Source organism: Streptomyces sp. NPDC127177, assembly GCF_042672475.1.
Taxonomy (GTDB): Bacteria; Actinomycetota; Actinomycetes; order Streptomycetales; family Streptomycetaceae; genus Streptomyces.
This window is the reverse complement of the sequence record NZ_JBHXUW010000010.1, coordinates 1-57,671: the sequence shown is the minus strand read 5'-3', so window position 1 is coordinate 57,671 and position 57,671 is coordinate 1. Positions and strand designations below refer to the sequence as shown.

At 70.6% G+C, this 57,671-nt stretch carries 47 protein-coding genes and 2 tRNA genes (1 of these 49 running past the window's edge); 6 read left to right on the top strand and 43 right to left on the bottom strand.

All coding sequences use genetic code 11. The features are described from left to right. The 8 genes from ACFVJX_RS09270 to ACFVJX_RS09235 form a co-directional block, all read right to left on the bottom strand. Window positions 1–615, bottom strand: partial view of a ComEC/Rec2 family competence protein gene (locus tag ACFVJX_RS09270; protein ID WP_384128029.1) — the beginning only. It extends 2,091 nt beyond the left edge of the window; the window shows 615 of its 2,706 coding nt (coding positions 1–615); the start codon lies at window positions 613–615; the stop codon falls past the left edge of the window. Next, entirely contained in the window at window positions 612–1,310 is a 699-nt protein-coding gene (locus ACFVJX_RS09265) for a helix-hairpin-helix domain-containing protein (protein WP_384128027.1), read from the bottom strand. The genes ACFVJX_RS09270 and ACFVJX_RS09265 overlap by 4 nt, the downstream gene beginning before the upstream one ends. A gap of 720 nt (window positions 1,311–2,030) precedes the next feature. Continuing rightward, complete coding sequence (locus ACFVJX_RS09260; protein WP_384128025.1) at window positions 2,031–2,876, bottom strand: DegV family protein; 846 nt, start codon at window positions 2,874–2,876, stop codon at window positions 2,031–2,033. Window positions 2,877–3,139: 263 nt separating this feature from the next. Continuing rightward, window positions 3,140–3,874 carry a hypothetical protein gene (locus tag ACFVJX_RS09255; protein ID WP_384128023.1) on the bottom strand — a complete coding sequence of 245 codons (735 nt, stop codon included), beginning with the start codon at window positions 3,872–3,874 and terminating at the stop codon, window positions 3,140–3,142. 146 nt (window positions 3,875–4,020) lie between these two features. Next, on the bottom strand, window positions 4,021–6,894 hold the full coding sequence (gene leuS, locus ACFVJX_RS09250; protein WP_384128021.1) for a leucine--tRNA ligase: 2,874 nt from the start codon (window positions 6,892–6,894) through the stop codon (window positions 4,021–4,023). A 410-nt stretch (window positions 6,895–7,304) separates the two neighbouring features. Then, window positions 7,305–7,377, bottom strand: a tRNA-Ala gene (locus ACFVJX_RS09245). Window positions 7,378–7,488: 111 nt separating this feature from the next. Next, complete coding sequence (locus ACFVJX_RS09240) at window positions 7,489–7,722, bottom strand: hypothetical protein (protein WP_024494568.1); 234 nt, start codon at window positions 7,720–7,722, stop codon at window positions 7,489–7,491. Between the two features lie 274 nt (window positions 7,723–7,996). After that, complete coding sequence (locus tag ACFVJX_RS09235; RefSeq protein ID WP_384128019.1) at window positions 7,997–9,472, bottom strand: MFS transporter; 1,476 nt, start codon at window positions 9,470–9,472, stop codon at window positions 7,997–7,999. Window positions 9,473–9,666: 194 nt separating this feature from the next. Between ACFVJX_RS09235 and ACFVJX_RS09230 the strand changes: the two genes are divergently transcribed. Further along, complete coding sequence (locus ACFVJX_RS09230; RefSeq protein WP_384128094.1) at window positions 9,667–10,497, top strand: helix-turn-helix transcriptional regulator; 831 nt, start codon at window positions 9,667–9,669, stop codon at window positions 10,495–10,497. On the opposite strand, the gene ACFVJX_RS09225 is transcribed toward ACFVJX_RS09230, so the two are convergent. The 7 genes from ACFVJX_RS09225 to ACFVJX_RS09195 form a co-directional block, all read right to left on the bottom strand. Further along, a tRNA-Ala gene (locus tag ACFVJX_RS09225) sits at window positions 10,479–10,551 on the bottom strand. The genes ACFVJX_RS09230 and ACFVJX_RS09225 overlap by 19 nt on opposite strands. 128 nt (window positions 10,552–10,679) lie before the next feature. Beyond that, window positions 10,680–11,333, bottom strand: a complete 654-nt coding sequence (locus ACFVJX_RS09220) for a histidine phosphatase family protein (protein ID WP_384128092.1) — start codon at window positions 11,331–11,333, stop codon at window positions 10,680–10,682. Then, complete coding sequence (gene rsfS / locus ACFVJX_RS09215) at window positions 11,330–11,761, bottom strand: ribosome silencing factor (protein ID WP_384128017.1); 432 nt, start codon at window positions 11,759–11,761, stop codon at window positions 11,330–11,332. The genes ACFVJX_RS09220 and rsfS overlap by 4 nt, the downstream gene beginning before the upstream one ends. Before the next feature lie 181 nt (window positions 11,762–11,942). Beyond that, window positions 11,943–13,742, bottom strand: a complete 1,800-nt coding sequence (locus ACFVJX_RS09210) for an LCP family protein (RefSeq protein WP_384128015.1) — start codon at window positions 13,740–13,742, stop codon at window positions 11,943–11,945. A 19-nt stretch (window positions 13,743–13,761) separates the two neighbouring features. Further along, window positions 13,762–14,379, bottom strand: coding sequence for a nicotinate-nucleotide adenylyltransferase (gene nadD / locus ACFVJX_RS09205; RefSeq protein WP_384128014.1), 618 nt, complete (start codon window positions 14,377–14,379; stop codon window positions 13,762–13,764). Window positions 14,380–14,417: 38 nt separating this feature from the next. Continuing rightward, the gene (locus tag ACFVJX_RS09200; protein ID WP_266778681.1) at window positions 14,418–14,579 is read right to left on the bottom strand and encodes a hypothetical protein; all 162 of its coding nucleotides are present in this window, start codon (window positions 14,577–14,579) and stop codon (window positions 14,418–14,420) included. Between the two features lie 84 nt (window positions 14,580–14,663). Continuing rightward, the gene (locus ACFVJX_RS09195) at window positions 14,664–14,816 is read right to left on the bottom strand and encodes a hypothetical protein (RefSeq protein ID WP_164494319.1); all 153 of its coding nucleotides are present in this window, start codon (window positions 14,814–14,816) and stop codon (window positions 14,664–14,666) included. 110 nt (window positions 14,817–14,926) lie between these two features. On the opposite strand from ACFVJX_RS09195, the gene ACFVJX_RS09190 reads away from it, so the two are divergent. Then, window positions 14,927–16,063 (top strand): M48 family metallopeptidase, encoded by a 1,137-nt coding sequence (locus ACFVJX_RS09190; RefSeq protein WP_384128012.1) that lies wholly within the window; start codon window positions 14,927–14,929, stop codon window positions 16,061–16,063. On the opposite strand, the gene ACFVJX_RS09185 is transcribed toward ACFVJX_RS09190, so the two are convergent. The 5 genes from ACFVJX_RS09185 to proB all read right to left on the bottom strand — a co-directional run bounded on the left by ACFVJX_RS09185 (window position 15,987) and on the right by proB (window position 21,193). Then, window positions 15,987–17,111, bottom strand: a complete 1,125-nt coding sequence (locus ACFVJX_RS09185) for a hypothetical protein (RefSeq protein ID WP_384128011.1) — start codon at window positions 17,109–17,111, stop codon at window positions 15,987–15,989. The genes ACFVJX_RS09190 and ACFVJX_RS09185 overlap by 77 nt on opposite strands. 293 nt (window positions 17,112–17,404) lie before the next feature. Continuing rightward, window positions 17,405–18,001, bottom strand: coding sequence for a hypothetical protein (locus ACFVJX_RS09180; protein WP_384128010.1), 597 nt, complete (start codon window positions 17,999–18,001; stop codon window positions 17,405–17,407). A 65-nt stretch (window positions 18,002–18,066) separates the two neighbouring features. Continuing rightward, on the bottom strand, window positions 18,067–19,350 hold the full coding sequence (locus ACFVJX_RS09175) for a glutamate-5-semialdehyde dehydrogenase (protein ID WP_384128008.1): 1,284 nt from the start codon (window positions 19,348–19,350) through the stop codon (window positions 18,067–18,069). 70 nt (window positions 19,351–19,420) lie between these two features. Then, window positions 19,421–19,921, bottom strand: coding sequence for a hypothetical protein (locus tag ACFVJX_RS09170; protein ID WP_384128007.1), 501 nt, complete (start codon window positions 19,919–19,921; stop codon window positions 19,421–19,423). Window positions 19,922–20,065: 144 nt separating this feature from the next. Next, entirely contained in the window at window positions 20,066–21,193 is a 1,128-nt protein-coding gene (proB, locus tag ACFVJX_RS09165; protein WP_384128006.1) for a glutamate 5-kinase, read from the bottom strand. Window positions 21,194–21,395: 202 nt separating this feature from the next. Here proB and rfbC point away from each other — a divergent pair, with 202 nt between their 5' ends. After that, the gene (rfbC, locus tag ACFVJX_RS09160) at window positions 21,396–22,040 is read left to right on the top strand and encodes a dTDP-4-dehydrorhamnose 3,5-epimerase (protein WP_384128005.1); all 645 of its coding nucleotides are present in this window, start codon (window positions 21,396–21,398) and stop codon (window positions 22,038–22,040) included. 30 nt (window positions 22,041–22,070) lie between these two features. On the opposite strand, the gene rfbD is transcribed toward rfbC, so the two are convergent. From rfbD to ACFVJX_RS09145, 3 genes are read right to left on the bottom strand one after another with little or no spacing between them, the layout of a single operon-like run. Continuing rightward, the gene (gene rfbD / locus ACFVJX_RS09155) at window positions 22,071–22,919 is read right to left on the bottom strand and encodes a dTDP-4-dehydrorhamnose reductase (RefSeq protein ID WP_384128090.1); all 849 of its coding nucleotides are present in this window, start codon (window positions 22,917–22,919) and stop codon (window positions 22,071–22,073) included. Window positions 22,920–22,951: 32 nt separating this feature from the next. Further along, a complete protein-coding gene (gene rfbB, locus ACFVJX_RS09150) occupies window positions 22,952–23,938 on the bottom strand; it encodes a dTDP-glucose 4,6-dehydratase (RefSeq protein ID WP_384128004.1) in 987 nt (328 codons plus the stop codon). Beyond that, window positions 23,935–25,005, bottom strand: a complete 1,071-nt coding sequence (locus ACFVJX_RS09145; RefSeq protein WP_384128002.1) for a glucose-1-phosphate thymidylyltransferase — start codon at window positions 25,003–25,005, stop codon at window positions 23,935–23,937. Before ACFVJX_RS09145 ends, rfbB begins: the two co-directional genes overlap by 4 nt. A gap of 526 nt (window positions 25,006–25,531) precedes the next feature. Here ACFVJX_RS09145 and ACFVJX_RS09140 point away from each other — a divergent pair. Next, the gene (locus ACFVJX_RS09140) at window positions 25,532–27,601 is read left to right on the top strand and encodes a hypothetical protein (protein WP_384128001.1); all 2,070 of its coding nucleotides are present in this window, start codon (window positions 25,532–25,534) and stop codon (window positions 27,599–27,601) included. 84 nt (window positions 27,602–27,685) lie between these two features. On the opposite strand, the gene galE is transcribed toward ACFVJX_RS09140, so the two are convergent. After that, window positions 27,686–28,657, bottom strand: a complete 972-nt coding sequence (gene galE / locus ACFVJX_RS09135) for a UDP-glucose 4-epimerase GalE (RefSeq protein WP_384127999.1) — start codon at window positions 28,655–28,657, stop codon at window positions 27,686–27,688. 204 nt (window positions 28,658–28,861) lie between these two features. Between galE and ACFVJX_RS09130 the strand changes: the two genes are divergently transcribed. Beyond that, entirely contained in the window at window positions 28,862–31,093 is a 2,232-nt protein-coding gene (locus ACFVJX_RS09130) for a CDP-glycerol glycerophosphotransferase family protein (protein WP_384127998.1), read from the top strand. 93 nt (window positions 31,094–31,186) lie between these two features. Here ACFVJX_RS09130 and obgE read toward each other — a convergent pair whose 3' ends face one another. The 19 genes from obgE to ACFVJX_RS09035 all read right to left on the bottom strand — a co-directional run bounded on the left by obgE (window position 31,187) and on the right by ACFVJX_RS09035 (window position 56,498). After that, window positions 31,187–32,626, bottom strand: coding sequence for a GTPase ObgE (gene obgE / locus ACFVJX_RS09125; protein WP_384127996.1), 1,440 nt, complete (start codon window positions 32,624–32,626; stop codon window positions 31,187–31,189). 140 nt (window positions 32,627–32,766) lie between these two features. Then, entirely contained in the window at window positions 32,767–33,024 is a 258-nt protein-coding gene (rpmA, locus tag ACFVJX_RS09120; protein WP_018103204.1) for a 50S ribosomal protein L27, read from the bottom strand. 14 nt (window positions 33,025–33,038) lie between these two features. Continuing rightward, on the bottom strand, window positions 33,039–33,359 hold the full coding sequence (gene rplU, locus ACFVJX_RS09115; protein ID WP_024494442.1) for a 50S ribosomal protein L21: 321 nt from the start codon (window positions 33,357–33,359) through the stop codon (window positions 33,039–33,041). A 197-nt stretch (window positions 33,360–33,556) separates the two neighbouring features. After that, window positions 33,557–34,618 carry an iron-containing alcohol dehydrogenase family protein gene (locus ACFVJX_RS09110; protein WP_384127995.1) on the bottom strand — a complete coding sequence of 354 codons (1,062 nt, stop codon included), beginning with the start codon at window positions 34,616–34,618 and terminating at the stop codon, window positions 33,557–33,559. Further along, a complete protein-coding gene (locus tag ACFVJX_RS09105) occupies window positions 34,606–35,358 on the bottom strand; it encodes a sugar phosphate nucleotidyltransferase (RefSeq protein ID WP_384127993.1) in 753 nt (250 codons plus the stop codon). The genes ACFVJX_RS09110 and ACFVJX_RS09105 overlap by 13 nt, the downstream gene beginning before the upstream one ends. Before the next feature lie 67 nt (window positions 35,359–35,425). Continuing rightward, the gene (galU, locus tag ACFVJX_RS09100) at window positions 35,426–36,316 is read right to left on the bottom strand and encodes a UTP--glucose-1-phosphate uridylyltransferase GalU (RefSeq protein ID WP_384127992.1); all 891 of its coding nucleotides are present in this window, start codon (window positions 36,314–36,316) and stop codon (window positions 35,426–35,428) included. A gap of 122 nt (window positions 36,317–36,438) precedes the next feature. Next, a complete protein-coding gene (locus ACFVJX_RS09095) occupies window positions 36,439–40,371 on the bottom strand; it encodes an Rne/Rng family ribonuclease (RefSeq protein WP_384127991.1) in 3,933 nt (1,310 codons plus the stop codon). A gap of 232 nt (window positions 40,372–40,603) precedes the next feature. Further along, entirely contained in the window at window positions 40,604–41,386 is a 783-nt protein-coding gene (locus tag ACFVJX_RS09090) for a TIGR03936 family radical SAM-associated protein (protein ID WP_384127990.1), read from the bottom strand. Window positions 41,387–41,509: 123 nt separating this feature from the next. Further along, a complete protein-coding gene (locus ACFVJX_RS09085) occupies window positions 41,510–42,628 on the bottom strand; it encodes a hypothetical protein (RefSeq protein ID WP_384127989.1) in 1,119 nt (372 codons plus the stop codon). Window positions 42,629–42,765: 137 nt separating this feature from the next. Then, window positions 42,766–44,691: a TIGR03960 family B12-binding radical SAM protein gene (locus ACFVJX_RS09080; protein WP_384127987.1), complete on the bottom strand. Its 1,926-nt coding sequence runs from the start codon at window positions 44,689–44,691 to the stop codon at window positions 42,766–42,768. 110 nt (window positions 44,692–44,801) lie between these two features. Further along, complete coding sequence (gene rodA, locus ACFVJX_RS09075) at window positions 44,802–45,992, bottom strand: rod shape-determining protein RodA (protein ID WP_384127986.1); 1,191 nt, start codon at window positions 45,990–45,992, stop codon at window positions 44,802–44,804. Further along, window positions 45,992–48,157, bottom strand: coding sequence for a penicillin-binding protein 2 (mrdA, locus tag ACFVJX_RS09070; RefSeq protein WP_384127984.1), 2,166 nt, complete (start codon window positions 48,155–48,157; stop codon window positions 45,992–45,994). The genes rodA and mrdA overlap by 1 nt, the downstream gene beginning before the upstream one ends. Before the next feature lie 61 nt (window positions 48,158–48,218). Further along, a complete protein-coding gene (gene mreD / locus ACFVJX_RS09065; RefSeq protein WP_384127982.1) occupies window positions 48,219–48,884 on the bottom strand; it encodes a rod shape-determining protein MreD in 666 nt (221 codons plus the stop codon). Window positions 48,885–48,895: 11 nt separating this feature from the next. Continuing rightward, the gene (gene mreC / locus ACFVJX_RS09060) at window positions 48,896–49,942 is read right to left on the bottom strand and encodes a rod shape-determining protein MreC (protein WP_384127980.1); all 1,047 of its coding nucleotides are present in this window, start codon (window positions 49,940–49,942) and stop codon (window positions 48,896–48,898) included. 98 nt (window positions 49,943–50,040) lie between these two features. Then, window positions 50,041–51,060 (bottom strand): rod shape-determining protein, encoded by a 1,020-nt coding sequence (locus ACFVJX_RS09055; protein WP_024492993.1) that lies wholly within the window; start codon window positions 51,058–51,060, stop codon window positions 50,041–50,043. A 293-nt stretch (window positions 51,061–51,353) separates the two neighbouring features. Beyond that, the gene (gene ndk, locus ACFVJX_RS09050; protein WP_384127978.1) at window positions 51,354–51,767 is read right to left on the bottom strand and encodes a nucleoside-diphosphate kinase; all 414 of its coding nucleotides are present in this window, start codon (window positions 51,765–51,767) and stop codon (window positions 51,354–51,356) included. 105 nt (window positions 51,768–51,872) lie between these two features. After that, window positions 51,873–52,229 (bottom strand): DUF4233 domain-containing protein, encoded by a 357-nt coding sequence (locus ACFVJX_RS09045; RefSeq protein WP_384127976.1) that lies wholly within the window; start codon window positions 52,227–52,229, stop codon window positions 51,873–51,875. A 5-nt stretch (window positions 52,230–52,234) separates the two neighbouring features. Continuing rightward, on the bottom strand, window positions 52,235–53,758 hold the full coding sequence (locus ACFVJX_RS09040; RefSeq protein ID WP_384127974.1) for a bifunctional folylpolyglutamate synthase/dihydrofolate synthase: 1,524 nt from the start codon (window positions 53,756–53,758) through the stop codon (window positions 52,235–52,237). Between the two features lie 118 nt (window positions 53,759–53,876). Then, the gene (locus tag ACFVJX_RS09035) at window positions 53,877–56,498 is read right to left on the bottom strand and encodes a valine--tRNA ligase (RefSeq protein WP_384127973.1); all 2,622 of its coding nucleotides are present in this window, start codon (window positions 56,496–56,498) and stop codon (window positions 53,877–53,879) included. Between the two features lie 139 nt (window positions 56,499–56,637). Between ACFVJX_RS09035 and ACFVJX_RS09030 the strand changes: the two genes are divergently transcribed. Continuing rightward, the gene (locus tag ACFVJX_RS09030; RefSeq protein WP_384127972.1) at window positions 56,638–57,636 is read left to right on the top strand and encodes a hypothetical protein; all 999 of its coding nucleotides are present in this window, start codon (window positions 56,638–56,640) and stop codon (window positions 57,634–57,636) included. Window positions 57,637–57,671: the final 35 nt, after the last annotated feature.

Here is a 57,671-nt window from a genome sequence, read left to right as displayed (position 1 = left end):
CTGCCGGGCATCCGATGTGAGGGTGATCTCGGCCTCGATCCGCGCGAACTGCCGGGCAAGCCCCGGCACCGGCCCCTGCCGTGCGTCGGCGCTTTGCAGCCCGGCCGCCGCGACCCCGGCCGCCGCACAGAGCAGCGCCGCAGCGGCGGCCGTGGTGTGCAGTCTCCGTCGCCCACCACCCGCGCCGCCCTCGACGCCGACGCCAACGCCGACGCCGACCGGCACTGGCACTGGCACTGGCACTGGCACTGGCACCGGCACCGGTCGTGGGGCACTGGCGACTCGGGTGGCACGGGCAGCACGTCGGGTGGCGCCGGCGGCACGGGAGCCTTGGACACGTACAGCACCGTCGGCATGGACAGTGCGTGCGGCACGGGCCGCGCGGGTGATACCCGTCGGCGGGAACCCAGGCACGGCCAGCAGGACCATCGCCGCCCCTGCACAGAGCACCGCCCCCACCGCCGCCCAGCGTCCCGGCGCCCCCAGGGCCGACGCGGCCCCGGCCCAGGCTGCCAGAGCGGGGGGCACCAGCCGCAGGTCGAGCGGGCCCTCCTGCCGCGGGTCGGAGACGCCGAGCCGTCGGCCCGACGCGGTGTGTACGTCCGCGGCGCTCACGGCCGCACCAGCGGCTGGAGGTCGGCGAACCGGCGCTCGCCGATCCCGCTGACCTCGCGGAGTTCGTCGACGGACCGGAAACCGCCGTGCTGGGTGCGGTAGTCGACGATGTGCTGGGCGAGGACGGGGCCCACCCCCGGCAGGGTGTCGAACTGTTCGACGGTAGCGCTGTTGAGGCTCACCGGTCCGGTGGTGGCACCGCCCGTGACCACCGGGCCCGCACCGCCGCCTTCCGTGCCGTCCGCGGCGGCCGTGCCGGGCGGAGCGCCCACCATGATCTGTTCACCGTCCACGAGCACCCGGGCCCGGTTGAGGCCGTCGAGATCCACGCCGGGCCGGGCTCCTCCCGCCGCCTCCAGAGCGTCGGCGACCCGGGCGCCGGACGGGAGCCGGTGGATACCGGGCCGCCGCACCTTCCCGCTCACATCCACCACGATCCGCCCGCCCGGCCCACCCGCGGCCGGCGGCGGCCCCGGGGACGGTTCGGGCAGCGCCCCGGCCCCCTCGGACGCCGGAACCGGGGCCGCCGGCTGCACAGTCGGGTGCCCGGCCTCGCTGACGTGGTCGGGCGCACGGACGCCTTCGGGGCGTGCGGACCAGAAGTGCATCGCAGCGAAGACCGCCGCCGCCACCAGGACAACGGCGAGCGCGGCGAGGGTTTTCGGCTCCAGACCGCATCTGAGCTGCACCCACATCGGAAGCCTCTCCCGCAGCGCGGGAACCGCTCGCGCCCACCACCCGTCAGGAGCGGCGGCCGTCGTCCCTGACGCCGGTGCCGACGGCTGCACCGTTACCGATACCGGGGCGGGGGCGCCCGGGCCCGGCTCCGGGTCCCGCTCCGGCCCCGGCCCCGGCCCCGAGCCCACCGCCGTGGACGGCCCGGGGGCCGTCCCCACCGCATGCCGGGCCACCCGCCCGCCGTACCCGCCCGCCATCAGCGCATCGGCACGGCTGCGCGAGGCCGCGGCTGCGGCGGCGCGGCCCGGCGCGTGCCGCCGTCGGCCGGGGCCGGGTCCGGTGCCCGTTCCGCTCCGGGCGCGCCCCTCCGAGGCGGGAACACGGCCGGGCCCGCTACCGGGTCCGCCGCTCCCTCCGAAGAGGGAGGCGCGACGGCCGGTCCCGCCGATGTGCCGCCTGGGGCCGTCGGATGCGCCGGATGCGCCGGATGCGCCGGATGCATCGATAGCGCCAGCGGTATCGGTTGCGCCGGTGCTATCGGTTGCGCCGGTTGCCGACAGGCTGAGTTCGCTGGTTGCGCCGGGTCCGCTGAGTTCGCCGGATTCGCTGGTTGCACGATGTGATCGGGAAGCCATGCCTCACGACGCTAGGCACTTCCGCCGAAACTCGCTGACCACGCCCGATTACGGTGGAAAACCTGGCCGTTGTGGATATCTCAGCCACTCCGGACGGTGATATCAGCGCGGCGAGATCACGGCGCCCAGCAGCCCCGGTCCGGTGTGCGCGCCGATCACCGCACCCACTTCACTGACATGCAGATCGACCAGAGCGGGGACGCGCTCGCGCAACCGCTCGGCCAGCCGCTCGGCCCGTTCCGGCGCTGCCAGGTGGTGCACCGCGATGTCCACCCGCCCGCTGCCGGCCCGATCGGCGACGATCTCCTCAAGCCGGGCGATGGCCTTCGAGGCCGTCCGTACCTTCTCCAGCAGTTCGATGCGGCCGCCGTCCAGCTGAAGGATCGGCTTCACGGCAAGGGCCGAGCCGAGCAGTGCCTGTGCGGCACCGATCCGGCCGCCGCGCCGCAGGTAGTCCAGGGTGTCGACGTAGAAGTACGTGGACGTGGCCGCCGCGCGCTTCTCTGCGGCGGCCACCGCGTCGTCCAGACCGCCGCCCGCATCCACGGTCTCCGCCGCTGTCAGGGCGCAGAAACCGAGGGCCATGGCGACCATCCCGGTGTCCACCACCCGCACCGGCACCGGCGCGTCCTTCGCGGCGAGCAGCGCGGCGTCGTACGTGCCGGAGAACTCCGCGGACAGGTGCAGCGAGACGATTCCGCTCGCCCCGGCGTCGGCGGCCGCGCGGTAGGCGGCGGCGAACACCTCGGGGCTGGGCCGCGAGGTCGTCACGGGTCGGCGCTTCTGGAGGGCCAGAGCGAGGGAGCGGGCCGAGATCTCGGTGCCCTCCTCCAGCGCCTGATCGCCGAGGACGACGGTAAGCGGCACTGCGGTGATGCCATGCCGTTCCATCGCCTGCGGCGGCAGGTAGGCCGTTGAATCGGTGACGATCGCGACATGGCGGGACATGAGCGGGAGGTTACCTTCCGGGGCGCCGGCTCGGCAGTCCGACCCCGGCCGAATGATCAGTTCCGGTCGCTACGAGCCGCATCCTGCCACGCCCGGTCACTCAACGCCTCCGGCCCGTCGCCGAGCGGCGAGCGACGGGCGAGGACCGAAGGGCGACAAGCGCCGGACGCCAAACGCCGGACGCCAAACGCCGGGCGCCGAGCGCCGAGCGAGAGGCGACGCCAGACGCGCAACGCACCACCACCGACGACGACGAGCGACTCTCAGTTCGTGGTCTCGGGGCGCGCCGTCTTCTGCCACGGATAGCCCGTCTGCTTCCGCGGGTCCGCCGCCGTGATGGCCTGCGCCGTCCCGTCGTCCGGCCCCTGACCGGGCCCCTGCCCCGGAGCCCGACCGGATCCTCGACCGGGCTCGGCCGTCTCGCCGGGCATGGCGGACTCCGGCACCGGCTCCTCCGTCGTCCAGTGCCGCAGTGCACCGGCCTCCACGTCGATCTGCACGTTCAGCGCCGCCAGATCGTCGTCGGCGAACTGCCGCGCCCGGTCCCGCGCCGCCCACCGCAGCGACTCCGCGGAGCGCGTGATCTGCCCGGTGCGCTCCTTCAGACCCGGCAGCAGCGAGGCGAGCGTCACCTTGTCGGGCTCCCGCTCCAGCCTCTTCAGTTCGTCGTCCAGCTCACGGCCGTGCACGCTCAGCCGCTGGAACAAGCCAAGCGACTCGGAGAGCGAGGCGTCCTCGGTCGCGCCCGTCCGCAGCGCCTCCTGCGTCGCCCGCATCGAGGTGCGCAGCGACAGGCGCAACTGCGCCAGCTCCCCGACGACGCCGACCTGTCCGTAGCTCTTCGCCCGCAGCGTGGTGTCCTCGACGGTGCGGCGCGCCTGCGTGATCGTGCGGTCCACGCCGCGCCTGGCGGCTCCTACGACCTTGACGGTCACATAGACGCCCAGGGCCATGAACGCGACGACGAGCAGCCCCAGGATCAGGATCACGGCTTCCATGAGCGCCCCTCGGGTGGTGTGACAGCCGCCGACACGTATGCACCGGCCCTTCCACCGTAAACGGACCGGGCAGGTCGCGGGTTCCATCGGAACCCCCAACCTGCCCGTAGGGGAAAGCCCTCACACCCGAGTGCCGTAACCGGCTGCTAGGCCGGAACGATGTTCACCAGCTTCGGTGCGCGGACGATCACCTTGCGGATGCCCGCCCCGTCCAGCGCGGCGACGACGGCCGGGTCGGCCAGCGCCAGGGCCTCCAGCTCCGTGTCGGTGATCGACGGGGAGATCTCCAGGCGCGCCCTGACCTTGCCCTTGATCTGCACGACGCAGGTCACGGTCTCGTCGATGACGTACGCCGGGTCGGCCACCGGGAAGTCCTGGTGCACGACCGAGTCCGCGTGGCCCAGCCGGCGCCACAGCTCCTCGGCGATGTGCGGCGCCAGCGGCGCCACCAGCAGCACCAGCGGCTCCGCGACGGAGCGCGGCAGCGGGCCGCCCGCCTTGGTCAGGTGGTTGTTCAGCTCGGTGACCTTGGCGATGGCGGTGTTGAAGCGCATCCCCGCCATGTCGCCGCCGACGCCGTCGATCGCCTTGTGCAGCGCGCGCAGCGTGTCCTCGCCGGGCTCGGTGTCGACGACGGTGACCTCGCCGCTGTCCTCGTCGACGATGTTGCGCCACAGCCGCTGCAGCAGCCGGTACTGGCCGACGACGGCGCGCGTGTCCCAGGGGCGCGACACGTCCAGGGGGCCCATGGCCATCTCGTACAGGCGCAGGGTGTCCGCACCGTACTCGCCGCAGATCTCGTCGGGCGTCACGGCGTTCTTCAGGGACTTGCCCATCTTGCCCAGGACACGGCTGACCTTCTCGCCCTGGTGGTAGTACGCCCCGTCGCGCTCCTCGACCTCGGCAGCCGGGACCGCGATGCCGCGGCTGTCCCGGTAGACGAACGCCTGGATCATGCCCTGGTTGTACAGCTTGTGGAACGGCTCCGAGGAGGAGACGTGGCCCAGGTCGTGCAGCACCTTGGACCAGAAGCGGGCGTACAGCAGGTGCAGTACGGCGTGCTCCGCGCCGCCCACGTACAGGTCGACGCCACCGGTGGGCTGTCCCTCGCGCGGGCCCATCCAGTACTGCTCGATCGCCGGATCGACCAGCTTCTCGCTGTTGTTCGGGTCCAGGTAGCGCAGCTCGTACCAGCAGGAACCGGCCCAGTTGGGCATGGTGTTCGTCTCGCGGCGGTAACTCCGCGGACCGGCGCCGTCGCCCAGGTCCAGCGTGACGTTGACCCAGTCGGCGTTGCGCGACAGCGGGGTCTCGGGCTGGGTGTCGGCGTCGTCCGGGTCGAAGGTGCGCGGCGAGTAGTCGTCGACCTCCGGCAGCTCCAGGGGCAGCATCGACTCGGGCAGCGGGTGGGCGATGCCCTCCTCGTCGTACACGATCGGGAAGGGCTCGCCCCAGTAGCGCTGGCGGCTGAAGAGCCAGTCGCGCAGCCGGAAGTTCACGGTGCCCTCGCCGACGCCGTGGGCCGTCAGCCAGTCGGTGATCCGGGCCTTGGCGTCCACGACGCCGAGGCCGTCCAGCGAGATCTCGTCGTTCGCGGAGTTCACCAGCTTCGCGTCGTACGAGCCGAAGGCGTCCTCCCATGTCGAGGCGTCCGTACCGCGGTCGTCGGACGGCTGGACGACACAGCGCATCGGCAGCTCGAAGGCGCGCGCGAAGGCGAAGTCGCGCGCGTCGTGCGCCGGTACGGCCATGATCGCGCCGGTGCCGTAGCCCATCAGGACGTAGTCGGCGATGAAGACGGGGACCCGCTCGCCGTTGACCGGGTTGGTGGCGTACGCGCCGGTGAAGACGCCGGTCTTGTCCTTGGCCTCCGCCTGCCGCTCCACGTCGGACTTGGCGGCGGCCTGCTTGCGGTACGCGGTCACGGCTTCGGCCGGGGAGGCGTATCCGCCGGTCCAGACCGGGTGGGTGCCCTCGGGCCAGGCGGCCGGAATGATCCGCTCGACCAGCTCGTGTTCGGGTGCCAGCACCATGTAGGTGGCGCCGAACAGGGTGTCCTGCCGGGTGGTGAAGACCGTGATGCTGCCGGCGCCGTCCACCGGGAAGTCGACTCGGGCGCCCTCGGAGCGGCCGATCCAGTTGCGCTGCTGCAGCTTGATGGCCTCGGGCCAGTCCAGCCCGTCCAGGTCGTTCAGCAGCCGGTCGGCGTAGGCGGTGATGCGCATGTTCCACTGACGCAGCTTGGCCTTGAAGACGGGGAAGTTGCCGCGCTCGGAGCGGCCGTCGGCCGTGACCTCCTCGTTGGCCAGGACGGTGCCCAGGCCGGGCGACCAGTTGACCGGTGCGTCGGATGCGTAGGCCAGGCGGTAACCGCTCAGCACGTCGGCGCGGTCGGCCGCACTCAGGGCACTCCAGTCCCGGCCGTCCGGGACCGGGCGCTCACCGCTCTCGAACTGGGCGACCAGCTCGGCGATCGGCCGGGCGCGGTCCGCCTCGGAGTCGTACCAGGAGTTGAAGATCTGCAGGAAGATCCACTGGGTCCACTTGTAGTACTCGGACTCGATCGTGGCGAACGAACGGCGCTTGTCGTGGCCCAGGCCCAGCCGGCGCAGCTGCGCCGTCATGTTCTCGATGTTGGCCTCGGTGGACAGCCGCGGGTGGGTGCCGGTCTGTACGGCGTACTGCTCCGCGGGCAGGCCGAAGGCGTCGAAGCCCAGGGTGTGCAGGACGTTGTGGCCGGTCATCCGCTGGTGGCGGGCGAAGACATCGGTGGCGATGTAGCCCAGCGGGTGACCGACGTGCAGGCCCGCACCCGAGGGGTACGGGAACATGTCCATGATGAACTTCTTCGGCTTGGCGGCCAGCTCCGGATCGTCCGCCAGGTCGCCGGTCGGGTTGGGTGCCTCGTAGGTGCCCTCCGCGTCCCAGAAGTCCTGCCAGCGTGCCTCGATGTCGGCGGCCATCGCTGCCGTATAGCGGTGCGGCGCAGCAACGTCGGCTGCGGAATTCGTCTCGCTCATGATCCTCAAAGCTCCATCGATCGTCATCTGCCGGCGCCCACGTCTACGGACACGCGTCTACGGAAACGAAAAATCCCCTCGCACAGGAGGGGACGCCGCGCCGATGCCGACCAGGCATTCTCACCGGTCGGGAGTGATCAGCGCGGCTCGCTAAGCAGAAGGCGTACGGCACGCATGGCGTCAGGGTACCGCACAGGCCCGGCTGCCATCCGGGCACCGCCGATCCGTGGACGGAGCCGGGCGTGAACCGTGCGGCAGAACGTCCGGGCAGTCCCCCGCGCCGTCCGCTCTGTCACCGGGCACCGGGCACCGGTCGGGAGGCGCTGGGCTGCGGCCGCGGTTGATGTGATGTGCGGCTACACGAACAGCGGGCCATCCGATTCGGATGACCCGCTGTTCGATCTTCACTGTGGAGCTAAGGAGAATTGAACTCCTGACCTCCTGCATGCCATGCAGGCGCTCTACCAACTGAGCTATAGCCCCGTGCCTCGCCGCCCGGTCTCCCGCGGCGACATCGAGAACATTACCGGTCCCCCCGGCCGTCCACCAAATCGTTTCCGGTCTGCCCGGTTCCACCCTGACGGCGGGGCCGGGTCAGGCGGTGGCGAAGGAGTAGAAGCGCTTGAGCGTGCAGTGCTCTTCCAGCAGACGGCCGTAGATCGGCTCCCCCTCCAGCTCCCGGTAGGTCTCGATGGGGTCGCCCTTTATGACAAGCGCCCGCGCGCATTCCTCGCACCAGTACTGGTAGTCAGGGTTGACCGGGTCCATGTCCCTGACGATGGGCGTACCGCTGCCGCACCAGTCGCATTTCCGCCTGTGTGCACCCATGGATCAGCTCCGGCGGCCGGGGGCCGTGCACAGGGGAACGGGACGGCTCGTACACGGGGGAACGGGACGGCTCGAAGACGGGCGATGGGAGCGGCTCGAAGATGAGGGAAGGGCGCGGCTCGTACACAAGGTAAGGGGGCGGGCCGCTCGCGGGGCCGGGGGCGGAGCGGGCAGGTCGGGGACCTCGTGGCGACTCGCATGCATCGCGCACTCCCTCCCGTTCGGTCCGTCGCCCCCTCCGGCGGTCCGATTCTGCCATGACCCCGCAAGGGGGTCAGCCCCGCTGAGATCCCACTGTCCGCCGACGCCTCACCAGACCCGCCAGGACACCCACGACCGCGGCTGCCGACAGTGCGAGAGCGCATACCCACAACGCCTCTCCCGAACCCTGCGCCCCGGGCGCAGCAAGGCGGTTGAGGTAGAGCGTGCCGAACGCGGCGACGCCGGTCAGCTGACCGAGCTGGGTGACGGTCACCAGCACACCGCTGGCATCCGCGGCATCCTCCGTCCGTACGTTCGACAGGGCACCCGTAAGAGTGGGACTGAAGCCCAGCGCCAACCCGACACCGATCACCACGAAGACGACGTACAGCCCGGCCCCGCCGTCGCCGCCGTGGCGCATCAGGAACCCCAGAGCCGCCGAGCCGACCGCCACGAGCACGAACCCGGCCGGGACCAGGAAGCCCTGGAGCCGGGCCGGCCAGCGCCGCCAGGTCAGCCCGACCGCGCCGAAGGCCACCGCGGTCGGCACGAACATCAGCCCGCTGCGCAGCGCCGAGTAGCCGAGGCCGCCCTGCACATGCAGCGTCATCACGAAGAGGAAGCCCGCGTTGACCGCCATCACCAGGAGAATCCGCAGCGCGGCCCGCGCGATACCGGGGATGCGGAGCACGCCCAGCGCGATCAGGGGCGTGCCGCCACGCGCTGCCAGCCGTGTCTCGTACACCGCGAATCCGGCGAGGAACACCACGGAGGCGACCAGGCAGATCCAGGTCCAGGCCGGCCAGTCCAACTCCTGTCCGAGCACCAGCGGAACGGTGAACAGGCTGACCGCGGCGGCGAGCATCAGCAGCCCCGCCAGATCCAGTCCGCGGGCCCGCGCCTCTTTTCTGGCCCGCCCGGTGCGCGGCTCGCCCGGCAGCACCCGGATGCCGAGCACCAGCAGAACGAGTCCGATCGGCACGTTGACCAGGAAGACCGGCCGCCAGCCCGTTCCGAACAGATCGGCGCTGACCAGCACCCCGCCCACCACCTGCCCGGCGGCGGCCCCGGTGGCCAGCACCGCCGCGTAGGCGCCCAGCGCGCGGACCCTGGCCTCTCCGCTGAAGTGCTGCTGGATCAGGCTGAGCACCTGCGGGATCATCACCGCCGCGCCGACGCCCTGGACCACCCTGAAGGTGATCAACTGACCGGTTCCGGCCGCCAGTCCGCAGGCGAGCGAGGCGACGGTGAAGACGCCCAGGCCCACCAGGTGGGCGCGGCCGTGCCCGAAGACACTGCCGAGCCTGGCGCCGGTGATGAGCAGCACGGCGTACGAGATGGTGTACCCGGCCACCACAAGCTGCAACCCGGCTCCTGAGGCGCCGAGTTCGGTACGGATGGTCGGAGCTGCGACGTTGACGATGAAGATGTCGAGCAGCGCCATGAACTGGGCCGCCAGCACCAGGGCGAGCAGCCGTGCGGGGCGTCTGTCGGTGGTGGGGTCTTTACTGGTTGTGGAACGTGGAGTCGCCTCGGAGGTCGTGGTCATGACTCCAGGCTGGTCCCGGCCTCATACGGGTAACGAGAGCCCGCTGATGCTGGTACTGGCAGCACCTGGCAACACCGGGGCGGTGCACCGACGATGGGGGTGTGACGACGGTGACGGCACGACATCGACCAGCACACGAGCGACCGGGCCGACGGCCGGAGCTCGCCGACTTCCTGCGCAGCCGCCGGGCCCGGGTGACACCGGCCGACGTGGGCATGGCGCCGGGGTTCCGGCGACGCACCCCGGGCCTGCGTCGCGAGGAGGTCGCCCAGCTCTCGGGGGTGGGGGTCACCTGGTACACCTGGCTGGAGCAGGGCCGCCCGATCAACGCCTCCGCACAGGTCCTGGACGCGGTGGCGCGCACCCTGCGACTGGACCCGCCGGAGCGCGAACACCTGTACCACCTGGCCGAGGTGGCGTACATACCGGGCAGACAGTCCGACACGATCGAGGTCGGCCAAGAGGTACAGGGCATCATCGACGCGCTCGACCCGCACCCGGCGGTCGTCTACAACACGCGGTACGACGTGCTGGCCACCAACCCCGCCTACCGCGACCTCTTCGGCGTACCCGAGATGATGGACACCGGGATACGCAACGTGCTGTGGGCGCTCTTCACGGTGCGCGAGGACGACTGCCCGCTCGTCCACCGCACCCAGGAGCTGCCGCTCATGGTGGCGACCCTGCGGGGTGGCTACGGGCGCCATACGGGCGAGCCCGCCTGGGAGACGTTCGTCGCGGACCTCTCCGCCGCAAGCCCCTACTTCGCCCAGCTGTGGCGCAGCGGGGACGTCGCTCCGCCCGGCCCCCGGGTGAAGGCCTTCCGGCACTCCGCGGCGACCACGGAGATCCGGATGACGTCGGTGTCGCTCTCCGTCAACGGGCTGCCGGAGTGCCGGATCGTCGCGTACACCCCGGCCGACCGGGAGAGCGAGGAACAGATGACGATGCTGCGCGGCCGTGAACAAGAAGATCCCGCCCCCCTGTGGGGACGGGATCCTGATTGTGGAGCTAAGGAGAATTGAACTCCTGACCTCCTGCATGCCATGCAGGCGCTCTACCAACTGAGCTATAGCCCCGCTGTCCGCTGTTTTTCCCTGCGTTTCCGCGCTGCGAACAAGAAGAACTTTAGCCTGTGACCAGCCGGAAAGTGAAATCAGGCCGGTGCCGCCCGACGGTGCTGTCCGGGCCGTGTCCGCAGGCCCGGTCAGTCGTCGTCGCCGAGCACCGGCTCGGGCAGTGTGCCCGCGTTGTGCTCCAGCAGACGCCAGCCGCGTGCGCCCTCGCCAAGAACCGACCAGCAGCAGTTGGTGAGCCCGCCGAGCCCTTCCCAGTGGTACGACTCCAGGCCCAGCAGCCGGCCGATGGTGGTCCGGATGGTGCCACCGTGACTGACGACGACGAGCGTGCCGTTGTCCGGCAGCTTGTCGGCGTGTGCGAGCACGACGGGGGCCGCCCGGTCGGCGACCTCGGTCTCCAGCTCGCCGCCACCGCGTCGCACCGGCTCGCCGCGCTTCCAGGCCGCGTACTGCTCGCCGAACCGGCCCACGATCTCCTCGTGGGTCAGGCCCTGCCAGGCGCCCGCATAGGTCTCACGCAGGCCGGGGTCGTGCGCGATGCCCAGACCGGTGATCGCGGCAAGCTCGGCGGCCGTGGCCGCCGCCCTGCGCAGATCGGAGGCGACGATCGCGTCCGGCTTCAGCGAGGCGAGCAGCCGGGCGGCCCGACGGGCCTGTCCGACACCTGCCTCCGTCAGCTCGATGTCCGTGGAGCCCTGGAACCTGCGCTCCAGGTTCCACGCCGTCTGGCCGTGTCGCCAGAGGACGATCCTGCGGCCCCTGCCGCTTCCGCTGCCGTTCAGCTCTGGTCACCTTCCGTGCCGCCGGTGAGCTGTGCGTGCTCCTCGGCCTTGCCGCGGGTCTTCACGGCGTCCTCGGGCAGAGCGATCTCGGGGCAGTCCTTCCACAGACGCTCCAGCGCGTAGAAGACGCGCTCCTCGCTGTGCTGGACATGGATGACGATGTCGACGTAGTCGAGGAGGATCCAGCGGGCGTCGCGGTCGCCCTCGCGGCGGACCGGCTTGGCGCCGAGCTCCTTCTGGAGCTTCTCCTCGATCTCGTCGACGATCGACTTGACCTGACGGTCGTTGGGGGCCGAAGCCAGCAGGAAGGCGTCCGTGATCGACAGCACATCGCTGACGTCGTACGCAATGATGTCGTGCGCGAGCCGGTCGGCGGCCGCCTGAGCGGCAGCGTTGATGAGCTCGATGGAGCGGTCCGTGGCGGTCACAAGCAGGCTTTCGTCGGCGGGCAGATCAACCCCTAGGGTCTCACGGACCGCCGACAGCTCACGCAGTCATTGTTCGAAGATCGCGCAGGGGTCTCCCGGGACAGACGGGCGGCCGACCCGGGACGGGCGCGGCCGGCCCCGGGAAAACCCGGAGCCGAGCCGCGGCCGGCCTGCGGCCGAGCTAGTTGATCTTGTAGTCCTGGCCGATGACGACGGACACGTCCGCGTTCCCGGCGGGTTTGCCCTTCTTCACCGCGGTCGCCGGCAGATCGAGGGTCTTGGCGACCTCGCTCGCCTTCTCCTTGTCCGCGGCGTCCTTGTAGACGACCTCGGACGATGCCACCGCTTCGGACTTCCCGCTGTTGACGAAGGCGTAGCCGCCGTTGACGAGCTTGATCCGGGCGGACTCCGTGCCGCCGTCGTTCCCGGTGGCGTTCTTGATGCCGACCCGTACCGCGGCGTCCGCCGCCGGAGCCTTGACCGTGCCGCCCAGGATGTCCTTGACGACGCTGTCGGTGGCCGCGTCGGTGAGGCTGCCGTCCTCCTGGACCGGCAGCAGTGCCGTCTTGTAGTCGCCGACCTTGGCGTGCTCGGCCAGCTTGGCAAGCGAGGCGCCAAGATCCTTCTCGGGGAGCGAGGGGTCGAGGATCTGGGCCAGCGTCTGCACGGTGACGGTGGCGGCCTTCGGATCGTCCGAGATCTTCCGCAGCATTCCGCGCATGACCTGCCCGAACCGCATCAGCTGCTTGGCCTCGGCCTCACCGGGGCCGCGGTAGGTGGCGTAGGCGACGGCCATCGGACCGCTGAGCGTCTGCCCCTTGCCCTTCTTCACCAGGGGCGCGGCGCCCTTCTTCGCGTCGGGCACGTCCGTGTCGGTGTCGACCTCGATGTTGCCGACCAGGTCGACGAGGTTCTCCAGGTACGGGGTGTCGAGCCGCCAGGTGCCGCTGATGTCGGTGCCCAGCAGCGTGTCGATGGACTCACGGGTGCCGGTCGTTCCGTCGTCGTCGACCGACTTGCCGAGCGTGCTCGTGGTGCCGTCCTCGTCGGAGACGGCGAGCGAGTTGGGCAGCAGGACCGTGGCCCCCTGCTTGGTGGTCACGTTGTCCACGAGCAGGGCCGTGGACGTACCGCCGGCCTTGGTGTTGTGGAGGTGGACCACGATGACGTCGCGTCGCTGCGGACCTGTCGTCGCCGTGTCGTCCTTCTCCGATGAGGAGAAGCCGGGGAGCTTGTCCGCGGACCACAGATAGCCCACACCGCCGACCACGACCAGGACCACCGCGACGATCAGCGCGACCATCCGGTTGTGACCCCGGCGGCGTGCCTCCTCGCGGCGCTCGCTGCGGCTCTCGGTGAACTTGAGCCAGTCGATGACGTCTTCGGAGTCCTCGTCGGGCTCCTCGATGAACGAGAACTGCTCGGTGCGGTAGTCACGGTCGCCGCGCCGCTGCCCGGGGACGGCGGCCTCCCCGTCGGCGTCCGGTGCCGGAGCGGGGTCGCTCGGCGGCGGCACGGGCGCGGGGGCCGGAGCGGGCGGCGGGGCCTGCTGCGGAACGCTCCACTGCTGAGTGGTGTCGACCACTGCGGGCTGCTGCCCGGTGTCGTAGCCGTAGCCGTCGTAGCCGTAGCCCTGCTGCGGCGGCTGGGGCTGGTGCTGCTGGGGCTGGTGGGGCTGGTGGGGCTGGTGCTGCTGGGCGCCGTACGGGTCGTACTGCTGCGGTGGCGGACCCTGTTGCTGTTGCTGCTGCTGCTGCTGGGCGTACGGGTCGTAGCCGTACCCCTGGTCCCCCTGGGGCGCCTGCTGCCCGGGGTGCGGCTGGCCCTGTTGGCCCTGCTGGCCCTGCTGGCCCTGCTGCTGACCGTACGGGTCGTACTGCTGCTGTCCGGGCTGCTGGTACACCGGCTGGCCGTACTCGTCGTAGCCGACGATCTGCGGCTGCTGGTAATACGGGTCGTACGGATTCTGTCGGTCGTTCACCGGTGCCCCTCTCCGTGGCTCATTCGCCGCGGTAAAGCTGGCGCTTGTCGATGTAACGGACCACACCGTCCGGAACCAGGTACCAGACCGGATCCCCCTCGGCGACCCTCTCGCGGCAGTCCGTGGAGGAGATCGCCAGCGCGGGGACCTCCACCAGGGAGACTCCCCCCGCCGGCAGGCCGGCGTCCGTGAGCACATGCCCCGGCCGGGTCACACCGATGAAGTGGGAGAGCGAGAACAGCTCGTCGGCGTCCCGCCAGGTGAGGATCTGGGAAAGCGCGTCGGCACCGGTGATGAAGAAGAGGTCCGCTTCCCCGTGGGCCTCGCGCAGGTCCCGCAGGGTGTCGATCGTGTACGTGGGGCCCTTGCGGTCGATATCGCTCCGGCTGACCGAGAACTGCGGGTTCGACGCGGTCGCGATGACCGTCATCAGGTAGCGGTCCTCGGCGGCGGACACCTGCTTGTGGCTCTTCTGCCACGGCTGCCCGGTCGGGACGAAGATCACCTCGTCGAGCTGGAACTGGGCGGCCACTTCACTGGCCGCCACCAGGTGTCCATGATGAATCGGGTCAAACGTCCCGCCCATCACGCCGAGTCGGCGCTTTCCGCGGCCGGTAGGCACTTCCTGCTCTCCCATGCGTGCAGAGCCTACTGGCACAGCTGTACGCCTCCGCCTCAGCGGTCGCGGTTGAAGCGCGTGGTGATCCACAGAAGGAGGAGAAGCGCGACAAACGCACCGCCACCGGTGAGGTACGGGCTGAGGCTTTCGTGGTTGCCGCCGTGCTCGCCCTCGGCGGCGACGGTGACCAGCTGGTGTGCGGTGCTCGTGAGGCTCATCTTCGGCAGGACCTATCGATCGGGAGTCGGAGGGAAGACGTCGCGGACATCGTATGCGGGGGCTCCGGGCACGCCCACGCCGACTCAGTCGTTGTTGTCGTCGTTGCGGTATCCGCGCAGCAGGAACCAGGCCAGCAGCGCGGCTCCGACGAGCGAGACGAGCAGCACGATGCGGAGCGTGTTGCCCGGTCCCTGTTCTTCGGATGCGGCGGCGAGCAGAGCAACGGTGTGCGGCATGTCGGGCGTCTCCTCAGTTATCCACAGCCCCCCGCACACCGTAGCGCCAGCACATACGCTGGGATTTGTCAGGGGGCGAGCGACGTCTCGTACGAACAGGGGGCCCATTCATGACCGAAAGCAGCCACGAGAGTCACGAGAACGTGCCGAGCAGGCAGCGCAGGCGCTTCCCGGGAATCTCGTCCCGGGCGTACGAGCACCCGGCGGACCGCTCGGCGCTGGTCGCCCTGCGCAAGCTGACCGGTTTCGACACCGTCTTCAAGGCACTGAGCGGCCTGCTGCCCGAGCGCAGTCTGCGACTGCTCTTCCTCTCGGACTCCGTCCGGGTGAGCGACGCCCAGTTCTCCCATCTCAACAGCATGCTGCGGGACGCGTGTTACATCCTGGACCTGGAGAAGGTCCCGCCGATGTACGTGAACCAGGACCCCCAGCCCAACGCCATGTGCATCGGCCTGGACGAGCCGATCATCGTGGTGACGACGGGTCTGGTGGAGCTGCTCGACGAGGAGGAGATGCGGGCGGTCGTCGGCCACGAGGTGGGGCACGCCCTCTCCGGTCACGCCGTGTACCGCACCATCCTGCTCTTCCTCACCAATCTCGCCCTGAAGGTCGCCTGGATCCCCCTCGGCAACGTCGCGATCATGGCGATCGTGACGGCGCTGCGCGAGTGGTTCCGCAAGTCGGAGCTCTCCGCCGACCGTGCCGGGCTGCTGGTCGGCCAGGATCTGCAGGCCTCGATGCGCGGACTCATGAAGATCGCCGGAGGCAACCACCTCCACGAGATGAACGTGGACGCCTTCCTCGCCCAGGCCGACGAGTACGAGAAGGGCGGCGACCTGCGCGATTCCGTGCTGAAGATCCTCAATGTGCTGCCGCGTTCGCACCCGTTCACCACGGTCCGCGCGGCCGAGCTGAAGAAGTGGTCCGAGACCCGCGACTACCAGCGGATCATGGACGGGCACTACCCCCGTCGCGACGAGGACAAGGACACCTCGGTCACGGACTCCTTCAAGGAATCCGCCTCGCACTACGCCGATTCGGTGCGCAGCAGCAAGGACCCGCTGATGAAGCTGGTCGGCGACATAGCGGGCGGCGCGGGCGATCTGGGCGGCAAGCTCCGTGACAGGTTCACCGGCGCGGGAGGCGGCGCCGGAACCGGCAAGGGCGACGCTACGGACGGCTCACAGGAGCCCCGGAGCCCTGAGGACCCCGAGGGGCCGCAGGAGCCCGGGACGGCGGGGAGCTGACCTCCAGCGTTCCGCACAGCGCCGCGGTGGGCCGGTCCGTCTCGTACGGGTCGGTGCCCGCGGGGCCCCGGGAGACCGCTCGCCGGCCGGCGAGCAGCGGCCGCAGCGCGCCGCTCGTGTCTGCGGTGCAGGACTGCGGTCCGGCCTGGACGTCGCTGGTCCGCACCTCCACCCGGCCCAGCCGCAGATCCTCCCGGTCGAGCCGGAACCGCAGCTCCCGCCGCACGGTGAACAGCGAAGCCCCGTCGGCCTGCTGGGGGCCGGAGACGGCCGGGCGGAGGGCGTAGGTGAAGGTGTGGTCCGACACCACCTCCAGGGCGTCGGCCCCCACCTCGGCGTATCGCAGGGTGCCCCGGACGCGGACCTCCGGAGCGGGGGCCACCTCGGCCGGGTCGAAGCGCACGAGCCAGCCGGTCGCCGCGTGCCGCCCGTCTCCGTACGGCCCGCTCATGCTCCGCTCGAACTGGACCGTCTGATCCGGATCGAGCAGCGCCTCCACCGGTCGGACGGTGTTGCCGCCCAGGACGTCCGGGTCGAGCGAGGAAGCGACCAGGTAGTTCTTGACGGTGGCCAGGGCGGCGACGACCTGGCTCGCCGAGAAGTTGTCCGTCCGCCCGGCGACCGGCGGATTGATGCCTTCGGCGCCCTCGGGGTAGTGGGCGGCGGGGCTCTCCGCGAACAGTCCGGCCGGGGTGCCCGCGGGGACGGTGCCGCGAGGCGCCAGGGGGACGAAGGTCATCCGCAGCGCCTCGGCCCGCCTGCCGACGGGCGTCTGGTAGGGGTGGCGGAAGCCCATGAAGACGGCCGTGCCGAAGGCCAGGGCTATCAGCACGATCAGGACGAGCGCCGTCCTGGACCCGGTGCGCAGGGTCCGGCCCGGCAGGCTGCGCACAGCACGGGCGTGCTCGCCCATCCGCTCCTGGGCGGAGAATTCCTGGAGCCGGGCGGCCCGGACGAAGGACTCGTCGAAGACGAGCGACCGGTACTCGTCCTCGCCGCCGCTCGCGCTGTTCTCCGCCGAACCCTCTGGATCTCCGTGGTCTGCCATGAATTCTCCCGACTCCACGTCACCGACCGGAGGCCGGTGCGGTGCGCCCCCGCCCCGGCCGGAAGGCCTGGACGGAGCCTGCCCGGCATGCGGGGGCATGACGGGCAAGTGAGGAGCCCCCTCTTCGAACGGTGAGGGGTCATACCTTCAGAGTAGGTCGATTACGGCAACGGTAAACGCGGAGACCGGCGGATACCGGCCTGGGCTACCGGCGGACGGGCATGGCGCCCGGAACCGACGAAGACGCTCAGGGAACCCGTCCAGGACCGCCGGGGCGCGGGCCCCGGGGGCCCTCAGGGCGTGCGGGGGGCCGCGGAGACCACCGGGCGGAGGTAGCCGCCCGAGGCGGACGGCACGGCAGAAGGCGCCGGGGCGCTGTCCACCCCGCTGGTCGCCGGTGGCGGGACCTGGTCCTGCCGGTCGCCCGAGGTATTGCGGTAGACGGCGCTGAAGGCCAGCGCGACCATCCCGATGCCCATCACCAGGGCGAGCAGCCAGGCCACCGGTCGGTGCCAGCGTGCGGCCCCCCGGTAGGGGCGCAGCGCGCCGCCGTGCGGCCCGTAGGGGCCGCTCTCGTAGTAGTCGCCGTCCGGACCTGGACGGTCGTCGTAGTCGCTCTCGCCGCCGTATCCGCCGCCCGGCCCGTAGCCGTCGTCGTAGAGCTCGTCGTCCAGCGGGCCGCCGCCGGAGCGGGCCCGGTGGGCCTCCGCCTCGGCGCGTGCCTCGGCCGCCGCCGACAGTCGCTCGACAGCGGAAGGTTCGTGGAAGAAGGCGGCCCGTACGAAGTCCTCGTCGAACACCACGGAGGCGAAGTCCTTGTCCGCGCCCCCGCGGTCGTCGTCGGGCTCCCAGCCGTTCGGGAACGGCCTGCCCCCCACGTCGTCCGGCACGGATTCAGCCTAGACCCGGTGGGGCGTTTTCGGCAGGGAGACCGCACATTCTCCGCATCCCGAGCTCACCTCACATGGCCGTCGCCGGTCACGATGTACTTCGTCGAGGTCAGTTCCGGCAGCCCCATCGGGCCCCTGGCGTGCAGCTTCTGGGTGGAGATACCGATCTCGGCGCCGAAGCCGAACTGGCCGCCGTCGGTGAATCGCGTCGAGGCGTTCACGGTGACCGTCGTCGAATCCACCAACTGGGTGAAACGGCGGGCCGCGGCCTGCGATGTGGTCACGATCGCCTCGGTGTGACCGGACGACCAGAGCCGGATGTGCGCCACGGCCGCGTCCAGCGACTCCACGACGCCGGCCGCGATGTCGTACGAGAGGTATTCGGTCTCCCAGTCCTCCGGCGTCGCCGGCACCACGGTGGCCTTGGACCCCTCGGCGTACTCCAGGACCCGCTCGTCGCCGTGCACGGTCACCCCCGCCTCGGCCAGCGCGTCCAGGGCCCGCGGCAGGAAGGCGTCGGCGATGTCCTTGTGGACCAGGAGCGTCTCGGCGGCGTTGCAGACGCTGGGGCGCTGTGCCTTGGAGTTGACCAGGATCTCGACGGCCATGTCGAGGTCGGTCAGCGCGTCCACGTACACATGGCAGTTGCCGGTGCCGGTCTCGATCACCGGGACGGTGGACTCCTCGACGACGGTGCGGATCAGCGAGGCGCCGCCGCGCGGGATGAGCACGTCGACCAGTCCGCGGGCGCGCATCAGCTCACGTACGGAGTCGCGGTTCTCGCCCGGCACCAGCTGCACCGCGTCGGCCGGCAGCCCGGAGCCGCCGACCGCGTCGCGCAGTACCCGGACCAGTGCGGTGTTGGACGAGCGGGCGGAGGACGAACCGCGCAGCAGGACCGCGTTGCCCGACTTCAGGCAGAGCGCGGCGGCGTCCACCGTCACGTTGGGCCGGGCCTCGTAGATGATCCCGACCACGCCGAGCGGCACCCGGACCTGTCGCAGGTCGATGCCGTTGGGCAGCGTCGAGCCGCGGACCACCTCGCCGACCGGGTCGGGCAGCGCCGCCACGTCGCGCACATCGGCGGCGATGGCGCGGATCCGCTCGGGGTTGAGGGTGAGCCGGTCGACGACCGACTCGCTGGTCCCGGCCTCGCGGGCGCGCGCCACGTCCTCTGCGTTGGCCGCGATGATGTCGCTGGTCCGTACTTCGAGCGCGTCCGCGATCGCCAGCAGCGCGTCGTCCTTCGCCGCGCGCGGAAGTGGCGCGATGTCGGCGGCTGCGGCGCGTGCCCGGTAGGCGGCCTGGGCGACCGGGGACATGTTGTCGTACGGCGAAAGCGTGGTCATGCCCGCAGAGTAGTGCGCACACTGCGGGCATCCGTCACGTATCCCGTGATGCGAGACAGCCGCCGGACGGTCAGTACGGGTGCACACCGACCGGGGCCGCCGGGGGCGGCCCGTACCCCTCGGCGATGCGCTGGTGGTACGTCTCGCGGTCGATGACCTCAAGGCCGACGATCTCCCACGGCGGCAGACCGGCGCTGGAGCGGTGCTCCCCCCACAGCCGCAGGGCGACCGCCGCCGCGTCGTGCAGGTCTCGGGCCTCTTCCCAGTAGCGGATCTCCGCGTGGTCGTTGGCGTACCGGCTGGTCAGCAGGAACGGGTGGTCGTGGGCGAGCTGTTCGAGGCCGCGTCTGACCTCCTTCAGCGGAATCTCGGCACCCGAGACGCAGAGAGTGATGTGCCACAGCTTCGACTGGGTGCGCTCCTGGCTCACCACCGTCTGTTCGGGCCGGGTGGTCCGCTCGTCCCTCCGGTCCGCGGACAACCTCCCGTCGAAGTCGGCGCCTGCTCCGACGCTGGTCAGGGCGCGGCCACCCGTTCCTCGGGGCGGCGCCCCCGGGCGCGCTCGTCTCACCGGCGGCCTCCTGTGAATGTGTTGCTGTGCTGTGTACCCCGCAGTGTCCCTGCTACAAAGTGGACCAGTCCGCGGCCCGGCGTGGGGCGGTTTTCGTGAAGGTCTCTGCCCGAAGGCCGGACTTTCAGCCGTTTCAGGGATTTGTCAGCTGTGCAGAACGACAAGATCGTCCCTGTGTACGACCTCGCGTTCGTAGGCGGGCCCGAGTTCGCGTGCCAGATCGCGGGTGGACCGGCCGAGGAGCTGCGGAATCTCCTTCGCGTCGAAGTTGACGAGCCCGCGCGCCACCGGCCGGCCGCGCAGATCGCGCAGTTCCACCGGGTCGCCCGCGGCGAACTCGCCCTCGACCGCGGCGATCCCGGCCGGCAGCAGCGAGCTGTGCCGTTCGACGACCGCCTGCACCGCACCGTCGTCCAGGGTCAGTGAGCCCTGCGGGGTGGAGGCGTGGGCGAGCCACAGCAGCCGGTCCGCGCTGCGGCGTCCGGTGCGGTGGAAGTACGTACCGGTGTCGCGGCCCGCCAGCGCGTCCGCCGCGTGGCTCGCCGATGTCAGCACGACCGGGACGCCCGCGGCGGTCGCGATCCGGGCGGCCTCGACCTTGGTGACCATGCCACCGGTCCCGACGCCCGCCTTGCCCGCGCTGCCGATGCTGACCCCGGCCAGATCGGCGGGGCCGGTGATCTCGGCGATTCGGGTGGTGCCGGGGATGCTCGGGTCGCCGTCGTAGAGGCCGTCCACGTCGGAGAGGAGGATCAGCAGATCGGCGCGGACCAGATGGGCGACGAGGGCGGCGAGCCGGTCGTTGTCGCCGAACCGGATCTCGTCGGTGGCCACGGTGTCGTTCTCGTTGACGATCGGCAGCGCGCCCATGTCCAGGAGCTGGTCGAGGGTGCGGTAGGCGTTGCGGTAATGGGCCCGGCGGCTGGTGTCGTTGCTGGTGAGGAGCACCTGGCCGACGCGTACGCCGTAGCGGGCGAAGGAAGCGGTGTAGCGCGCGACGAGCAGTCCCTGGCCGACGCTGGCGGCGGCCTGCTGCCTGGCCAGGTCCTTGGGTCTGCGGTGCAGTCCGAGCGGTGCGAGTCCGGCCGCGATGGCGCCGCTCGAGACGAGGACGACCTCCCGCTCGCCGCCGCTGCGCACCTTGGCGAGCACGTCGACGAGCGCGTCGACGCGGTCCGCGTCGAGGCCGCCTGCGGCGGTGGTGAGGGAGGAGGAACCGACCTTGACGACGATCCTGCGGGCCTCCGTGACGCCCTGCCTTGCCCCTGACACGCGTATCCCCCGTGGTTCGCCCTCGATCGGAATCCGCAATCTACGCGAGCACGGAAAACGGCGCCTTCGCATTCCGTACCGTGGACCCCGATTCGTCCGCATCCGTACCGTTCCGTATCCATCCCGCCCCGCTGCTCGTTGCAGGAGACGTCGGCATCACGACGGCAGGACTCGGCGAACTTCAGGAACAGGACGTGATCGCATGCGCCAGCTCTCCATCCCCGGGGCCTGGGTGCACGAGCCCGAGGTCATCACGGACGGCCGCGGCACCTTCCACGAGTGGTTCAGGGCCGCGGACCTGGACGCGGCGGCGGGGCATTCGCTGGGGCTCGCACAGGCCAACTTCTCCACCTCCGCCCGGGGCACGCTGCGCGGGATCCATTTCGCCGATGTGCCGCCCGGTCAGGCGAAGTACGTGAAGTGTGTGCGCGGCGCGGTGCTCGACGTGATCGTGGACGTCCGGGCCGGCTCGCCGACGTACAAGCGGTGGGAGGGGGTGCGCCTCGACGACAGCGGTCACCGTGCGGTCTATCTCGCCGAGGGGCTCGGCCACGCCTTCATGGCGCTGACGGACGACGCGAGCGTCCTCTACCTGTGCTCGCAGGGCTACGCCCCCACGCGTGAGCACGGCATCGATCCGCTCGACCCGGAGCTGGGCATCGACTGGCCGCTGGACGTGGCCCCGTTGCTCTCCGGGAAGGACGCGACCGCTCCCTCGCTGGCCGAGGCCGAGGAGCGGGGGCTGCTCCCCTCGTACGCGGAGTGCGAGGCGTACTACGCGCGGCTGCGGGCGGCCGGTCCGTCCCCGGCCGGGACGCGGGCCGGGGAGCCGGCGCTCACGACCTGACCCACGGGTGGCCGCCCGTCCGGGCACGGTTCAGGGGCGTTCCGCGGCGAGCAGCGCGGGGAACGCCTCGCCGAGCGCGGTGCGCCAGTCCTGGATGGGTTCGATCCCGGCTGCCGCGAAACGCCCCTGTGCGAGCACGCTGAACGCCGGCCGGGGCGCGGGGCGCACGAAGGCCGCGCTGGTGGTGGGGCGGACGCGGGCCGGGTCGGCGCCGAGCAGCCTGAAGATCTCCCGCGTGAAGCCGTACCAGGTCGTCTCGCCGCCACTGGTGCCGTGGTAGACGCCCGCCGGTGCGGTGCCCTCCAGCGCGGCCCGTCCGAGCCGGACCAGCCGGCCCGCCAGGTCGACGGTCCAGGTGGGCTGGCCGCGCTGGTCGTCCACCACGTCGAGGGTGTCCTTGACGCCCTCGAGCCTGATCATCGTGCGGACGAAGTTTCCGCCGCCCGCCCCGTACAGCCAGGCGGTGCGCACCACGTAGCCGGTGTCGGGGAGGGCCTCCAGGACGGCGCGTTCGCCTGCCAGTTTGGTGCGTCCGTAGGCGCTGCGGGGAGCGGTGGGGGCGTCCTCGTCGTAGGGGCGGGCGCCGTCCCCTGCGAACACGTAGTCGGTGGAGACGTGGATCAGGACGGTGCCTTGCTCGCGGCAGGCCTCGGCGAGGACGGCGGGCCCGGTGCCGTTGACCCGGTGCGCGGCGTCCTCCTGGCTCTCGGCGTCGTCGACGGCGGTCCAGGCGGCGCAGTTGACGACGACCGCGGGGCGGTGGGCGTCGAGGGCCTCGCGGACGCGGGCCGGATCGGCGATGTCCAGGGCGGCGCGGTCGGCACCGACGGCGGTGACGCCCTCGTGGTCGAGGGCGGCCAGCAGGTCCTGGCCGAGCATTCCGGCGGCTCCGGTGACCAGCCAGACCGGGCTCACAGGGCGGCCCTCTCCTTGAGCGGCTCCCACCAGTCGCGGTTCTCGCGGTACCAACGCACGGTCTCGGCGAGGCCGGTGCGAAAGTCCTTGCGTGGCTCGTAGCCGAGTTCCTCGCGGATCCTGGTGCAGTCGACGGAGTAGCGGCGGTCGTGGCCCTTGCGGTCCTCGACGTAGGTGACGTCGGTGTCCCAGTCGGCGCCGCAGGCCTCCAGGAGCAGCCCGGTGAGTTCCTTGTTGGACAGCTCGGTGCCGCCGCCGATGTTGTAGACCTCGCCCGCGCGGCCCTTGGTGCGGACGAGTTCGATGCCCTGGACGTGGTCGTCGATGTGCAGCCAGTCGCGGACGTGGGCGCCGTCGCCGTACAGCGGGACCTGCAGGCCCTCCAGCAGGTTGGTGACGAAGAGCGGGATGACCTTCTCGGGGAAGTGGTGGTGCCCGTAGTTGTTGGAGCAGCGGGTCACCCGGACGTCGAGTCCGTGGGTGCGGTGGTAGGCGAGCGCGATCAGGTCGCTCGACGCCTTCGACGCGGAGTACGGGGAGTTGGGCGCGAGGGGTTCGCTCTCGGTCCAGGAGCCCTCGTCGATAGAGCCGTAGACCTCGTCGGTGGAGATGTGCACGAAGGTCCGGATGCCGGCGAGGTGCGCGGCGTGGACGAGGGTGTGGGTTCCCACGACGTTGGTACGGATGAAGGCGGCGCCGCCGTCGATGGACCGGTCCACATGGGATTCGGCGGCGAAGTGCACCACCTGGTCGTGCCCGGCCATCAGGCCGGCGACCAGCTCCGCGTCACAGATGTCGCCCTGGACGAAGGCGAAGCCGGGGTGGTCGCGCACGTCGTCGAGGTTGGCCGGAATGCCCGCGTAGGTGAGCTTGTCGAGGACGGTGACGGTCACGTCACCGGGTCCGTCGGGGCCCAGCAGCGTGCGGACGTAGTGCGAGCCGATGAAACCGGCCCCGCCGGTCACCAGGATGTCGGTCGTCATGAGGAGATCTGCACCTTGCTGTGGTCGCCGAGGACGAGACGGTGGGCGGAGGGGCTCCGGGGCGCGGGGGTCACCTCGACCTCGTGGCCGATGAGGGAGGCCTCCACGCGGCGGACGCCGTCGATCGAGGCGCCCCGCAGGACGATGGAGTACTCGATCTCGCTGTCCTCGATCCGGCACTCCTGGGCGACCGAGGTGAAGGGTCCGACGTAGGCGTCGCTGATCACCGAGCGGGCGCCGATGATGGCGGGCCCCACGATCCGGCTGCGGGTGACGCGGGCTCCCGGTTCGATCCGCACCCGGCCGATGATCTCGCTCTCGTCGTCGACGTGGGCGCCCTCGGTGGACGGTTCGACCGTCTCCAGGACGGTCCGGTTGACCTCCAGCATGTCGGTGACGTTACCGGTGTCCTTCCAGTACCCGCGGATCATGGTGGAGCGGACGTCGCGTTCCTGGTCGATCAGCCACTGGATGGCGTGGGTGATCTCCAGCTCGCCGCGCCAGGAGGGGCGGATGGAGCGGACCGCCTCGTGGATGACCCGGGTGAAGAGGTAGACGCCGACGAGCGCCAGATCGCTCTTGGGCTCCCGGGGCTTCTCCTCCAGGGCCACCACCCTGCCGTCCCCGTCGAGCTCGGCGACACCGAACGAGGTCGGGTCGGGCACCTGGGTCAGCAGGATCTGGGCGTCGGGCCGGTCCGTCCGGAAGCCCTCGACCAGGCCGGTGATCCCGCCGATGATGAAGTTGTCCCCGAGGTACATGACGAAGTCCTCGTCGCCCAGGAAGCGCTGGGCGATCAGTACCGCGTGCGCGAGGCCGAGCGGCTCGGACTGCGGGATGTAGGTGACGTCGATACCGAACCGGGAACCGTCGCCGACCGCCGCGCGGATCTCCTCCTCGGTGTCGCCCACGATGATGCCGACCTCGGTGATGCCGGCTTCCGCGATGGCCTCCAGGCCGTAGAACAGCACCGGTTTGTTCGCCACCGGAACCAGCTGTTTGGCCGAGGTGTGGGTGATGGGACGGAGCCGGGTGCCTGCCCCACCGGAAAGTACGAGAGCCTTCACTGATTCTGCCCCCACGATGAGATGGCGGTCCTGTCGCGGCTGCGACCTGTCGGGCGACCTTACTTAGATTCGTCGTCCCATCTGTGGCGAAACAGCCCTCTCGGCCCGTTACCGACACATCCGGACGAAAAGCGGCGGTCGCCCGTAACCGCATAACGCCATTTCACGCACGGCCCACTCCCCTGCGCGCAATCACATTCACTTGGCGTCGAACTGAACTACGGGTGAACCCGGCCGTCGGATTTGACACCGATGTCCCGCGGCAGATGCGGAGTGGTCACCACTTTCAGGGACACATCCTGCGAATTCACGAACTCCGAATTTGGTTGCGCCCAAGCGCCTTCTTCTCACAGAACTTTCACGTTCGTCTCATGAACGGAGGAGCCGCCCTCCATATGGTGGGGCCCCTGAACCCTCATGCCCCCGGGCGTCCGGTCAGGGACCGGACCATCCCGGCCGGACCGGCCGACACGTCGGCGCGGCCCCCACCGCGCACGTGAGCGCTCGCGCTCTTTGGAGTCCCCCAGTGCAACCACTCCCCCCGGTCCTGCGGTACGCCGCGAAGGCCCTCCCCGTCGTCGTACTGGCCGCGTCCTTCGTCGCTCAGGCCGCCGCGGCCGCTCTGGCGCACATCGCGCTGCTCATCACGGCGACGGCCGCCAACGTGGTGGCCGAAGCGGCCCTGCACCGATGGCAGCCCGGCCAGGTCTCCCTGCTCGCCAAGGTCCGGGCCGATGTCCTGGTCCGCCGGCTGACCTGTGACTTCCTGCTGGTCGTGGGGCTGCTCCGACTGGCCGGGTTCCACCGGGAGACGGCGTATCTCCCCCTCGTCCTCGGTCTGCTGCTCTTCTACGCGCTGCACTTCGCCGGCCACGCGGCGGCGATCCGGGTGCGCGGCACGCGGACCATGCCGCTGCTCACCCGCAACATCGACGCCTCCGCCCTGCGGATCACCCCGGCGCCCCCGGCCCTGCTGATGCGCCGTCACGGGCCGCGCCTGCTGCGCTTCGGCCTGCCCGCGACCGTGGGCCTGCTGGTGTCGGCGGCGAGCGACAGGCCGCAGTTCGCCGCGGCGGGCATCGCGCTGTCGATGGTGCTCGCCACCGTCTCGCTGGCCGAGCTGGTGTGGTGCCTGGTCCGCCGCCGCCCGGCGTCACAGGAGGAGGCGCTGGACTGGTTCGACGGCTGGCTCGCCGACTACCGGCCGACGGTCGGCATGTACTTCTCCGGCGGCGTCTCCTCCGCCTACCAGGCCAACATGTGGCTCGACGCGCTGGCCGGGCTGGACGGCCGGCCCGTCATCGTGCTGCGCGAGCGGTTCATGATGCAGCGGATCGGTGCGACGGACATCCCGATCGTGTGCATCCCGAAGGTCGCCCACCTGCTCCGCCTGGAGCAGTCCTCCCTCAAGCTGCTGATCCACCCCGCGAACTCCGGCAAGACCTCGCAGGTCCTGCGCATACCGTCGATCAAGCACGCCTTCGTCAACCACGGCGAGAGCGACAAGCTCTCCAGCTGCAATCCGTACGCGAAGGCGTACGACGAGGTGTGGGTCGCCGGACCGGCGGCGCGCGAACGCTACGCGCAGGCCGACGTCGGCATCGATGACGGCGACGTGGTGGAGATCGGCCGCCCTCAGCTCGCCCCGATCGCCCCGTACGCGGGCCCGCCCGCCGGTGCGCACACGACCGTGCTCTACGCCCCCACGTGGGAGGGCTGGGACGGCAATCCGGGCAACACCTCGATCGTCCTGGCCGGCGAGAACATCGTCCGGGAACTGCTGGCCGACCCGGGCGTCCGGCTGCTCTACAAGCCGCACCCGATGACGGGCTCCGTCGACCCCCGGGCCGGTGCCGCCAACGACCGCGTCCAGGCCCTGATCCACGAGGCCAACCGCGGCCGCACCGGTCCGCGTCCCGGCCCACAGGCCGCCGCCGAGCTGGCCCGGCGGACCGCGGAGCTGCACGCCCTGACCGCCTCCTCGTTCCGGCAGGACGCGGACGACGCGGAACGCATGCTGGTGCAGGGCACCCCGGAACCGGGCCGGGCCGAGGCCGTCGCCGCCGCGAGGGGGGCCTGGGAGGCGGCCCACTGGGCATCGCTCCCCGAGGCCGAGCACCAGATCATCACGGGGCCGGAGCCCTCGCTCTACTCCTGTTTCAACGAGGCGGACCTGCTGATCAGCGATGTGTCGAGCGTGGTCACGGACTACCTGGCGAGTGCGAAGCCGTACGCCGTGGCGAACACCAGCGACATGACCGAGGAGCTCTTCCGCGAGGCGTTCCCGACCGTCCGCGCGGCGACGATCCTGACCCCGGACGCGGCGGCCGTCGCCGCTCTCGTCGACTCGGTGCGCCGCCCGGCGGAGGACGGGCCGGCCGAGGCGCGCGCCGCTCTGAAGCTGCGTCTCCTCGGCCCCTCGGACCCTCCGTCCCAGGTGCGCTTCGCCGAGGCGGCGCTCAGCCTGTGCGAGGTATCGGACGAGCACCGGGTACGGATGTCGAACCGGCTGCTTCCGGCGATCCCGGCCCAGCGCGGAGCGCTGGAGGAGGCGCAGGCGGCCGAGGAGCGGCTGGAGGCGGCGCCCGAGGGATAGGGCGCGTCCCACGTATCCCGCCCGGCACGACTGAGGCCCGGCGCCCCTTTCCGGAAGGGGCGCCGGGCCTCGGCCGTACTGGCTCTACGGGTGGCGGTGGCGCCAGCCCTGCCAGGCGGAGTCGATCATCTCGTCCACGCCGTACCGGGCCGACCAGCCCAGCTCGGCGCGGATCCGGTCGGCGCCGGCGACCACCCGGGCCGGGTCACCGGCGCGGCGGGCGGTCACCTCGGGGGTGACGTCGCCGTTGTCCGTCACCTCGAGGATCCGGTCGACCATCTCGCGTACGGAACTGCCCTCGCCGCGGCCGATGTTGAGCGTGAGGTCCGTGCCGCTCTCCGCGTCCTCCAGCCGGCGCGCGGCCGCGAGGTGGGCGGATGCGATGTCCTCGACGTGGATGTAGTCGCGGATGCAGGTGCCGTCGGGCGTCGCGTAGTCGTCGCCGAAGATCCGCGGGCCCTCACCGGCCTCCAGTCGTTCGAAGACCATCGGGATGAGGTTGAACACCCCGGCGTCGGCCAGCTCGGGCGACGCCGCACCGGCCACGTTGAAGTAGCGGAGCGAGGCGCAGCGCAGCCCGTGGGCGCGGGCGGCCGCGTGGATCAGCCACTCGCCGACGAGTTTGGTCTCGCCGTACGGGCTCATCGGCGCACAGGGGGTGTCCTCGGTGACGAGGGCGACGTCGGGCATGCCGTAGACGGCGGCGGACGAGGAGAACACCAGCCGGTCGACGCCCGCGTCGACCATGCTCTCCAGCAGCACCTCCAGGCCGGTCACGTTCTCCCGGTAGTAGTGGAGGGGGCGCTCGACGGACTCGCCCACCTGCTTCTTGCCCGCGATGTGCACCACACCGGTCACACCGTGGTCGCGGATCGTCGCGTCGAGCGTCTGACGGTCGAGCACACTGCCGGTCACCAGGGGCACCCCCGCGGGCACGTTCTCGGCGTTCCCGGTCGACAGGTCGTCGTACACCACGACCTGCTGACCGCCCGCGAGCATCGCGCGCACGACGTGTGCACCGATGTATCCCGCCCCGCCCGTAACCATCCAGGTCATTCGTGCGTCTCCCTGTCCGAGGTCCTACCGTCCGCTTCACTCTACGTGCACGGAAAGTCGGATCGGCGGACCGGGCCTCACCGCTCATAGGAGGCTGACAGGGATCAATTACGCTGTCCGGGTGCTGGACGCCTCCGCACTGCCCAACGGTGCGCGCCGCGCCCCTCGCACAGACCCTCGCACAGCTCTCTGGACTGGTGGACGATGCCCCGACTGACACTCATCGTGCCTGCGTACAACGTGCAGGGGTACATCGGGGAGTGTCTCGACTCCGTGCTCGAGCAGGACTTCACCGACTTCGAGGTCATCGGTGTGGACGACTGCTCGCCGGACGGCTCGGGCGCGATCCTCGACACATACGCGGAACGCGACTCCCGGATCCGTGTGCTCCACCTCACCGAGAACGTGGGTCTGGGACACGCGCGCAACGCGGGTATCGACGAGGCCGTCGGTGACTACCTGGTCTTCCTCGACAGCGACGACACGCTGGCCCCGGGCTCACTGGCGGCCATCGCGGCCCGTCTCGACGCGACGGACGACCCCGACGTCCTGATCTACGACTACACCCGCACCTACTGGGACGGACGGCTGCTGCGCAACAAGCGCGCGGAGCTGCTGGACGAGAGCGGCCCCGACGTCTTCGCGCTGGCGGACCGGCCGCAGCTGCTGGATCTGCTGCAGATCGTCTGGAACAAGGCCTACCGCCGCGATTTCGTCACCCGGCACGGCTTCCGGTTCCCGCCCGGGTATTACGAGGACGCGCCGTGGACGTACTCCTCGCTGATCTCGGCGGAGCGCATCGCCGTCCTGGACCGTTCCTGTGTGCTGTACCGGCAGCGGCGCGAGGGCGGAAACATCCTCCGCACGGTGAGCCGCAAGCATTTCGACGTCTTCGATCAGTACGACCGCGTTTTCGCCTATCTGGACGGGCGGCCGGATCTCGATTCCTGGCGACCGGCGCTCTTCAGGAAAATGGTCGACCACTTTCTGACCGTCCTGGAAAAGCCGGGCCGCCTTCCGCAGAAGGCACGGGCGGAGTTCTTCCACCGTGCGGCCAAGGACTACCGGAGCCGCCTTCCGGAGGGCTTCGAGCGGCCGGCCGGCGGGAAGGGTTACAAGTACGCGCTGCTGGGCCTCGACTCCTACTCGGCGCTGGTCGGTGTCACCCGGGTCAACAACGTGCGCAACCGGGCCCGGCTCGGCGGCCGGGCCCGCGCCGGCCGGGCCAAGCGCGCCGCCCTGGGGATGTTCTACAAGTCCCAGCTGCGCCTGCCGCTGGACGACAACCTCGCGGTGTTCTCCGCGTACTGGGGCCGCGGCTACGCCTGCAACCCGGCGGCCATCGAGGCGGAGCTCGGCCGGCTCGCGCCCGGCATGCGCCGGGTCTGGGCGGTCAGGTCGGAGCACCGCGACCGGGTGCCCAAGGGCGTCGAGGCCGTGGTGGTCGGGTCCCGCGAGTACTGGTCGGTGATGGCGCGCGCGAAGTACCTGACGAACAACGTGAACTTCGGCGACACCGTGATCAAGCGCGAGGGCCAGATCCATCTGCAGACCCATCACGGCACCCCGCTGAAGACGATGGGGCTCGACCAGGCCCAGTACCCGGCGTCCACCAGCATGGACATGGAGAAGCTCCTCAGCCGGTGCGACCGGTGGGACTACAGCCTGTCCGCCAACCGGTTCTCCACGACCGTGTGGGAGCGGGTGTACCCCTGCCGGTACGCCTCGCTGGAGACCGGCTACCCGCGCAACGACGTCCTGCTCAACTCCACCGCGGCGGACGTCGCCCGGATCCGGCACGGACTCGGTCTGGCGGACGGCTCGACGGCCTTCCTCTACGCGCCGACCCACCGCGAGTACCAGAAGTCCTTCACCCCGCGGCTGGACCTGCCGAAGCTGGCCGAGGAGCTGGGCCCCGACGTCACCCTGCTGGTGCGCGGGCACTACTTCTACAAGCCGACCGGCCGCCTCGCCGACCTCCAGGCCAGCGGCCGGATCATCGACGTCTCCGCGCACGCGAACGTCGAGGAGCTCTACCTCGCGGCGGACGCCCTCGTGACGGACTACTCCTCGGCGATGTTCGACTACGCCAACCTGGACCGGCCGATCGTGATCTACGCCGACGACTGGGACACCTACCGGGTCGTGCGCGGCACCTACTTCGACCTGATGGCGGAGCCGCCCGGTGCCGTGGCGACCAGCCAGGAGCAGCTCGCCGCGGTCCTCGGTTCCGGGGAGTGGCGGAGCGAGAGGTCGGCGGGGCTCCGGCAGGCCTTCCGGGAGCGGTACTGCGACTACGACGACGGCCGCGCCGCGGAACGTGTCGTGCGCCGGGTGTTCCTGGGCGAAGAGACGCTGCTCCCGGTCGTCCCGCTCGCGGAGCGCACCCCGGCGCCCTCCCCCGCCGAGGCGCTGGACCAGGCCGGCCGCTCCTGACGGACGGGCGGCGCCCGGTTCACGGGCACCCCGGAAAACACGCGGTCCCGGCTCCCCCAAGGGAACCGGGACCGGCGGAGTCATACCCGCGCGTTACGCGAACGGGTCGAACTCCTGGTACTCCTTGCTGACTTCGTCGCGCTCGTCCTCGCGGTCGCGGCGGCGCTGGGCGGCCGGGCGCGGCTCCTCGAGGCGGTGGTCCTCACCGCGGCGGCCGAGCATCTCCGCACCGGCCGACACCGTCGGCTCCCAGTCGAAGACGACGGCGTTGTCCTCGGCACCGATGGCCACGCCGTCACCGGCGCGGGCGCCGGCCTTGCGGAGCGCGTCCTCGACACCGAGCCGGTTCAGCCGGTCCGCCAGGTAGCCGACGGCCTCGTCGTTGTTGAAGTCGGTCTGGCGCACCCAGCGCTCGGGCTTCTCGCCGCGCACCCGGTAGATGCCGTCGTCCTCGAGCACCACGGTGAAGCCGGCGTCGTCCACGGCCTTGGGCCGGATGACGATACGGGTCGCCTCCTCCACCGGCTTGGCCGCACGCGCCTCGGCGATGACACCGGCCAGCGCGAAGGAGAGCTCCTTCAGGCCGGTGCGGGCCACGGCCGACACCTCGAAGACGCGGTAGCCGCGGGCCTCCAGGTCCGGGCGGATCATGTCCGCGAGGTCCTGGCCGTCCGGGATGTCGATCTTGTTGAGGACGACGATGCGGGGCCGGTCGTCCAGGCCGCCGTACAGCTTCAGCTCCTCCTCGATCATGTCGAGGTCGGAGACGGGGTCGCGGTCGGACTCCAGCGTCGCGGTGTCCAGTACGTGCACGAGCACCGAGCAGCGCTCGACGTGGCGCAGGAACTCCAGGCCGAGGCCCTTGCCCTGGCTGGCGCCCGGGATCAGGCCCGGGACGTCGGCGATGGTGTAGACGGTGCTGCCCGCGGTGACGACACCCAGGTTCGGGACCAGGGTGGTGAACGGGTAGTCGGCGATCTTCGGCTTGGCGGCCGACAGGACCGAGATCAGCGAGGACTTCCCGGCGCTCGGGTAGCCCACGAGGGCCACGTCGGCGACGGTCTTCAGCTCCAGGACGATGTCCCGGCTCTCACCGGGCTCGCCGAGCAGCGCGAAGCCGGGGGCCTTGCGCCGGGCGGAGGCCAGCGCGCCGTTGCCGAGGCCGCCGCGGCCGCCCTGGCCGGCGACGAACATGGTGCCCTGGCCGACCAGGTCGGCGAGCACGTTGCCGTCCTTGTCGAGCACGACGGTGCCGTCCGGCACGGGCAGGATCAGGTCCTGGCCCTCCTTGCCGGTGCGGTTGTCGCCCGCGCCGGGCTGGCCGTTGGTGGCCTTGCGGTGGGGGTGGTGGTGGTAGTCCAGGAGCGTGGTGACGGCCTGGTCGACGATCAGGGTGACATCGCCGCCACGCCCGCCGTTGCCGCCGTCCGGGCCACCGAGCGGCTTGAACTTCTCACGGTGAACGGAGGCGCAGCCGTGGCCCCCGTTACCCGCGGCGGCATGCAGCTCGACGCGGTCCACGAAGGTGGTCATGGTTGGAACCTCCAGTTACATACATGCAGAAATGTCTCGCTCATGCCCCTGTAGGAGCAACACGCGAAAGGCGGACCCACTTCCCGGTACAGGAAGTGAGGTCCGCCTCCACGTCAAACCGCTCTACGAGCGCCGAGGATTCAGCCGGCGATCGGAACGATGTTCACGACCTTGCGGCCACGGTGCGTGCCGAACTCGACCGCACCGGCGGCGAGGGCGAACAGCGTGTCGTCGCCGCCACGGCCGACGCCCGTGCCCGGGTGGAAGTGGGTGCCGCGCTGGCGGACCAGGATCTCACCGGCGTTGACGGCCTGACCGCCGAAGCGCTTCACGCCGAGCCGCTGAGCATTGGAATCGCGCCCGTTCCGAGTGGACGATGCGCCCTTCTTATGTGCCATGTCTCCTCAGTCCCTTACTTCGCAGCCGCGGGGATACCGGTGACCTTGATCGCCGTGTACTGCTGGCGGTGACCCTGGCGACGGCGGTAGCCGGTCTTGTTCTTGTAGCGAAGGATGTCGATCTTCGCGCCCTTGTGGTGGTCCACGATCTCGGCCTGGACCTTGATGCCGTCAAGCACCCACGGGTCGCTGGTCACGGCGTCGCCGTCGACAACGAGCAGGGTAGAGAGCTCTACCGTGTCGCCAACACTGGCGGTGGGAATCTTGTCAACCTCAACGATGTCGCCGACAGCAACCTTGTGCTGGCGACCACCGCTGCGCACGATGGCGTACACGCGGATCTCACTCTCACTCGAAGCGGAAACCTCTGAAGCCAGCCGCTCACACGGGTCCGGGGACCCGTGATGATCCGGATTGGACGAGCGGCCTCTCCCGTACGAGCGGGAGGTCAGTGCTCAGAGGTGTGGCGAAACAAACGCCGACGGTCAAGATTACGGGGCCCGGGACAGCCCGGTCAAACCGGGCCCCGGATTCAGGCCCCGGCGGCTGTGACGTAGTCGGCGTAGGCGTCCCTGATCCCGTCGGCGGACAGGTTCAGGTGTTCCAGGACGGTGTACCGGCCCGGCCTGGTCCGGGGTGCGAACTCGACCACCGAGACGAACTCGTCCACGGTGAATCCGATCTCCTGCGCGGTGACGGGAAGCCCGTGGCGCCGCAGCGTCTCGGTCATCCGCACGGACTCCTGACGGGCGCCGCGCAGGTGCATCGCGAACGCCGCCCCCAGGCCGCACTGCTCGCCGTGGCTGGCCGCCCGCTTGGGGAAGAGCAGGTCGAAGGCGTGGTTGATCTCGTGGCAGGCGCCGGAGGCGGGCCGGCTGTCGCCGGCGACCGACATCGAGATACCGGTGAGTACCAGCCCCTCAGCCAGCACCTGGAGGAAGCTGTCGTCGCCCAGCTCCCCGGGGTGGCGCAGCACGGCCTCGCCGGCCTGCCGGGCCATCGCCGCGGCCAGCCCGTCGATGTCCTCGCCGTTGACCCGGTGGGCGAGCTCCCAGTCCGCGACGGCGGAGATGTTGGAGAGCGCGTCCCCGATCCCGGACCGCACGAAGCGGACCGGGGCCTCCCGGATGATGTCGAGGTCGATGACGACGGCGATCGGGTTCGGCACCCCGTACGAGCCGCGGCCCGCGTCGTTGTCCAGCGTGGCCACCGGTGAGCACAGGCCGTCGTGGGACAGGTTCGTCGCGACGGCGACCAGGGGCAGCCCGATGCGCGCAGCGGCGAACTTCGCACAGTCGATGATCTTGCCGCCGCCGAGGCCGACCACGGCGTCGTACCGCCCGGACTTCATGGCCTCGGCCAGCTTGACGGCGTCGTTCAGCGTGCCGCCGCCGACCTCGAACCAGGAGGCACCGGGCAGGCTGTCCGACAGCCGCTCCCGCAGGGCCCGGCCGGAACCCCCGCTTATCGCGACCGCCAGCTTCCCCGAGCCGGAGATGCGCTGGTCGGCGAGGACCCCTGCCAGGTCGGCCAGCGCACCCGCCCGGATGTCGACGACGACCGGCGCCGGGATCAGCCGGGTCAGTACTGGCACGCGATCTTCCTGCCCTTGGCCAGGTCCTCGTGGTTGTCGATCTCGACCCAGTTCACGTCGCCGATCGGCTCCACGTCGACCTTGAAGCCGCGGTTGACGAGCTCCTGGTAGCCGTCCTCGTAGTACAGGTCCGGGTCGCGCTCGAAGGTGGTCCTCAGCGCGTCGGCGAGCTCCTCGGCCGCCTCGCCCTCGATGAGGGTGACACCGATGTACTCACCGGTGGCGTCGGCCGGGTCCATCAGCTTGGTGATCCGCCGGACACCCTTCTCGGGGTCGGCGACGACCTTCATCTCCTCGTCGGCGAGCTGCTTCACCGTGTCGAGGGCGAGGATGATCTTCTTGCCGTCACCGCGGGCGGCGAGCAGCGTCTTCTCGACGGAGACCGGGTGAACGGTGTCGCCGTTGGCGAGGATCACGCCGTCCTTGAGCGCGTCACGGCCGCACCAGAGGGAGTAGGCGTTGTTCCACTCCTCGGCCTTGTCGTTGTCGATCAGCGTGAGGGTGACGCCGTACTTCGCCTCCAGGGCCGCCTTGCGCTCGTACAGGGCCTCCTTGCGGTAGCCCACGATGATCGCGACGTCGGTCAGCCCGACCTCGGCGAAGTTGCCCAGCGTCAGGTCGACGACGGTCAGGCTCTCCTCGTCGCCCTCGGGGCCGACGGGCACCAGGGCCTTGGGAAGCGTGTCGGTGTAGGGGCGCAGACGGCGGCCGGCGCCGGCCGCCAGAATCATGCCGATCATGAGGGTTCTCCTTGGTCCTTGGTGCGTGTGTCTCGGGTGGGTCCGGGTGCCGTGCGGGCGGGCCGGCTCAGAGCTCGGCCGCTACGTAACCGCGCAGCCAGGTACGGAAGTCGGGGCCCAGGTCCTCGCGCTCGCAGGCGAGTCTGACGATGGCCCGCAGGTAGTCGCCGCGGTCCCCGGTGTCGTAGCGGCGGCCGCGGAAGACGACGCCGTGCACCGGGCCGCCCAGCTCCTCGTCGACGGCCAGTTGCTGGAGCGCGTCCGTCAGCTGGATCTCGCCGCCCCGTCCCGGCTCCGTCCTGTGCAGCACACCGAAGACGGCGGGGTCCAGGACGTACCGTCCGATGACGGCGAGGTTGCTGGGCGCGTCGGCGGGGTCCGGCTTCTCGACCAGTCCGGTGACCCGGACGACATCGCTCTCCGGGGTGGCTTCCACCGCGGCGCACCCGTACAGGTGGACCTGTTCGGGCGCGACCTCCATCAGCGCGACGACGCTGCCGCCCTCGCGCTCCTGGATCTCGGTCATCCGGGCCAGCAGCGGGTCGCGCGGATCGATCAGGTCGTCGCCGAGCAGCACCGCGAACGGCTCGTCTCCGACGTGCGGCTCCGCGCACAGCACGGCGTGGCCGAGGCCTCGGGGGTCGCCCTGGCGGACGTAGTGCATGGTCGCCAGATCGCTGGACTCCTGGACCCGCACCAGCCGTTCGTCGTCGCCCTTGCGGGTGAGCGCCGTCTCCAGCTCGTAGTTCCGGTCGAAGTGGTCCTCCAGGGCACGCTTGTTGCGCCCCGTGATCATCAGCACGTCGCTCAGCCCCGCCGCTGCGGCCTCCTCCACGACGTACTGGATCGCGGGCTTGTCGACCACCGGCAGCATCTCCTTGGGAGTCGCCTTCGTCGCCGGCAGGAACCGGGTACCGAGCCCGGCGGCCGGTATGACGGCCTTCTGGATCTTGCGCATGTGCTCAGACTTCCGTGTCCACTGGGAAGGTTGCGGGCCGGCCGGGGCGGCAGTACGCAGCCGGCCCGGCTCCTGTGACGGAACCGGTCCGGCTGCGTATCCGCGCACGGTTACGGGGCTTGTCAGGCCTCGTCGGCCGAAGCCGTGACGGCGGACGGCGACTCCTGCTCCGCCGCCACCGTCTTCTTCGCCGACGCCTTCTTGGCCGTCGTCTTCTTCGCGGCGGTCTTCTTGGCTGCCGTCTTCGTGGTGGCGGCCTTCTTGGCGGTGGCCTTCTTGGCGGTCTTGCGGGCCGCCTTCTTGGCCGGTGCGGCCTCGGGCTCGGCGTCGGACGCCGCCGCGGACTCGGAATCGGCGGGGGCCGTCACCACGACGACCTCGGCCTCGTCCGTACCGGCCGGGGAACCGGCGGGCGCGGTGGCCTTACGGGTCGCCCGGCGCCGGGCACGCGGCGGTGCGGCCGGCTCCTCGGCCGGGGCCTCCGCGTGCGGGGCCTCGACGACCGGGTCCTCCGCGGCGACCGGGTCCGCGTCGGACACCGGCTCCTCCGCGGCCGCGGGCACCGGCTCGGCCGGAACCTGCTCGGCCGGGGCCGGGGAGCCCGCCGGAGCGGTCGCCTTGCGTGTCGCCCGGCGACGGGTACGGCCCTGGGGCGCCTCGGCTGCCGGGGTCTCGGCGGCCGGCTCCGGGGTGGGCTCGGGCTCCACGACCGGCTCCGGCTCCGCGACCGGTTCGGCCGCCGGAGCCGGCGCGGACGCCGACTTCGGGGCACCGGCCGGGGCCGTCGCCTTGCGCGTCGCCCGGCGGCGGCCACGGCCGCGACCGGCTGCCGCCTCCGCCTCGGCCGGGCTGCTGTACAGCTCCTCGTCCGCGACGAACTCCGGCTCGGGGAGCGCCACCGGGGCTGCGACCTCGGCCGCGACCTCCGCCTCGGTCTCGGACTCGTGGTCCTGCTCGTGCTCGTGCTCGTGACCGTGGTCCTGCTCGTGGTCCTGACCCGAACCGCCGCGGCGCTTCTTGGCCCGCTTGCCGTTGCCACCGCCGCCGCCCGCCGAGGTGGGCTGCTCCATGTGCACGATCACGCCGCGCCCGTTGCAGTGGACGCAGGTCTCGGAGAAGGACTCCAGCAGACCCTGGCCGACCCGCTTACGGGTCATCTGGACCAGGCCGAGCGAGGTGACCTCGGCGACCTGGTGCTTCGTACGGTCGCGTCCCAGGCACTCCAGCAGACGCCGCAGCACCAGGTCCCGGTTGGACTCCAGCACCATGTCGATGAAGTCGACGACGACGATGCCGCCGAGGTCGCGCAGCCGCAGCTGGCGCACGATCTCCTCGGCCGCCTCCAGGTTGTTCTTGGTGACGGTCTCCTCGAGGTTGCCGCCCTGACCGGTGAACTTGCCGGTGTTGACGTCGACGACGACCATCGCCTCGGTCTTGTCGATCACCAGCGAGCCGCCGCTCGGCAGATAGACCTTGCGGTCCAGCGCCTTCATGAGCTGCTCGTCGATCCGGTACGTCGCGAAGATGTCGACCTCGGAGGTCCACCGCGACAGCCGGTCCGTCAGGTCCGGCGCCACGTGCGAGACGTAGCCGTGGATGGTGTCCCACGCCTCGTTGCCGCTGACGATGACCTTGGAGAAGTCCTCGTTGAAGATGTCGCGGACGACCCGGACGGTCATGTCCGGCTCGCCGTAGAGCAGGGTCGGCGCGTTGGAGCTGCCGCTGCTCTTCGACTTCTTCTGGATGTCCTCCCACTGCTGCTGGAGCCGCTCGACGTCGCGGCGCAGCTCGTCCTCGCTGGCACCCTCCGCGGCGGTGCGCACGATGACGCCCGCGTCCTCGGGGACGATCTTCTTGAGGATGGTCTTGAGCCGGGCGCGCTCGGTGTCGGGCAGCTTGCGGCTGATCCCGGTCATCGAGCCCTCGGGCACGTAGACGAGGTAGCGGCCGGGCAGCGAGACCTGGCTGGTCAGGCGGGCGCCCTTGTGACCGATCGGGTCCTTCGTCACCTGGACGAGGACGGACTGGCCGGACTTGAGCGCGGTCTCGATGCGGCGCGGCCCGTGGGCCATGCCGAGCGCCTCGAAGTTGACCTCACCGGCGTACAGGACGGCGTTGCGGCCCTTGCCGATGTCGACGAAGGCGGCCTCCATGGACGGCAGGACGTTCTGGACCTTGCCCAGGTAGACGTTGCCGACGTAGCTGGTGGCCTGCTCCTTGTTGACGTAGTGCTCGACGAGCACGTTGTCCTCGAGGACGCCGATCTGGGTGCGCTCGCCGTTCTGGCGGACGACCATGACGCGCTCGACGGCCTCGCGGCGGGCCAGGAACTCCGCCTCGGTGATGATCGGGACGCGGCGGCGGCCCTGCTCGCGGCCCTCGCGGCGGCGCTGCTTCTTGGCCTCCATACGGGTCGAGCCCTTGATGGACTGGACCTCGTCGAAGCCGGTGCCGGGCTCGCGCTCGGCTTCCTTCTTCCGCGGCTCGCGGACCTTGACGACGGTGCGCTCGGGGTCGTCCGTGCCGTTCTCGCCGTCGGACGAGGAGTCACCACTGCGACGGCGGCGACGGCGCCGGCGCCGGCTGCTGCTCGACCCGGACGCACCGGAGTCGTTGTCGTCGTGCTCGTCGTCGCCCTCGTCCTCGGACTCGTGGGCACGCTCGGGCTCGTCGTCGGAGCTGTCGGAGGCGTCCGCGTCGTCGTGGTGCTGCTCGGCGTTCTCGTCCTCGGCGGACTCACCGCGGCGACGGCGGCGGCCACCGCGACGGCGGCGGCGCGAGGGCCGGTCGCCGTACTCGTCGTTGTCATCGCCGTCGTGCTCGTTGTCGTTCTCGTTCGAGGGCTCGTCCTCGGCCTGCTCCTCCACCGCGGCGGCCGCCGGGGCGGGAGCGGCTGCGGGCTCGGCATCGGCGGACTCACCGCGACGGCGGCGACGGCGGCGCGAACCACCCTGCGGGGCCGTCTCGGCGGGCGCCGGGGCCTCGGCGGCCGGGGTCTGCTCCTCGGCCGTCGTGATCTCGTCCTCGGGCTCATCGGCGGCCGGGGCGGGCGGCTGGGCGGCGGCTGCCGCGGCTGCCGTCTCCGGGGTCTGGAACATCGGCTCGGCGAAGACCGGGGCCTGGAACACGGCCACGGCGGGGCGCTCGGCCCGACGGCTCCGGCGCGCGGGCTCCTCGACCTTGCCGGTGAACTCGGGACGGCCCGCCGCAGCGGTGGCCCGGCGGCGCTGACGGCCGCGCGGGGCGGCCTCCTCGACCTCGGCGGTCTCGGCTGCCAGTTCCTCCACGGCGGCCTCGGGGAGGCTCTCGCCGGTCTGGGTCTCGGTGCGGTCCTCGGTGGCCTCGGCGGCCTGCGGGGCGCCCTCGGGGGCGGTGGCCTTGCGGGAGGCGCGGCGACGGCCGCGCGGCTGCTCGGTGGTCTCGGCCGGCTCGGCCGCCGGGGCGACCTCCGCGGGCTCGGCGGCCACGACGGGCTCGGCGCTCTCGGTGCGAACGGCCTGCGGGGCACCGGCCGGGGCGGAAGCCCTGCGCCGGGTACGGCCGCGCGGCGCCTCGGCGGCGGGCTCGGCAGCGGCGGGCTCGGGGCTCTCCGCCGCCGCGGTCTCCTCGACGATCTCGACGGCCTCGGCGGCCTGCGGGGCACCCGCCGGAGCGGTGGCCTTGCGGGAGGCACGACGACGACGCGGCGCCTCGACGACCGGCTCAGCCACGGCCTCGTCCTCGACCGGCTCAACAGGCGCGGCAGCCACAACCGGCTCCACGACCTCAGCGGCCTCGGCAGCCTGCGGAGCACCCGCAGGAGCGGTGGCCTTGCGGACCGCCCGGCGCCGCGGACGGGCGGGCGGTGCGGCCTCGGTGGTGTTCTCGGGGGTGGTGTCCGACTCTCCGGCGTCAACGGCCGGTATGGCCGGCGCTTCGGTCGCGCCCTGCGCGCCCGACGGCGGGCCGGCCGGGCGGGATGCCGCGCGGCGCCTGCGGCGCGGCGGCAGCTTGTCCCCGGGGGTGTTGTTGTCTTCTGCGTTCCCGGTCGTGCCGGGTTCGGTGGGCTCGAGCATGCGGGCGGTTCTCCCGTCGCGCTCCCGGGCGCCGCGTCTGATTCCGGTCCGGCATGGTCCGCGTGGTGTACGCGGTACCGCCGTCCGGGGCGCGGGCGCCGCACGGGGGCTGAATGTCTGGCTCGCCGGTTCCGTACACGGTGTGCGTACGGCCTGGCGAAAGTCTTATGGGTCTGCGCGCGGCCCGGCCCAGGTGGCTCCCGAGTCCGAGGGCTGCGCTACAACGACCGCCTTACGCGGAACCTGCACCTTCCGGCGCCGTCGCGACGGCGGTCCCGGCGGCCGTGGGTGTAGCGGCCGGAGCTGCCTCGCGGTCAGGCGCGAGCGGGTCGGTCACCGTGCCGGACTCCTCGTCGAAGAGCCCCTGCGCCAGCCTGGTCACCGCAGCGGGGACAGGCGGCGCCAGGTCGGCCACAACGCGGAGACCGGACAAGACGTCGTCAGGCCGTACGGCAGGTGTCACGTGCCGAACAACCAGCCGCAGTATCGCACAGGCCTTGACCCCGGGCCTATCAGACTGATGATCAAGGGCCTGCAGATCCACCACGGCGGACCGGGCGTCGAAGCTGCGCACGCCGTTCTTCGTGCGGCGCTGTACCTCGACGGTCTCGGCCCCGTTGAACGCGGCCACGGCCTTCTCGGCCTCCTCGACGGAGACCCCGTCGAGCCGCATCTCCCAGATGGAGGCGGTCAGCCGGTCGGCCAGGCCCGAGGTGTGGGCCTCCACGGCATCGGTGATGTCGAGGCCGTCCGGCAGCGAGCTGTTGAGCAGCTCGCGCAGAACATCCGGGTCCCGCGCCTCGGTGAGGGCGATCTCCAGGAACTCGGCCTCGCTGCCCGTGCCGGTGGGTGCGGCATTGGCGTAGGAGACCTTGGGGTGCGGGGTGAAACCCGCCGAGTAGGCCATGGGCACCTCGGAGCGGCGCAACGCCCGCTCGAAGGCACGCTGGAAGTCACGGTGACTGGTGAACCGGAGGCGGCCGCGCTTGGTGTAGCGCAGTCGGATGCGCTGCACTGCCGGTGCGGGCGGCGGGCCTTCGGGCTGTCGCTTGCCCAGTGGTTCTTCTCCTCGGTGCGGGGCGGACGCGGTGGCGCACCGCCCACGAAGTACGGGGTGGCCCCGGGTGCCCGCTCCGGCTCACCCCTGCTGGACGGTTTTCCCGCCGTGCAGGGAGATCTCTGGTTCGGGCGCCGCGCTGGGCACAGTCGTTGCTTGTTGCCTAGCACCCAGAGTACGCGCAACAGCCCTCTCCGGTTCCCGGGGCTCGGCCGCCGGCCCGCCGCCGACCAGTGCCCGCCAGGCGTCGCGACGGGCCTGTCGGACGGTTTCGCGGGCTGTACGCATCGCCTCCCGGCCGGTGCGTCCCGCCGCGAGGGCCGCACGCCTGGCGGGGGCCAGCACGGCGTCGCGCACGAAATGTCCCACCGGGGTGCACACCGTGCGGTAGACCCGGACCACCGGTGCCGCGATCAGATGGCGGACCAGCCATGCCAGGGCCCGGCCGACGGCCCGCGAGACGAATCCGGCGACGCGCCAGGCGACGACGAACGCGGCGGCGACCTCCCGGCCCACCGGGCGCAGCACCCGCCGGTACAGCCGGACGAGCGGAGTGACGAGGAGCGCCACGACGAGCAGGCGGAGACCGGCCCACAGCCCCCGGAAGCCGAAGGCGACACCCCTGGCCAGCAGACCGGCCAGCCAGGCGGTGCCGTGCCCGAGCGGGGTGAGCAGTTCGTGGTACGTCCACCGGGCCGGCACGACGAGCAGAACGGTGAGCACCCGTCCGACCGCCTTGCGGACACCGCGTCCGGCGGGGGCCAGCAGCGCCCGGTACGCCCATTCCAGCCCGTGTCCGAGCGGGGTGAGGACGAGCGTGTACAGCCGGATGAGCGGGGCCACGATCCCGTACCGCACCACGGGCACCACCACGTACCGCCAGAGTGCGACCCACGGCCATACGAGCACCGCGGCGGCCAGCCACCGCAGCCCGTGTCCGAGCGGGGTGAGCACCCACGTCCACAGCCACCGGGCCGGGGCTGCCACGAGGACCTGGAACAGCCGGGCGAGAGCGTGCCCCAGCGGCCGGAGCAGGGTCCGGTGGGCGGCGCGGGCGCAGACGGCGAGGGCGTCCCACACCATCCGGACCGGGAGGACGAGTACGAGGACCACGATCCGCACCGGAATCCTGACGAGGGTGGTCAGACAGCCCTCACCGCTCTCGTACCGCGCGGGCGCCTGGTGCTTTCCGTGGTCCATGCACTCCATGACGCGAAGGCCCGGCCGGGGGTTTCCCCGGCCGGGCCTTCGTCATGGAGCTGTCACCCGGCAGGAGCCGGGCGGTGTCATGTCACGGCGTCACACCGCACGCCGCTTCACGACGCCGCTTCACCACGTCACTTCACGACGGTGAGCGGGAGGAGCTTCTTGCCCGTCGGGCCGATCTGGATGTCGAGGTCGAGCTGCGGGCACACACCGCAGTCGAAGCACGGGGTCCAGCGGCAGTCCTCGACCTCGGTCTCGTCGAGCGAGTCCTGCCAGTCCTCCCAGAGCCAGTCCTTGTCGAGGCCGGAGTCCAGGTGGTCCCAGGGCAGGACCTCCTCGTACGTCCGCTCCCGGGTGGTGTACCAGTCGACGTCCACGCCGAAGTCGGGCAGCGTCTTCTCGGCGCTCTTCATCCACAGGTCGTAGCTGAAGTGCTCGCGCCATCCGTCGAAGCGGCCGCCGGCCTCGTAGACGGCGCGGATCACGGAGCCGACGCGGCGGTCGCCGCGGGAGAGCAGGCCCTCGATGATGCCGGGCTTGCCGTCGTGGTAGCGGAAGCCGATCGAGCGGCCGTACTTCTTGTCGCCGCGGATCTTGTCCCGGAGCTTGGTCAGCCGGGCGTCGGTCTCCTCGACGCCGAGCTGCGGGGCCCACTGGAACGGGGTGTGCGGCTTGGGTACGAAGCCGCCGATGGAGACGGTGCAGCGGATGTCGTTCTGCCCGGAGACCTCGCGGCCCTTGGCGATGACGTTGACCGCCATGTCACCGATCTGCAGGACGTCCTCGTCGGTCTCGGTGGGCAGACCGCACATGAAGTACAGCTTCACCTGGCGCCAGCCGTTGCCGTACGCGGTGGCGACGGTCCGGATCAGGTCCTCCTCCGAGACCATCTTGTTGATGACCTTGCGCATGCGCTCGGAGCCGCCCTCGGGGGCGAAGGTGAGACCGGAGCGGCGGCCGTTGCGGGTCAGCTCGTTGGCCAGGTCCACGTTGAACGCGTCGACGCGGGTGGAGGGCAGCGAGAGCCCGATCTTGTCGTCCGTGTAGCGGTCGGCGAGGCCCTTGGCGATGTCGCCGATCTCGGTGTGGTCGGCGGAGGAGAGCGACAGCAGGCCGACCTCCTCGAAGCCGGTCGCCTTGAGGCCCTTCTCCACCATGTCGCCGATACCGGTGATGCTTCGCTCCCGCACGGGGCGCGTGATCATGCCGGCCTGGCAGAAACGGCAGCCGCGGGTGCAGCCGCGGAAGATCTCCACGGACATCCGCTCGTGGACCGTCTCGGCGAGCGGGACAAGGGGCTGCTTGGGGTAGGGCCACTCGTCGAGGTCCATCACGGTGTGCTTGGACACCCGCCACGGCACGCCCGACTTGTTGGGCACGACGCGGCCGATGCGGCCGTCCGGGAGGTACTCGACGTCGTAGAAACCGGGGACGTAGACGCCACCGGTCTTCGCGAGGCGGAAGAGCACCTCCTCGCGGCCACCGGGGCGGCCCTCGGCCTTCCAGGCGCGGATGATCTCGGTGATCTCCAGCACGGCCTGCTCGCCGTCACCGATGACCGCGCAGTCGATGAACTCGGCGATCGGCTCGGGGTTGAACGCGGCGTGGCCGCCCGCCAGCACGATCGGGTCGTCGATGCCGCGGTCCTCGGCGGCCAGCGGGATTCCGGCCAGGTCCAGTGCGGTGAGCATGTTGGTGTAGCCGAGCTCGGTGGAGAAGCTCAGCCCGAAGACGTCGAACGCCTTGACCGGGCGGTGTCCGTCCACCGTGAACTGCGGCACCTTGTGCTCGCGCATCAGCTCCTCGAGGTCCGGCCAGACGCTGTAGGTGCGTTCGGCGAGGACGCCCTGGCGCTCGTTGAGCACCTCGTAAAGGATCATGACGCCCTGGTTGGGGAGTCCGACCTCGTAGGCGTCCGGATACATGAGGGCCCAGCGGACGTCGCACTCGTCCCACGGCTTGACGGTGGAGTTCAGCTCACCGCCGACGTACTGGATGGGCTTCTGCACATGCGGGAGCAGAGCTTCGAGCTGTGGGAAGACCGAATCGACAGACATCGCGAACTTTCGAGAGCCGGCAAGGATGACCATCCAGCGTACCGCGACGGCCGGCGTTCCCGCGCCGACCGGATCCCGGCCGGGACGCGGGCGTCCGGGCACGGGCGTTTTCAGGCAGTTATGGGCCGCTGCACCCTGATCGACTGGAGCAGTCCGATGGCCACCCAGGTGGCGAACATCGAGGACCCTCCGTACGAGACGAACGGCAGCGGCAGCCCGGCGACCGGCATGATGCCGAGCGTCATGCCGATGTTCTCGAAGGCCTGGAAGGCGAACCAGGCGATGATTCCGGCGGCGACGATCGTGCCGTACAGCTCGGTGGTCTCCCGGGCGATGCGGCAGGCGCGCCAGAGGACGATGCCGAGCAGGACGAGGATCAGTCCGGCTCCGAGGAAGCCGAGTTCCTCGCCCGCGACGGTGAAGACGAAGTCGGTCTGCTGCTCGGGGACGAACTGGCCGGTCGTCTGGGTGCCCTGGAAGAGGCCGGTGCCGGAGAGGCCGCCGGAGCCGATCGCGATGCGGGCCTGGTTGGTGTTGTAGCCGACGCCGGCGGGGTCCAGAGCCGGGTTGGCGAAGGCGGCGAACCGGGCGATCTGGTAGTCGTCGAGCAGACCGAGCTGCCAGATGGCGACGGCTCCGGCGGCGCCCGCGCCGAGGATGCCGAAGATCCAGCGGTTCGAGGCGCCGGAGGCCAGCAGCACGCCGAGCACGATGACGACCATGACCATCACGGAGCCGAGGTCCGGCATTCCCATGACGACCGCCATCGGGAGCGCGGCCAGGCCGAGGGCCTTGGCGACGGTCCGGTGGTCGGGGTGCTGCTGGTCGCCCGCGTCGACGCGGGCGGCGAGCAGCATCGCCATGCCGAGGATGATCGTGATCTTGGTGAACTCGGAGGGCTGGAGGGAGAAGCCGCCGGGCAGGAGGATCCAGGCGTGGGCGCCGTTGACGGTGGCGCCGAGGGGGGTGAGGACCGCCATCACGAGGAGTACGGACAGGCCGTACAGGATCGGCACCGCGCCGCGCAGGGTGCGGTGGCCGAGCCAGATCGTGCCGATCATCAGGGCGATGCCGATGCCGGTGTTGAGGGCGTGCCGGAAGAGGAAGTAGTACGGGTCGCCGTGGGTGAGCGAGTCCCGTCCCCTGGTCGCCGAGTAGACCAGCATCGAGCCGATGAAGGAGAGCGCGATGGCCGAGCCGAGCAGCGGCCAGTCGAGCCGGCGCACCACCGAGTCGCGGGCGGTGAACCGCCCCCAGGCCGTGCGTTGGGGGGCGTAGCGCTGGACGGAGAAGCCGGCCATCAGTCGCGCCTTCCCAGGATCGCGGCGAGCGTCTGCTCGGCAGGCGCCTTGCCCGCGTTCGGGTCGTACGGCTTGATCTTCGGGGTGTCGATGGAGCCGTCCTGCTGGATCTTCGGCAGGGACTTCTGCGGCGTCGGCAGCAGGGCCTTCTTCAGATCCTGCTTGCCCGAGGCGTCGAGGCCGTAGATCGCGTTGTAGATGTTGCGCACGGCGGGTCCGGAGGCGCCGGAGCCCGTACCGCCCTGGGAGATCGTCATGACGACCGTGTAGTCCTTGGTGTACGTGGCGAACCAGGAGGTCGTCTGCTTGCCGTAGACCTCGGCGGTACCCGTCTTGGCGTGCATCGGGATCTTGTCCTGCGGCCAGCCGCCGAATCGCCAGGCGGCGGAGCCTCGGGTCGCGACACCGGCGAGGGCTCCGTCGATCTCGTTGCGCGTCTTCTGGGTGAAGGGCAGCTTGCCGTGTGACTTGGGCTTGATCTCCTGGACCGTCTTGCCGTCGCCGCTGACGATCGCCTTTCCGACCGTGGGGTCGTAGAGCGTTCCGCCGTTGGAGATGGCCGCGTAGATCGTCGCCATCTGTATCGGGGTGACGAGGGTGTCGCCCTGTCCGATGGAGTAGTTGACCGAGTCACCGGCGCGCATCTTGTCGCCTTCGAGGCAGTTCTCGTAGGCGATCTTCTGCACGTACGTGCCGTCCTTCTTGCCCTGCTTGCACCAGGCGTCGTGGTTGGCCTTGGCGAAGTTCTTCTTCCACTCGCGGTCCGGGACGCGGCCGCTGACCTCGTTGGGGAGGTCGATGCCGGTCTCCTTGCCGAGGCCGAACTGGTGGGCGGTCTTGTAGAACCAGTCGCTGGGCTTCTTCTTCGGGTTGTTCCCGCCGTCCTTCTGCCACTCCTTGTGCGCGATGCCGTAGTAGACGGTGTCGCAGGAGACTTCGAGGGCGCGGCCGATGGTGATGTCGCCGTAGCCCTGGGACTCGAAGTTCTTGAAGGTCTGGCCGCCGATGGAGTACGAGCTGGGGCAGGGGTAGTTGCCGTCGAAGGGGTACCCGGCGTTGACCGCGGCGGTCGAGGAGATGACCTTGAAGATGGAGCCGGGGGCGGCCTGGCCCTGGATGGCCCGGTTCAGCAGCGGGAAGTTGGAGTTCTTGCCCGTGAGCTTGGTGTAGTCCTTGGCGGAGATGCCGCCGACCCAGGCGTTCGGGTCGTAGTTGGGCAGTGAGGCCATGGAGACGACCCGGCCGGTCTTGGCCTCCATGACGACGACGGCACCGGAGTCGGCCTTGTAGTTCTCGCCGGTGTTGGTGTCGAACTCGGTACGGGCCGTCTTCATGGCCTGGTTGAGCTCGTACTCGGCGACCGCCTGGACGCGGGCGTCGATGGAGGTGACGACGCTGGAGCCGGCCTCCGCCTCGTCGTTCTTCGCCTGGCCGATGACCCGGCCGAGGTTGTCGACCTCGTAGCGGGTGACGCCCGCCTTGCCGCGCAGCTCCTTGTCGTAGGTGCGCTCCAGGCCGGAGCGGCCGACCTGGTCGGAGCGCAGGTACGGCGAGTCGCTGTCCTGGGCCTTGGTGATCTCGTCGTCGGTGACGGGCGAGAGGTAGCCGAGGACCTGGGCGGTGTTGGCCTTGCCGGGTGCGGCGTAGCGGCGTACGGCGGTGGGCTCGGCCGTGATGCCGGGGAAGTCCTCGGCGCGTTCGCGGATCTGGAGGGCCTGCTGGGTGGTGGCCTCGTCGGTGACCGGGATCGGCTGGTAGGGCGAACCGTTCCAGCAGGGCTGCGGGGTCTTCGCGTCGCAGAGCCGGACCTTGTCGAGGACGTCCTTGGGCTTCATGCCCAGTACGTCCGCGAGGCGGGTCAGGACGCCCTTGCCGTCGTCCGGCATCTTCATCAGGTCGGTGCGGCTCGCGGAGACGACGAGGCGGGTCTCGTTGTCGGCGAGGGGCACGCCGCGGGCGTCGAGGATGGAGCCGCGGGCGGCCGGCTGGACGACCTGCTGGACGTGGTTGTTCTTCGCCTCGTCGGAGTACTCCTGGCCGTTGCGGATCTGGAGGTACCAGAGGCGGCCGCCGAGCGTCAGCAGCAGGGAGAAGACGAGGACCTGGATGACGACGAGTCGGATCTGGACCCGCTGGGTCCGGCCCGTCTCGGGGATGTTGGTCACGGGGCGCCCCCGGTCGTGGTCGGGCAGGGGGCCCGGTGGGCGACCCCCGGGAAATGCAGCGTCACAGTCGCTTGACTCCCTTGATCCGTCCGGCGCGCGCTGCCCGGTTACGGGCGGCCTTGACGCGCAGTCCGCCGCGCTGGTTTCCGATCCGCAGGCCGGTGCCCGCGGCGAGCCAGCCCGCCGGGGCGTCCTTGCCGCCGGAGGAGGACTCGGTGAGCGGGTCGTTCACGGTGCGTCTGGCCATCGCCATGATCAGCGGCACGGTGAACGGGGCGAGCAGCAGGTCGTAGACGGCCGCGGTGAACAGCAGGCTGCCCAGGCCCACATGGCGGGCGGCCGTGTCACCGACGAGGGCGCCGACGCCCGCGTACAGCAGGGTCGATCCGACCGCCGAAGCGACGACCACGGCCATCGGCGCGACGGCCGACTTGAGCTGGCCGTTGTCCGGCTTGGCCAGTCCGGCGAGGTAGCCGATGACGCAGAGGACCAGGGCGTACCGTCCGGCCGCGTGGTCCGCCGGCGGTGCCAGGTCGGCGAGGAGGCCCGCGCCGAAGCCGATGAGGGCGCCGCTGACGTGCCCGTACACGAAGGCCAGTCCGAGGACGACCATGAGGAGCAGATCGGGTACGGCGCCGGGCAGCTGGAGCCTGGCGAGTACGGAGACCTGGACCACGAGGGCGATCACGACCAGGACGATGGAGAGCAGAATCCGGTTGACGCGCATGGGGATCAGCCCTACCTCTGTTCGTTTACCGCGTTGTCGGCGTTGGGTGTGGCGTTCCCGCTGGGGTTCGGGCTGCCGCTGGGGTTCGGGCTCTCGTGGATGTTCCCGACGACGTTGCCGCTGGTGTCCACGATGTCGCCGTTGGGCGAGATGGTGACGGTGACGGTCGGGGTGGGCTTCGGCTTCGCGGGCTTGGCCGGCTTCTTCGGCAGGACCGTGTCGCGGGGGTCCTCGCGCGGGGCCTGGACGACGATGCCGACGATGTCGAGCTTGGTGAAGCCGACGTACGGACGGACGTAGACCGTGCGGGTCAGGGCGCCGCCGGACGGGTCGACGCGGACGACCTCGCCGACCGGGACGCCGGGCACGAACGGCTTGTCCTTGCTGGATCCGAAGGTGACGAGCCGGTCGCCCTTCTTCACCTTGGCCTTTCCGTTCAGGAACTGGACGGAAAGCGGGCGCGAGCCCTGGCCGGTGGCGAAGCCGAGTTCGTCGGTGGACTCCATCCGGGTGCCGACGGTGAAGTCGGGGTCGTTGGCGAGGAGCACCGTCGCGGTGTTCTTGCCGACGGTGGTGACGCGGCCGACGAGCCCGTCACCGTTGAGGACGGTCATGTCGCGCTTGAGACCGTCCTTGGAGCCCGCGTCGATGGTGACCGTCCAGGAGAAGCCCTGGGCCGCTCCTATGGCGATGACCTCGGCGGCCTTGATGCCGTACTGTCCGGCGGCCGACTTCTTCAGCATCTTGTCGAGCTCGCGGACGCGGCTGCGGTTCTGGTCGTCGCTGCCGAGCTTCGTCTTCAGCGCGGCGTTCTGCTGCTCCAGTGCGGCGATCTTGTCGTGCCGGTCGCCCGAGGCGCGTACCGCCCCTATGGCGTTGCCCACCGGGTCGACGGCTGCCGCGACGCCGTTCTCAACCGGTCCGAAGACCGTGGAGGCAGCCTGCCGGGCGCCGTCCACCGGCGACTCCTCACCGCCACGGATGTCCACCGTGATCAGTGCGAATGCGATGGCGATCAGCAGCACCAGGAGCAGCCGGCTCTCTCGTGTGTCCCTCACGTGCGGCGGCCGTGCCTTCCTCGTAGGAATGTTCGTGCCTGTATATCAACGATCCTCCGCGCGGAGCGGCAGCGTCCGCGCGGAGGGTCATGGAGTTCCTACCGTCGGGGCTGGGCGTCCAGCACCTGCTGGAGCGCCTCGAACTCCTCGACGCACTTGCCGGACCCGAGCGCGACGGAGTCCAGCGGGTCCTCGGCGATGTGGATCGGCATGCCCGTCTCGTGGCGGAGCCGCTCGTCCAGTCCGCGCAGCAGCGCGCCGCCGCCGGTGAGGACGATGCCCCGGTCCATCACGTCGCCGGAGAGCTCCGGCGGGCACTTGTCGAGCGTCGTCTTGACGGCGTCGACGATCGCGTTGACCGGCTCCTCGATCGCCTTGCGGACCTCGGTCGCGGAGATGACCACGGTCTTGGGCAGGCCCGAGACGAGGTCGCGGCCCCGGATCTCGGTGTGCTCGTCCTTCTCCAGCTCGAACGCCGAACCAATGGTGATCTTGATCTGTTCGGCGGTGCGCTCACCGAGGAGGAGCGAGTACTCCTTCTTGATGTGCTGGATGATCGCGTTGTCCAGCTCGTCACCGGCGACCCGGATGGACTGGGCGGTGACGATCCCGCCGAGCGAGATGACCGCGACCTCGGTGGTGCCGCCACCGATGTCCACGACCATGTTCCCGGTGGCCTCGTGGACCGGCAGGCCGGAGCCGATGGCCGCCGCCATGGGCTCCTCGATGATGTGCACCTGACGCGCGCCCGCCTGCGTCGATGCCTCGATGACGGCGCGTCGCTCGACCCCTGTGATGCCGGAGGGCACACAGACGACGACCCGCGGGCGGGCCAGGTAGCGGCGCTTGTGGATCTTGAGGATGAAGTAGCGGAGCATCCGCTCCGTGATCTCGAAGTCGGCGATCACGCCGTCCTTCAGCGGCCGTACGGCAACGATGTTGCCCGGTGTACGGCCGATCATCTTCTTGGCCTCGGCGCCGACCGCCAGGATGCCGCCGGTGTTGGTGTTGATGGCCACGACGGACGGCTCGTTCAGAACGATGCCGCGCCCCCTGACGTACACCAGCGTGTTGGCAGTCCCGAGGTCGATAGCCATGTCACGGCCGATGAACGACATTGAGTTCCCCTTGTTCCCCATGAGGATGCGTCGGGCCTTCCCAAGTGAAAGCGGTGATGGCTTGTTTTGGTAGGCGAGAAGAGCGCTGCGGGCGTGGAAGCTTCCATCGTAGTGCCGGACACACCGACACAGCGCGAGGGTCCTTCGCCTTGTTGAGCAGAACGGGTGGCCGTCCCACTCATGGTGACGTTACGTCGGGAGGATGCGTTCCCGCGATCAGTCACCCTATGCCGAAGGGCGACCGAATTACTTCGGTCGCCCCAGGTCATGAGCGCTGTTTGGCCGATCGAAGGTCAGGAAAGTCCCGGAAAGAACAGCTTCATTTCTCGCTCTGCGGACTCCTCCGAGTCCGAGGCGTGGATGAGGTTCTCCCGGGTGATCGTGCCGAAGTCACCGCGGATCGATCCGGGCGCGGCGGCGATCGGGTCGGTCGGACCGGCCAGGGCGCGGACACCCTCGATCACACGCTCCCCCTCGGCCACCAGAGCGACGATCGGCCCGGACTGCATGAACTCGACCAGGGGCTCGTAGAACGGGCGGCCGACGTGCTCGGCGTAGTGCTGCTCCAGCGTCGCCCGGTCGAGGGAACGCAGCTCCAGCGCGGTGATCTTCCAGCCGGCCTTGCGCTCGATGCGGCCGACGATCTCGCCGACCAGACCGCGACGGACGGCGTCGGGCTTCAGAAGAACGAGGGTGCGCTGGGTCATGTGCGGCTCCTTGCAGGCATACGGGTGCGGTGAGGCGAGATTACAGGGGCCCGGTGACGGCCCGGCGGCCGGGTTTCACCGAGGGGCGCGGGCGTGCCGGCCGGGTCAGCCGCCGGCCGGGGCCGTGTCCCCCTGCTGCGCGGCCCAGCGGGCCTTCACCTCGTCGATCTTGCGGCCGTAGTGCACCGAGGCCCACCACAGCCCGCCGAAGACCAGACCGAGGATGAACATCATCGGCACCACGAAACCACTGGCGACCAGCGCGATCTGGAGCGCCCAGCCGAGCTGTACGCCACCCGGGCGGGTGATCACCCCGCAGAGCAGCACGGAGAGCAGCATGCCGACGCCGCAGACCGTCCACACCGTCGCGGACGACAGGTCGTCGGACTTCATCGCGACGAGTCCGGCGAAACCGATCACGAAGAACTCGCCGATCAGGGTCGATGCACAGAGCGTACGCACGTGGGTCAGCGCCTTCCCAGAAGCAGCCGGGCCTCGCCGACCGTGATCACGGATCCGGTCACCAGTACCCCGGCGCCCGCGTACTCGTCGTCCTCCTCGGCGAGGGTGATCGCCGCCTCCAGCGCGTCATCGAGACGCGGTTCGACCTGGACCCGCTCGTTGCCGAAGACCTCGACGGCGACACCGGCCAGGGTGTCGGCGTCCATCGCACGGCCGCTGGAGTTCTGCGTGATGACGACCTCGGCGAAGATCGGCTCGAAGGCCTCCAGGAGACCCCGCACATCCTTGTCGCCGCTGGCACCGACCACACCGATCAGCCGGGAGAAGCCGAACGCCTCGGAGAGCCCCTCGGCGGCGGCGCGGGCGCCGGCCGGGTTGTGCGCCGCGTCCAGTACGACGGTCGGGCTGGAGCGGACGACTTCGAGGCGGCCGGGCGAGATCACCGCGGCGAAGGCCTTGCGGACGATGTCGGCGTCGAGCGATCCGGGCTGCTCCGCGCCGATGCCGAAGAACGCCTCGACCGCGCAGAGCGCCACCACGGCGTTGTGCGCCTGATGGGCGCCGTACAGCGGGAGGAAGATGTTGTCGTACTCGCCGCCGAGACCACGCAACGTCAGGAGCTGGCCGCCGACCGCGACCTCCCGCGAGACGACACCGAACTCCATGCCCTCGCGGGCCACCGTCGCATCTGCGGCGACGGCCTTCTTCAGCATCACCTGGGCGGCGTCGACCGGCTGCTGGGCCAGGATGACCGTCGCGCCCTGCTTGATGATCCCGGACTTCTCCACCGCGATCTCGCCGGGCGTGGAGCCCAGCCGGTCGGTGTGGTCCAGGGAGATCGGGGTGACGACCGCGACCGTGGAGTCGATCACGTTGGTCGCGTCCCAGCTGCCGCCCATGCCGACCTCGACGACGGCGACATCGACCGGCGCGTCGGCGAACGCCGCGTACGCCATGCCGGTGAGCACCTCGAAGAAGGAGAGCCGGTAGGGCTGCTGGGCGTCGACCATCTCGACGTACGGCTTGATGTCCTGGTACGTCTCGACGAACCGCTCGGGGTCCATCGGGGCGCCGTCCAGGCTGATCCGCTCGGTGATCGACTGGACGTGCGGCGAGGTGTAGCGGCCGGTCCGCAGGTCGAAGGCGCCGAGCAGCCCCTCGATCATGCGGGCGGTGCTCGTCTTGCCGTTGGTGCCGGTGATGTGGATCGAGGGGTACGCGCGCTGCGGATCTCCGAGCACGTCCATCAGCGCCGCGATGCGCGCCACGGACGGCTCCAGCTTCGTCTCCCCCCAGCGCCCGGCGAGCTCCTGCTCGACCGCGCGCAGCGCCTTGTCCACCTCCGGGTCCGCGGGGCGGGCGGGGACCTCGTCGCTCTGGGGCGGCCCCGAGGCGGCGCGCAGCGTGCGGCTCCCGGCCTCGATCACCGCCAGGTCGGGGTCGCGCTGGGTCTCTTCGTCGACGATCTCCGCGAAGGTGTCGTCGGGATCGGACGCGTCGTGCCGGTCTGAAGGGCGGGGCTCACTCACAGGGCCAGTCTACGGACCGGCACGGACATCGCGCGCAGCGCCCGGCGACGGCATACGACGGAGCCCCCGCACGCCCTCGTCGCGAGGGATACGGGGGCTCCGTGCGGTTCCGGGCGGGTCAGCTCTGCGGCAGGGTCGCCAGCTGTGCGCCGATCCGCTCGATGTCCGACTCGGCCTTGGTGAGCCGGCCACGGATCTTGTCGACCACGTTGTCCGGGGCCTTGGCGAGGAACGCCTCGTTGCCGAGCTTCCCGGTGGCCTGCGCCTTCTCCTTCCGCGCCGCCTCCAGGTCCTTCGTCAGGCGCTTGCGCTCGGCCTCGACGTCGATCGTGCCGGACAGGTCCAGCGCGACCCTGGCGCCCGCGACCGGCAGCGACGCGGTGGCGTGGAAGCCTTCCCCGGCGGGCTGCAGACGCAGCAGCTGGCGGATGGCCGCCTCGTGCGGCGCGAGCGGCGTACCGGTCAGGGTGAGCTCGGCCGGGACCTTCTGGCCGGGCTGCAGCCCCTGGTCGGAACGGAACCGGCGGACCTCGGTGACGACCTGCTGGACGAGCTCGATCTCCTTCTCGGCGGCGTCGTCACGGAAGCCGCTGTCCCCCGGCCAGTCGGCGATGACGACGGACTCACGGCCGGTGAGCGCGGTCCAGAGCGTCTCGGTGACGAACGGGACGACCGGGTGCAGGAGGCGCAGCATCACGTCGAGGACCTCGCCCAGGACCCGGCCCGAGACCTCGGCCGGCCGGCCGCCGGCGAAGAACGTGGTCTTGGACAGCTCGACGTACCAGTCGAAGACCTCGTCCCAGGCGAAGTGCCGCAGCGCCTCGCTGAGCTTGGAGAACTGGAAGTCGTCGTAGTACGCGTCGACTTCGGCGACGGTCTTGTTGAGCCGGGACAGGATCCAGCGGTCGGTCACCGACATCTCGTCGGCGGCCGGCAGCTCGCCCTCGATCGTGGCGCCGTTCATCAGGGCGAAGCGGGTGGCGTTCCAGATCTTGTTGGAGAACTTGGCGGAACCCTGGACCCACTCCTCGCCGATCGGGACGTCGGTGCCGGGGTTGGCGCCGCGCGCCAGGGTGAACCGGAGCGCGTCGGAGCCGTACTTGTCCATCCAGTCCAGCGGGTTGACGACGTTGCCGAAGGACTTCGACATCTTCTTGCCGTGCTCGTCGCGGACCATGCCGTGCAGGACGATCGTTCCGAAGGGCGGGACGCCGTCGTTGACGTACAGGCCGAACATCATCATCCGGGCGACCCAGAAGAAGAGGATGTCGTAGCCGGTGACCAGGACGGAGTTCGGGTAGAACTTCGCGAGGCTGTCGGTCTGTTCGGGCCAGCCGAGCGTGGAGAACGGCCACAGGCCGGAGGAGAACCAGGTGTCCAGGACATCGCTGTCCTGCGTCCAGCCCTCGCCCGTCGGGGCCTCGTCGTCCGGTCCGACGCAGACGACCTCGCCGTTCGGGCCGTACCAGACGGGGATGCGGTGGCCCCACCAGAGCTGGCGCGAGATCGTCCAGTCGTGGAGGTTGTCGACCCAGTCGAAGTAGCGCTTCTCCATCTCCTGCGGGTGGATCTTGACCTTGCCGTCGCGGACGGCGTCACCGGCCGCCTTGGCGAGCGGTTCGACCTTGACCCACCACTGGAGGGAGAGGCGCGGCTCGATGGTCGTCTTGCAGCGCGAGCAGTGCCCGACGGAGTGGACGTACGGTCGCTTCTCGGCGACGATCCGGCCGTCGGCGCGCAGGGCGGCGACGATGGCGGAACGTGCCTCCAGCCGGTCCAGGCCCTGGAAGGGGCCGGGGACGGTGATGACGGCGCGCTCGTCCAGGACGGTGAGGAACGGCAGGTCGTGGCGCTTGCCGATCTCGAAGTCGTTCGGGTCGTGCGCCGGGGTCACCTTGACGGCGCCGGTACCGAACTCGGGGTCGACGTGGTGGTCGGCGACGACCGGGATCGTACGGTCGGTCAGCGGCAGCTTGATCTGCTTGCCGACCAGGTGCTTGTAGCGCTCGTCCTCGGGGTGGACGGCGACAGCGGTGTCGCCGAGCATCGTCTCGGCGCGGGTGGTGGCGACGACGATGGTCTCGTCGCCCTCGCCGTAGACCATGGAGACGAGTTCGCCGTCGTCCTCCTGGTACTCGACCTCGATGTCGGAGATCGCCGTGAGACAGCGCGGACACCAGTTGATGATGCGCTCGGCGCGGTAGATCAGCCCGTCGTCGTACATCCGCTTGAAGACGGTCTGGACGGCCTTGGACAGGCCCTCGTCCATGGTGAACCGCTCACGGGACCAGGCGACGCCCTCGCCGAGGCGGCGCATCTGGCCGGAGATCTGGCCGCCGGACTCGTTCTTCCACTTCCAGACGCGCTCGACGAAGGCGTCACGGCCCAGGTCGTGGCGGGACTTGCCCTCCTTGGCGAGCTCGCGCTCGACGACGTTCTGGGTGGCGATGCCGGCGTGGTCCATGCCCGGCTGGTACAGCGCCTCGAACCCCTGCATCCGCTTGCGGCGGACGAGGGCGTCGATCAGCGTGTGCTCGAAGGCGTGGCCCAGGTGCAGGGAGCCGGTGACGTTGGGCGGCGGGATGACGACGGAGTACGGCGGCTTGTCGCTGTGCTCGTCGGCCTCGAAGTAACCACGTTCTACCCAGCGCTCATACAGCTTCCCCTCTACCTCGGCCGGCGCGTACTGGGTCGGCAGTTCGGGGTTGCTGGCTGGCTGCTGCGCTGCGTTCTCGGTCACGCCCACAGTTTAGGGCCGTCACGGGCATGCACTGAAACCCGTTTGTTCGGTAACGGTGTGCCTCCCGGTGCACCGCCGCCGTGCGGCTTCCGTCAGGATGTTCGGTACGCGTAAGCATCACGAACAGGGGACATCGCAGATGAGCTTCAACCAGCCGGGCCCGTACGGCGGGCAGCCGCCCCAGGGCCAGCCCGGGCCGTACGGCCAGCAGCCTGGCCCGTACGGCGGCCAGCCGCCGCAGGGCCAGCCGCAGGGTCAGCCCGGTTACGGGTACCCGCAGCAGGCCCCCCAGGGCGTCCCGCCGCAGCAGCAGCCCCAGCAGCCGGGCTACGGCTACCCGCAGGCCCAGCAGCCGGGCCCCTACGGCCAGCAGCCCCCCACTCCCCCGTACGGCGGCCAGCCGGCCTACGGCCAGCAGCCCCCGTTCCCCCCGGCCGGCGGCCAGCCGAAGAAGAAGACGGGCCTGATCATCGGCGGCGTCATAGTGGCGCTGGCGGTCATCGGCGGCGGCGTGTACGCGCTGACGTCGGGCGGCGGCGCCAGCAACAGCGATGTGGCGGACTCCACGAAGGGGTACAAGCTGACGCCGACGGCGACGCTGGACGGGTACGAGAAGGGCGACGGCGCGAAGTCGGGGCCTGTCACCGGCAAGGACAAGACCACGTTGGGGGACCTGGGGATCAAGGACCCCCAGCAGGCCGGGGCCACCTATCAGTCGGGGAAGGACAATCCCGCGGCAACCAAGTCCCTCACGCTCTCCGGGTACTGGGGTGACGTCACCGATCCCGCGAAGGTCATCAACAACGCCTTCAACAACGCGGAGGCTGACTTCAAGAAGGGCGCCACCGGAATGGATATCGAGATGGTCGGCAGCCCCAAGGCCGTCACACCAGCCGGTTTCAAGGGCGCCCTCATGAAGTGCCAGGACATGAAGGTGCTGAACGAGAAAGGCGACGGAACCGCCGCCAACGGTCCCAAGGAGTTCACCGTCCCGGTCTGCGTCTGGGCCGACTACAGCACGGTGGGCACCGTGCTCGGGGTCGACGTGGCACTGTCCATGACCGGCAAGGGGATGGCACAGGACGACGCCGCCGACCTCACCGCCAAGCTCTACAACACCTCCCGCACCAAGATCTGATCCCGCTGCACCGCAACGCGAAGGGGCGCCCGGCC

Excerpts from the sequence above, each read along its gene's own strand:
- ACFVJX_RS09085 (WP_384127989.1), bottom strand. The coding sequence starts at position 42,628 with ATGGACCACGGAAAGCACCAGGCGCCCGCGCGGTACGAGAGCGGTGAG.
- ndk (WP_384127978.1), bottom strand. The coding sequence starts at position 51,767 with ATGACCCAGCGCACCCTCGTTCTTCTGAAGCCCGACGCCGTCCGTCGC.
- ACFVJX_RS09030 (WP_384127972.1), top strand. The coding sequence starts at position 56,638 with ATGAGCTTCAACCAGCCGGGCCCGTACGGCGGGCAGCCGCCCCAGGGC.
- ACFVJX_RS09265 (WP_384128027.1), bottom strand. The coding sequence starts at position 1,310 with ATGTGGGTGCAGCTCAGATGCGGTCTGGAGCCGAAAACCCTCGCCGCG.
- ACFVJX_RS09185 (WP_384128011.1), bottom strand. The coding sequence starts at position 17,111 with ATGGCAGACCACGGAGATCCAGAGGGTTCGGCGGAGAACAGCGCGAGC.
- ACFVJX_RS09175 (WP_384128008.1), bottom strand. The coding sequence starts at position 19,350 with ATGACCACGCTTTCGCCGTACGACAACATGTCCCCGGTCGCCCAGGCC.
- galU (WP_384127992.1), bottom strand. The coding sequence starts at position 36,316 with ATGCGCAAGATCCAGAAGGCCGTCATACCGGCCGCCGGGCTCGGTACC.
- ACFVJX_RS09235 (WP_384128019.1), bottom strand. The coding sequence starts at position 9,472 with ATGACCACGACCTCCGAGGCGACTCCACGTTCCACAACCAGTAAAGAC.
- ACFVJX_RS09240 (WP_024494568.1), bottom strand. The coding sequence starts at position 7,722 with ATGGGTGCACACAGGCGGAAATGCGACTGGTGCGGCAGCGGTACGCCC.
- rpmA (WP_018103204.1), bottom strand. The coding sequence starts at position 33,024 with ATGGCACATAAGAAGGGCGCATCGTCCACTCGGAACGGGCGCGATTCC.
- rfbD (WP_384128090.1), bottom strand. The coding sequence starts at position 22,919 with ATGCTCGGCCAGGACCTGCTGGCCGCCCTCGACCACGAGGGCGTCACC.
- ACFVJX_RS09195 (WP_164494319.1), bottom strand. The coding sequence starts at position 14,816 with ATGCCGCACACCGTTGCTCTGCTCGCCGCCGCATCCGAAGAACAGGGA.
- ACFVJX_RS09105 (WP_384127993.1), bottom strand. The coding sequence starts at position 35,358 with ATGATCGGCATGATTCTGGCGGCCGGCGCCGGCCGCCGTCTGCGCCCC.
- rfbC (WP_384128005.1), top strand. The coding sequence starts at position 21,396 with ATGCGCCAGCTCTCCATCCCCGGGGCCTGGGTGCACGAGCCCGAGGTC.
- ACFVJX_RS09200 (WP_266778681.1), bottom strand. The coding sequence starts at position 14,579 with ATGAGCCTCACGAGCACCGCACACCAGCTGGTCACCGTCGCCGCCGAG.
- leuS (WP_384128021.1), bottom strand. The coding sequence starts at position 6,894 with ATGAGCGAGACGAATTCCGCAGCCGACGTTGCTGCGCCGCACCGCTAT.
- ACFVJX_RS09190 (WP_384128012.1), top strand. The coding sequence starts at position 14,927 with ATGACCGAAAGCAGCCACGAGAGTCACGAGAACGTGCCGAGCAGGCAG.
- ACFVJX_RS09095 (WP_384127991.1), bottom strand. The coding sequence starts at position 40,371 with ATGCTCGAGCCCACCGAACCCGGCACGACCGGGAACGCAGAAGACAAC.
- rodA (WP_384127986.1), bottom strand. The coding sequence starts at position 45,992 with ATGGCCGGCTTCTCCGTCCAGCGCTACGCCCCCCAACGCACGGCCTGG.
- ACFVJX_RS09055 (WP_024492993.1), bottom strand. The coding sequence starts at position 51,060 with ATGTCGTTCATCGGCCGTGACATGGCTATCGACCTCGGGACTGCCAAC.
- ACFVJX_RS09255 (WP_384128023.1), bottom strand. The coding sequence starts at position 3,874 with ATGGAAGCCGTGATCCTGATCCTGGGGCTGCTCGTCGTCGCGTTCATG.
- rfbB (WP_384128004.1), bottom strand. The coding sequence starts at position 23,938 with ATGACGACCGACATCCTGGTGACCGGCGGGGCCGGTTTCATCGGCTCG.
- mreD (WP_384127982.1), bottom strand. The coding sequence starts at position 48,884 with ATGCGCGTCAACCGGATTCTGCTCTCCATCGTCCTGGTCGTGATCGCC.
- ACFVJX_RS09080 (WP_384127987.1), bottom strand. The coding sequence starts at position 44,691 with ATGTCTGTCGATTCGGTCTTCCCACAGCTCGAAGCTCTGCTCCCGCAT.
- ACFVJX_RS09130 (WP_384127998.1), top strand. The coding sequence starts at position 28,862 with ATGCCCCGACTGACACTCATCGTGCCTGCGTACAACGTGCAGGGGTAC.
- ACFVJX_RS09260 (WP_384128025.1), bottom strand. The coding sequence starts at position 2,876 with ATGTCCCGCCATGTCGCGATCGTCACCGATTCAACGGCCTACCTGCCG.
- nadD (WP_384128014.1), bottom strand. The coding sequence starts at position 14,379 with ATGGGAGAGCAGGAAGTGCCTACCGGCCGCGGAAAGCGCCGACTCGGC.
- obgE (WP_384127996.1), bottom strand. The coding sequence starts at position 32,626 with ATGACCACCTTCGTGGACCGCGTCGAGCTGCATGCCGCCGCGGGTAAC.
- galE (WP_384127999.1), bottom strand. The coding sequence starts at position 28,657 with ATGACCTGGATGGTTACGGGCGGGGCGGGATACATCGGTGCACACGTC.